Origin of the sequence: Streptosporangium pseudovulgare, from assembly GCF_014648055.1 — a bacterium.
In the GTDB taxonomy this organism is placed as follows: Bacteria; Actinomycetota; Actinomycetes; order Streptosporangiales; family Streptosporangiaceae; genus Streptosporangium; species Streptosporangium pseudovulgare.
Map to the genome: position 1 here is coordinate 156,044 of NZ_BMQJ01000011.1, position 57,671 is coordinate 213,714.

Annotated in this window: 44 protein-coding genes and 1 riboswitch (1 of these 45 cut by a window edge); of the genes, 26 read left to right on the forward strand and 18 right to left on the reverse strand. The window is 72.7% G+C overall.

Going from position 1 to position 57,671, the window contains the following annotated elements; genetic code table 11:
- Positions 1–85: 85 nt before the first annotated feature.
- Complete coding sequence (locus tag IEZ10_RS22075) at positions 86–1,297, reverse strand: DUF6716 putative glycosyltransferase (protein ID WP_229811510.1); 1,212 nt, start codon at positions 1,295–1,297, stop codon at positions 86–88.
- 11 nt (positions 1,298–1,308) lie between these two features.
- A complete protein-coding gene (locus IEZ10_RS22080; protein WP_189248396.1) occupies positions 1,309–2,346 on the reverse strand; it encodes a hypothetical protein in 1,038 nt (345 codons plus the stop codon).
- A 647-nt stretch (positions 2,347–2,993) separates the two neighbouring features.
- A riboswitch (cyclic di-AMP (ydaO/yuaA leader) is annotated at positions 2,994–3,131 on the forward strand.
- 18 nt (positions 3,132–3,149) lie between these two features.
- On the opposite strand from IEZ10_RS22080, the gene IEZ10_RS22085 reads away from it, so the two are divergent.
- From IEZ10_RS22085 to IEZ10_RS22115, 7 genes are all read left to right on the forward strand, one after another.
- Positions 3,150–3,830, forward strand: coding sequence for a CHAP domain-containing protein (locus IEZ10_RS22085; protein ID WP_189248397.1), 681 nt, complete (start codon positions 3,150–3,152; stop codon positions 3,828–3,830).
- Between the two features lie 649 nt (positions 3,831–4,479).
- A complete protein-coding gene (locus IEZ10_RS22090) occupies positions 4,480–5,826 on the forward strand; it encodes an ABC transporter substrate-binding protein (RefSeq protein ID WP_189248398.1) in 1,347 nt (448 codons plus the stop codon).
- Between the two features lie 80 nt (positions 5,827–5,906).
- Positions 5,907–6,884 carry a carbohydrate ABC transporter permease gene (locus IEZ10_RS22095; RefSeq protein ID WP_189248399.1) on the forward strand — a complete coding sequence of 326 codons (978 nt, stop codon included), beginning with the start codon at positions 5,907–5,909 and terminating at the stop codon, positions 6,882–6,884.
- Positions 6,881–7,762 carry a carbohydrate ABC transporter permease gene (locus tag IEZ10_RS22100; protein ID WP_189248400.1) on the forward strand — a complete coding sequence of 294 codons (882 nt, stop codon included), beginning with the start codon at positions 6,881–6,883 and terminating at the stop codon, positions 7,760–7,762. The genes IEZ10_RS22095 and IEZ10_RS22100 overlap by 4 nt, the downstream gene beginning before the upstream one ends.
- Positions 7,759–9,183, forward strand: a complete 1,425-nt coding sequence (locus tag IEZ10_RS22105) for a GH1 family beta-glucosidase (protein WP_189248401.1) — start codon at positions 7,759–7,761, stop codon at positions 9,181–9,183. Before IEZ10_RS22100 ends, IEZ10_RS22105 begins: the two co-directional genes overlap by 4 nt.
- A gap of 32 nt (positions 9,184–9,215) precedes the next feature.
- Complete coding sequence (locus IEZ10_RS22110; RefSeq protein WP_189248402.1) at positions 9,216–10,223, forward strand: LacI family DNA-binding transcriptional regulator; 1,008 nt, start codon at positions 9,216–9,218, stop codon at positions 10,221–10,223.
- A 122-nt stretch (positions 10,224–10,345) separates the two neighbouring features.
- Positions 10,346–12,310, forward strand: coding sequence for an AfsR/SARP family transcriptional regulator (locus IEZ10_RS22115; RefSeq protein WP_189248403.1), 1,965 nt, complete (start codon positions 10,346–10,348; stop codon positions 12,308–12,310).
- A 58-nt stretch (positions 12,311–12,368) separates the two neighbouring features.
- Here the strand turns inward: IEZ10_RS22115 and IEZ10_RS22120 are convergent, their stop codons facing one another.
- The 3 genes from IEZ10_RS22120 to IEZ10_RS22130 all read right to left on the reverse strand — a co-directional run bounded on the left by IEZ10_RS22120 (position 12,369) and on the right by IEZ10_RS22130 (position 15,875).
- A complete protein-coding gene (locus IEZ10_RS22120) occupies positions 12,369–12,929 on the reverse strand; it encodes a TlpA disulfide reductase family protein (protein ID WP_189248404.1) in 561 nt (186 codons plus the stop codon).
- Positions 12,930–13,180: 251 nt separating this feature from the next.
- Positions 13,181–15,106 carry an ABC transporter ATP-binding protein gene (locus IEZ10_RS22125; RefSeq protein WP_189248405.1) on the reverse strand — a complete coding sequence of 642 codons (1,926 nt, stop codon included), beginning with the start codon at positions 15,104–15,106 and terminating at the stop codon, positions 13,181–13,183.
- A gap of 226 nt (positions 15,107–15,332) precedes the next feature.
- Positions 15,333–15,875, reverse strand: coding sequence for a MauE/DoxX family redox-associated membrane protein (locus IEZ10_RS22130; protein WP_189248406.1), 543 nt, complete (start codon positions 15,873–15,875; stop codon positions 15,333–15,335).
- 269 nt (positions 15,876–16,144) lie between these two features.
- On the opposite strand from IEZ10_RS22130, the gene IEZ10_RS22135 reads away from it, so the two are divergent.
- From IEZ10_RS22135 to IEZ10_RS22145, 3 genes are all read left to right on the forward strand, one after another.
- The gene (locus IEZ10_RS22135; protein WP_189248407.1) at positions 16,145–17,041 is read left to right on the forward strand and encodes an aldose 1-epimerase family protein; all 897 of its coding nucleotides are present in this window, start codon (positions 16,145–16,147) and stop codon (positions 17,039–17,041) included.
- Between the two features lie 269 nt (positions 17,042–17,310).
- Complete coding sequence (locus tag IEZ10_RS22140) at positions 17,311–18,984, forward strand: FUSC family protein (protein ID WP_229811511.1); 1,674 nt, start codon at positions 17,311–17,313, stop codon at positions 18,982–18,984.
- 362 nt (positions 18,985–19,346) lie between these two features.
- Positions 19,347–19,874: a MarR family winged helix-turn-helix transcriptional regulator gene (locus tag IEZ10_RS22145; protein ID WP_189248408.1), complete on the forward strand. Its 528-nt coding sequence runs from the start codon at positions 19,347–19,349 to the stop codon at positions 19,872–19,874.
- Positions 19,875–20,013: 139 nt separating this feature from the next.
- On the opposite strand, the gene IEZ10_RS22150 is transcribed toward IEZ10_RS22145, so the two are convergent.
- Complete coding sequence (locus IEZ10_RS22150; RefSeq protein ID WP_179818139.1) at positions 20,014–20,520, reverse strand: GNAT family N-acetyltransferase; 507 nt, start codon at positions 20,518–20,520, stop codon at positions 20,014–20,016.
- Positions 20,521–20,796: 276 nt separating this feature from the next.
- Here IEZ10_RS22150 and IEZ10_RS22155 point away from each other — a divergent pair, with 276 nt between their 5' ends.
- Together IEZ10_RS22155 and IEZ10_RS22160 are read left to right on the forward strand one after the other, a co-directional pair.
- Positions 20,797–22,020 (forward strand): FAD-dependent oxidoreductase, encoded by a 1,224-nt coding sequence (locus IEZ10_RS22155; protein ID WP_189248409.1) that lies wholly within the window; start codon positions 20,797–20,799, stop codon positions 22,018–22,020.
- Positions 22,021–22,145: 125 nt separating this feature from the next.
- A complete protein-coding gene (locus tag IEZ10_RS22160; RefSeq protein WP_189248410.1) occupies positions 22,146–23,477 on the forward strand; it encodes a class II 3-deoxy-7-phosphoheptulonate synthase in 1,332 nt (443 codons plus the stop codon).
- A 74-nt stretch (positions 23,478–23,551) separates the two neighbouring features.
- Here the strand turns inward: IEZ10_RS22160 and trxA are convergent, their stop codons facing one another.
- The 4 genes from trxA to IEZ10_RS22180 form a co-directional block, all read right to left on the reverse strand.
- Positions 23,552–23,923: a thioredoxin gene (gene trxA, locus IEZ10_RS22165; RefSeq protein ID WP_179818142.1), complete on the reverse strand. Its 372-nt coding sequence runs from the start codon at positions 23,921–23,923 to the stop codon at positions 23,552–23,554.
- 356 nt (positions 23,924–24,279) lie between these two features.
- Complete coding sequence (locus IEZ10_RS22170; protein ID WP_229811512.1) at positions 24,280–26,172, reverse strand: PQQ-binding-like beta-propeller repeat protein; 1,893 nt, start codon at positions 26,170–26,172, stop codon at positions 24,280–24,282.
- Between the two features lie 13 nt (positions 26,173–26,185).
- Positions 26,186–27,736 (reverse strand): hypothetical protein, encoded by a 1,551-nt coding sequence (locus IEZ10_RS22175; RefSeq protein WP_189248412.1) that lies wholly within the window; start codon positions 27,734–27,736, stop codon positions 26,186–26,188.
- Between the two features lie 854 nt (positions 27,737–28,590).
- The gene (locus IEZ10_RS22180) at positions 28,591–30,987 is read right to left on the reverse strand and encodes an ExeM/NucH family extracellular endonuclease (RefSeq protein WP_189248413.1); all 2,397 of its coding nucleotides are present in this window, start codon (positions 30,985–30,987) and stop codon (positions 28,591–28,593) included.
- A gap of 162 nt (positions 30,988–31,149) precedes the next feature.
- On the opposite strand from IEZ10_RS22180, the gene IEZ10_RS22185 reads away from it, so the two are divergent.
- The 5 genes from IEZ10_RS22185 to IEZ10_RS22205 all read left to right on the forward strand — a co-directional run bounded on the left by IEZ10_RS22185 (position 31,150) and on the right by IEZ10_RS22205 (position 37,120).
- Positions 31,150–32,649, forward strand: a complete 1,500-nt coding sequence (locus IEZ10_RS22185) for a pentapeptide repeat-containing protein (protein WP_189248414.1) — start codon at positions 31,150–31,152, stop codon at positions 32,647–32,649.
- A gap of 72 nt (positions 32,650–32,721) precedes the next feature.
- On the forward strand, positions 32,722–33,399 hold the full coding sequence (locus IEZ10_RS22190; protein WP_189248415.1) for a permease prefix domain 1-containing protein: 678 nt from the start codon (positions 32,722–32,724) through the stop codon (positions 33,397–33,399).
- A gap of 328 nt (positions 33,400–33,727) precedes the next feature.
- Positions 33,728–34,993, forward strand: a complete 1,266-nt coding sequence (locus tag IEZ10_RS22195) for an extracellular solute-binding protein (RefSeq protein WP_189248416.1) — start codon at positions 33,728–33,730, stop codon at positions 34,991–34,993.
- Positions 34,994–35,260: 267 nt separating this feature from the next.
- Positions 35,261–36,169, forward strand: a complete 909-nt coding sequence (locus IEZ10_RS22200; protein WP_189248417.1) for a carbohydrate ABC transporter permease — start codon at positions 35,261–35,263, stop codon at positions 36,167–36,169.
- Positions 36,170–36,229: 60 nt separating this feature from the next.
- On the forward strand, positions 36,230–37,120 hold the full coding sequence (locus IEZ10_RS22205) for a carbohydrate ABC transporter permease (RefSeq protein ID WP_189248418.1): 891 nt from the start codon (positions 36,230–36,232) through the stop codon (positions 37,118–37,120).
- A 155-nt stretch (positions 37,121–37,275) separates the two neighbouring features.
- Here the strand turns inward: IEZ10_RS22205 and IEZ10_RS22210 are convergent, their stop codons facing one another.
- Positions 37,276–37,605, reverse strand: coding sequence for a PadR family transcriptional regulator (locus IEZ10_RS22210; RefSeq protein WP_189248419.1), 330 nt, complete (start codon positions 37,603–37,605; stop codon positions 37,276–37,278).
- A 215-nt stretch (positions 37,606–37,820) separates the two neighbouring features.
- Here IEZ10_RS22210 and IEZ10_RS22215 point away from each other — a divergent pair, with 215 nt between their 5' ends.
- From IEZ10_RS22215 to IEZ10_RS22250, 8 genes are all read left to right on the forward strand, one after another.
- Entirely contained in the window at positions 37,821–39,005 is a 1,185-nt protein-coding gene (locus IEZ10_RS22215) for a cytochrome ubiquinol oxidase subunit I (RefSeq protein WP_189248420.1), read from the forward strand.
- A gap of 15 nt (positions 39,006–39,020) precedes the next feature.
- Positions 39,021–39,788, forward strand: coding sequence for a cytochrome d ubiquinol oxidase subunit II (locus IEZ10_RS22220; RefSeq protein WP_189248421.1), 768 nt, complete (start codon positions 39,021–39,023; stop codon positions 39,786–39,788).
- 21 nt (positions 39,789–39,809) lie between these two features.
- Positions 39,810–41,657 carry an ABC transporter ATP-binding protein/permease gene (locus tag IEZ10_RS22225; protein ID WP_189248422.1) on the forward strand — a complete coding sequence of 616 codons (1,848 nt, stop codon included), beginning with the start codon at positions 39,810–39,812 and terminating at the stop codon, positions 41,655–41,657.
- Complete coding sequence (gene cydC, locus IEZ10_RS22230; RefSeq protein ID WP_189248423.1) at positions 41,654–43,492, forward strand: thiol reductant ABC exporter subunit CydC; 1,839 nt, start codon at positions 41,654–41,656, stop codon at positions 43,490–43,492. The genes IEZ10_RS22225 and cydC overlap by 4 nt, the downstream gene beginning before the upstream one ends.
- A gap of 121 nt (positions 43,493–43,613) precedes the next feature.
- A complete protein-coding gene (locus IEZ10_RS22235) occupies positions 43,614–44,240 on the forward strand; it encodes a transporter (RefSeq protein ID WP_189248424.1) in 627 nt (208 codons plus the stop codon).
- Positions 44,237–44,551: a winged helix-turn-helix domain-containing protein gene (locus IEZ10_RS22240; RefSeq protein WP_179818157.1), complete on the forward strand. Its 315-nt coding sequence runs from the start codon at positions 44,237–44,239 to the stop codon at positions 44,549–44,551. Before IEZ10_RS22235 ends, IEZ10_RS22240 begins: the two co-directional genes overlap by 4 nt.
- A 38-nt stretch (positions 44,552–44,589) precedes the next feature.
- Positions 44,590–45,474, forward strand: coding sequence for an ABC transporter ATP-binding protein (locus tag IEZ10_RS22245; RefSeq protein WP_229811513.1), 885 nt, complete (start codon positions 44,590–44,592; stop codon positions 45,472–45,474).
- A gap of 151 nt (positions 45,475–45,625) precedes the next feature.
- The gene (locus tag IEZ10_RS22250) at positions 45,626–46,363 is read left to right on the forward strand and encodes an ABC transporter permease (RefSeq protein ID WP_189248425.1); all 738 of its coding nucleotides are present in this window, start codon (positions 45,626–45,628) and stop codon (positions 46,361–46,363) included.
- A gap of 228 nt (positions 46,364–46,591) precedes the next feature.
- Here IEZ10_RS22250 and IEZ10_RS22255 read toward each other — a convergent pair whose 3' ends face one another.
- The 7 genes from IEZ10_RS22255 to lon all read right to left on the reverse strand — a co-directional run bounded on the left by IEZ10_RS22255 (position 46,592) and on the right by lon (position 56,698).
- On the reverse strand, positions 46,592–47,914 hold the full coding sequence (locus IEZ10_RS22255) for a S1C family serine protease (RefSeq protein ID WP_189248426.1): 1,323 nt from the start codon (positions 47,912–47,914) through the stop codon (positions 46,592–46,594).
- Between the two features lie 229 nt (positions 47,915–48,143).
- Positions 48,144–49,688 carry an AMP-binding protein gene (locus IEZ10_RS22260; RefSeq protein ID WP_189248427.1) on the reverse strand — a complete coding sequence of 515 codons (1,545 nt, stop codon included), beginning with the start codon at positions 49,686–49,688 and terminating at the stop codon, positions 48,144–48,146.
- 210 nt (positions 49,689–49,898) lie between these two features.
- Positions 49,899–50,735, reverse strand: coding sequence for a MetQ/NlpA family ABC transporter substrate-binding protein (locus tag IEZ10_RS22265; RefSeq protein ID WP_189248428.1), 837 nt, complete (start codon positions 50,733–50,735; stop codon positions 49,899–49,901).
- A 145-nt stretch (positions 50,736–50,880) separates the two neighbouring features.
- Positions 50,881–51,537 carry a methionine ABC transporter permease gene (locus IEZ10_RS22270; protein ID WP_189248429.1) on the reverse strand — a complete coding sequence of 219 codons (657 nt, stop codon included), beginning with the start codon at positions 51,535–51,537 and terminating at the stop codon, positions 50,881–50,883.
- The gene (locus IEZ10_RS22275) at positions 51,534–52,496 is read right to left on the reverse strand and encodes a methionine ABC transporter ATP-binding protein (RefSeq protein ID WP_189248430.1); all 963 of its coding nucleotides are present in this window, start codon (positions 52,494–52,496) and stop codon (positions 51,534–51,536) included. The genes IEZ10_RS22270 and IEZ10_RS22275 overlap by 4 nt, the downstream gene beginning before the upstream one ends.
- Positions 52,497–52,955: 459 nt before the next feature.
- The gene (locus IEZ10_RS22280) at positions 52,956–54,089 is read right to left on the reverse strand and encodes a Fic family protein (protein ID WP_189248431.1); all 1,134 of its coding nucleotides are present in this window, start codon (positions 54,087–54,089) and stop codon (positions 52,956–52,958) included.
- 239 nt (positions 54,090–54,328) lie between these two features.
- Entirely contained in the window at positions 54,329–56,698 is a 2,370-nt protein-coding gene (gene lon, locus IEZ10_RS22285; RefSeq protein ID WP_189248432.1) for an endopeptidase La, read from the reverse strand.
- Positions 56,699–56,999: 301 nt separating this feature from the next.
- Between lon and IEZ10_RS22290 the strand changes: the two genes are divergently transcribed.
- Positions 57,000–57,671, forward strand: partial view of a sensor histidine kinase gene (locus IEZ10_RS22290; protein WP_189248433.1) — the 5' portion only. 636 nt of this gene lie beyond the right edge of the window; 672 of the gene's 1,308 nt are visible here — the first part of the coding sequence; the start codon lies at positions 57,000–57,002; its stop codon lies beyond the right edge, outside the window.

Sequence of the window (57,671 nt, forward strand, 5' to 3'; positions counted from 1 at the left end):
TGAACGACGAGGGAAGACACCGGGCAAGAGCCCCCGAGCCGCGACACGCAGTGTCGCCATCAACACAGCCCCGAGCCGCGACGCGCTAGCGTCGCCATGAATGCTGCCATGAGTACGAGATCTTGAGGTAGCGGTTCATCCTGCGCCGGGCGCGGCGGCCGGCGCGCAGCACCCTGGGCGGGACCTCCACGCGCAGCCGGGCGCGGCGGCGGGCGGCGGCGTACGCCGGCCCGTCGAGCAGGGAGCGGGCCGGCACCAGGCGTCCCGATCGGGCCCTGCCGACCAGGGTGACCAGGTGGGAGGTCCAGTCGTCCAGGCCGCCCGGGTGGAAGTAGTTGGCTCGGCACCACTCCTCGTCCGGGGTGAGGAAGCGCCCATCGGCCAGGTCGTCGAGGGTGCCGAGCAGCCCGCTCCCCTCGAAGACGAGGTTGATCGTCTCGGCGCCCACCCCGAAGTCCGACAGCACCAGCAGCGGCACGGAGCAGGCGATCGCCTCCAGCGCGGCGGTCGAGCTGACCGTGACGAACCCCGCCGCGCGGGCGAGGTGGTCGCGCATCGGGCCGGCCTCGAACCGCACGGCGCCGGCGGGGACGGTGCCCCGTTCGGCCAGTTCCCGCCACAGCCGCCGGTAGGGGTGCCGCTCGGCGTGGGTCTGGCGCTCGTCGTCCAGGGCGCGGAGCTTGACCACGACGTCCAGGTCCGGCCGCCGCCCGGCCAGCTCGGCCAGGGACAGCAGGATCCGCTCCCGGTCCTCCCTGCGCCTGGGCACCTTGGCTTGGGCGGCGAACACCACGCGGTCGCGCGGCCCGGCGGCGGGCGGTGCCTGGCCCGCGGGCAGGAACGGCAGCCGGGCCAGTCCGGCCGCCCCGCCGCCGCCCAGTCTCCGGCCGAGTTCGGTGAACTCCGCCACCTCCCGCCCGCTGTGCAGGACGAACAGGTCGCAGCCGCTGCGGAACAGCCACGCCTTCTCGGTGGCCGGGACGGAGATGCCCGGCAGGCCCGAGACGAACACCGGTCTCGGTGAGAGGCCGGCGAGCACCTCGGCGACCAGCACGTCCACCACCGGGCCGGTGCAGGCGGCCAGCACCGCGTCGGGCCGCAGCCGTTCGGCCGCCCGGCGCAGTGCCCGTGCCGACAGCACCGGCGGGTCGGCGGCCACGCCGGTGACGGCCGCGCGGATCTGCGCCGGTGAGGGCGCGATGGGGGTACGGATCACCGCCAGCTCCGCCGTACAGCCGCCGGGAAGGTCCGCGAGCAGGTGGGCGGCCCACTTCAGGTAGGAATCCGAGTCGGCCACGGCCAGGACCTTCACCTTGTGACTCCGGTGTCGTGATGGGCGAACATCGACAGGTGCGAGCGGAGGGAGGGCGCCGCCTGAGCGGTCCACCACTCATCGGGGACGTCCACCGCCTCCACGGTGACGCCGCGGGACGCCAGCAGGACCCGCAGCGAGGTGACGGCGGTGGACGGCAGGCTGAGCACCCGCTGTCCCGGGTCCAGTCCCCGCAGAGTCATCTCGGCGGGGATCCCGGCGTCGTAGACGGTGACGCCGGGCTGTGCGCCGACCCGTTCGAGGTCGCCCGGGTCCTCCCGGCGGTGCGGAAAGTAGGCCACGGGACCGGCCGTTCCCACCCCGGCGAGCCAGGCGAGATAGCGGTCGCGGTGGATCAGGCCGTTGCGCACCAGCGAGGTGCCGAGGACGACCGTGGGCTCCTGCGGCCGGGGCCGGCGCGGGGGCTGGGCGCGCAGCCAGGCGAAGTCGTGGACGACCAGCTCGGCCCCTCTACCGCGTACGGCGCGCCCCAGGTCGTCCGGGACGGGCAGCGCGGTGAAGACCGTCAGCCGGCCCGACCGGGCGGCCGCGCGGAGTCGCAGGCCGGCCGCCACGCCGAGGACGGAGCGCAGTGGGCCCGCGGCGGCCCGGGCCCGCAGCAGCGGCCTGCCGGGAGGCCCGGCGAGCAGTTCCAGGAGCCTGATCGTGGCCAGCCCGTCGTCGACGACGACGATCCGGCCGGGGAGGGCGGCGAGCCAGCGGGCCTGGACCCGGCCGGAGAAGGCGTCTCCGATCACCCAGGTCACGCCCCGCCGGGGCTTGGGCGGCCCGGGCGCCGGCCCTGCCTGCTCCAGGCCCGCGGGGAGGGTGAGGCGGGACAGCTCCCGGCGGGTGGCGGCCAGCGGACGCGACCCGGCACGGGACATCACCCGGACGTGGGCGCCGAGCAGCCCGGCGTGGCATGCCTCGACCACGCAGAGCAGTTGCAGGGGGGACTCCGCCCAGGCGACGGCCGAAGGCTGTTCCCGCGCGTGGTCCCGCCCCTCCTCCACGCCGGGCGATGACCCGTTCACGATCGCCTCACCGTAACCGGGGCGCCTTACGCGGCCGGGAACCGCGGGTGAACATCGGAACACGCGCGTCCACGCCCGGACGGCGGAGGGCGGCAGGGATACGCGCAAGGCCCGGCACCGGGACGGGCAAGGCCTCGCGCGGGGGCGCGCAAGCCCGGTGCCGGGCCTTGCGCGGGGGCCCGGCACGGGGTTCGGAGGGCCCGGCGCGGGGGCCGGAACGAGGATCCGGCGCGGGGCCCGGAGGGCCGGGCACGGGGTCCACGCACCGCCCACATGACGCCTCGCGAGGGCGCTGAACAGGTAAAATAAACTCCCGTTAAAAAGATCTACCTTGGGGAAGGTTACAGCCGGGAGAAATCGTCCGGCACGCCCGTGTCTTATCGGCTCCGCAATGCGGAAACCCCTTTGCGGCAAGGGTTTCCGGCTCTTGCGAAAGTCTCGGCCCCGAAGTCCCCGATCTTCGGCCCGGGAAGTCGATGATCACCGAAATTCGGCGTTTCCCCAAGTCAGGGCAATGCAAGAGCTTGCAATCGGCGTGGAGCAGCACGTACGTTCTACTCGTTCGCGGTGAGCACCGAGGTCCACCGACCCGTATCTCACCGGCACATTGCCCGACCGCGCGTCATCGCAACCTATCCGTTGGTCGATGAGCGCGGCCGCCGAATCCGCGGCTCTCGCGGAACCGGGGAACCAATTTCTGGGGTGAATCAGCGCCTTCGCGCGCCGTAGGGCACTTCCCAGCCCGAACCCGTCAGCTAACCCGGTAGGCGGTATGGAAGCGAAGCAAGGAGTCGAACCCCCGCATGGCCAAGAACCGCCTCACCCCCAAGAAGCACAACCTGGCCCGCGTCCTCGTGGGTGCGTCCATCGTCCTCGTCGGCGGCGCCGCCACCACCGTTCCCGCCCTGGCCGACAGCCACGTCTCCGGCCCGCAGGCCGAGTCCGTCACCGAGAAGACCTCGGCCGAGACCCAGGCTCAGAGCCTGCCCAAGGTCAGTGCCGAGCGGGTCCTCGACATCGCCGCCAAGCAGATCGGCATCTCGGAGAACGCCGCCGGCGGCGGCACCAAGTTCCAGGACTGGTACGTCTCCAGCCAGCGCGCCAAGGAGACCGTCGCCCGTGACGGCGGCAGGATCCAGGACTACGCCAACGCTCCCTGGTGCGCGATGTTCGTCTCCTGGGTCGGCGAGCAGGCCGGCGCCCGGCCCACCATGGGCTGGGACGCCTACACCGTCTCCTACGCCAAGTGGTTCGCCGACAACGGGCGCTGGGGCCAGACCCCGAAGCCCGGCGCCGTGGTCTTCTTCGACTGGGGCGGCAGCCACGACATCGACGCCATCGACCACGTCGGCCTCGTCAAGAAGGACAACGGCGACGGCACGATCACCACGATCGAGGGCAACACCGGCAACGGCAAGGTCGAGGAGCGCGTCCGGCCGGTCTCCCAGGTCGACGGCTACGGCTACCCGTCCTACAACGACTGACGGACGCCTCACGGCTTTTCAGCCCTCTCCCCCTCCCCCTCCCCCTTCCCTCATCCCCTCCCCGCCGCCCCACTCCTCCAGGGGCGGCGGGGGCCACCAGACGGCGACCCGGCGCGCGGCCGGGTCGCCGTCTCGGCTTGTCCGGGTCCTTCACCCGGCCGGGGCGCACCCGTGAACGCCCGCCCATGCGCCGCGCGAGCACCCGTCCCCGCGCCGCCGTATGCGCCCGCCCGCGCGTCCGCCGTGGGCGCCCGGTCATGGGCCCGCCGCACGTACCCGTTCGCGTGCCGCCGCAAATCGCTTTCCGCCCAGGTCGCCGCACCGCGGAACCGGGCCGGGCGGTCCCTGACGTGCCGGATGGTCCCGGGTTGGCGGGCGTTCGCCGCGCCGTACCGTGTTGGGGTGGGAGCGCTCCCAAACACCCGATCACGTAGTTTGTCACCTTAATGACCGTTCATCGGCCTGGAAACCCCGCGATGTAACGGTTACGTTTCGGCATATTGACGCGCCGGTTGCCCATCGTCCAGTCTTCGTGGGAGCGCTCCCAAAAGTGGCCTGCGCGCCACCCATCGCCGATCGCGTTCGTCGGGGGCCGGTTCGCGATGTCACCTCCCAATCGATTCGGGCGACCACCTGAGAGGGGTCCGGAATGTTGAACAGCAAGCGGCACGGCACGCTCGCCGCCGTCGTGGTGATGACCGCCGCAGCACTGGCGGTCACGTCCTGCAGTTCGAATGAGCCCGCCAAGAACACGGCCGCCTCGGGCGGCTCGGCCTCCGAGCCGGTGACCATCACCGTGCAGACCTTCGGCGGCGGCGCGAACTTCGGCTACAAGAAGGCCGTCGAGACCTGGAACGCGTCGCACCCGAACATCCAGATCAAGCACGAGAACCCGACCGACCGTTTCGAGGACGTCTTCCTGCCCCAGCTCCTGCAGCGCCTGCAGGCGGGCAGCGGCGCGGCCGACGTCGTCGGCATCGACGAGGGCGCGATGGGCCTGATGAAGGCCCGCCCGCAGTTCTTCGCCGACCTCGCCGAGTACGGCCTGGACAAGCGCAAGAGCGACTTCCCCGCCGCCAAGTGGGAGAACGGCATCAACAAGGACGGCAAGCTCTTCGCCCTCGGCACCGACATCGGCGGCATGGCGATGTGCTACCGCAAGGACCTGTTCGAGAAGGCCGGCCTTCCCGGCGAGCGCGACGAGGTCACCAAGCTCTGGCCGGACTGGACCACCTTCATGGAGGTCGGCAAGAAGTTCCAGGCCGCCAACCCCGGCAAGAGCGACCCAAAGTTCCTCGACGGCCCCAACACCCTGTACAACGTGCTGCTGTCGCAGGAGGCGCCGAAGAACGGCAACGTCAACTACTTCGACAAGAACAACCAGCTCATCCTTGAGAGCAACCCGGCCGTCAAGACCGCGTTCGAGACGGTGAAGACCTTCAGCCAGGCGGGCATGACCGCCAAGCTCGCCTCCTTCACCCCGCCGTGGAACGCCGCGCTGAAGAAGGGCGGCTTCGCCGTCATGGGCTGCCCGGCCTGGATGGTCGGCGTGATCAAGGACAACTCCGGTCCCGGCAACGCGGGCAAGTGGGACGTGGCCGGGGTTCCCGGCGGCGCCGGCAACTGGGGCGGCTCCTACCTGGCGATCACCAAGCAGAGCAAGCACCCCAAGGAGGCCGCGGAGGTCCTGAACTACCTCACCGGCAAGGAGGGCCACGTCATGGCCTTCCAGGAGGCCAACGCCTTCCCCAGCTCCATCCCCGCCCAGGAGGACCCGGCGGTCAAGGACCTGAAGAGCGACTACTTCAACAACGCCCCGACCGGCCAGATCTTCGGCGAGTCGGTCAAGGGCCTGCTGCCGGTCTTCCTGGGTGAGAAGCACGCCCAGGTGAAGACCTCGGTGGAGAAGGTCCTGGAGGGCATGGACCAGGGCTCGATCCCCTACGACCAGGCGTGGCAGAAGTTCGTCGAAGCCGGCGTCAAGGCCGCGGGCTGACCCCCGTCCCGATCGGCACGGCCCGGCGTCGGTGACCCCGCCGCCGGGCCGGTCGCCTGCCCATCGCTGAAAGGCTACCGATGACCCTGCACGTCGACACTCCGGCGCCGGCCCGGCCACGGGCCCCGCGCCGATCCCCCGGACACCGCGGCTCGGGGCGGGGCGGCGGACTCGCCAGGTTCGACCTTCGGGCGACCCCCTACTTCCTCGTCTCCCCCTACTTCCTGCTCTTCGCCGTCTTCGGCGTCTTCCCGCTCGGCTACACCCTCTGGGTCTCCCTCTACGACTGGGAGCTCGCCGGCGACAAGTCGTTCATCGGGTTCGACAACTACATCTCCCTGATCACCGACGCGGCCTTCTGGAACGCGGTGGTCAACACGCTCGCGATGTTCGTCATCTCGACGGTTCCGCAGCTCGTCCTCGCGCTCATCCTCGCCAACGCGCTCAACAAGCGCATCCGGGGCCGGCTCTTCTTCCGCCTCGGCGTGCTGCTGCCGATGATCACCTCCGTCGTCGCCGTCGCCGTCGTGTTCACCCAGCTCTACGGACGCGACTACGGAATGATCAACTGGTTCCTCGGGCTGTTCGGGGTCGACGCGATCAACTGGCAGAACGAGAGCTGGACCGCCTGGATCGCGATCTCCACGATGGTCGACTGGCGCTGGACCGGCTACAACGCGATCATCCTGCTCGCCGCGATGCAGACCATCCCCAAGGACCTCTACGAGGCCGCCGCCCTCGACGGCGCGTCGGCCCAGCGGCAGTTCTGGCAGATCACCATCCCCATGCTGCGCCCGACGATCATCTTCATCGTCTTCATCTCCACCATCGGCGGACTGACGCTGTTCACCGAGCCCGTCCTGTTCGACGGCAACCCCACCATGGCGGGCGGCGCCACCGGCCAGTACCAGACGGTGGCGATGTTCATCGTCAAGGAGGCGTTCCGCGACTTCGACTTCGGCTACGCGGCCGCCGCGGCGTGGCTGCTGTTCGCGCTGATCCTCATCGGCACCCTCATCAACTACTCCTTCACCCGCCGCATCGGGGGTAACAAATGACGGCGATCCACGCCCGGAGCCGCCCGGCGAGGACCGGGTCCGCGCCGAACCGCATCTGGGACGCGACCCCGCTGACGAAGGTCGTCCTGGCCCTCGCGCTCGTGGTGTCGGCCTTCCCGATCTACTACATGTTCATCATGGCGACGCGGACGAACGACGACGCCAGCGAAGTGCCCCCACCGCTGCTGCCCGGCGGCCGGCTCGGCGAGAACATCGAGCGGCTGCTGAACACCGAGGACGCCCACTTCCTCCTCGGCCTGACCAACTCGGCGATCATCTCGATCACCGTGACCGTCTCGGTCGTGCTCATCTCCACCCTGGCCGGCTTCGCCTTCGCCAAGCTCCACTTCAAGGGCGGCAAGATCCTGCTCGGCCTGATCCTGGTGACGATGATGGTGCCGCTCCAGCAGATGGGCGTGGTGCCGCTGTACCAGCTCATGGTCGACCTCGGCTGGACCGGCCAGATCAAGGCGGTGATCCTGCCGTTCCTGGTCAACGGCTTCGGGGTCTTCATGATGACCCAGTACACCCAGCAGGCGGTGCCGGACGAGCTCGTCGAGGCGGCCCGGGTCGACGGGGCCTCCACCATGCGGATCTACGCCAACGTCATCCTGCCCGCGCTGCGGCCCGGCATGGCGGTGCTCGCCCTCCTGGTCTTCATGCAGACCTGGAACGAGTTCATGTGGCCGCTGATCGTGCTGACTCCGGACAACCCGGTGGTGCAGACCTCGATCGCCGCGCTCAACCAGGCCCACGGCACCGACTACGTCATGCTCTTCACCGGCACGGCGGCCTCGGTCCTCCCCCTGTTCATCGTCTTCGTCGCGTTCGGTCGTCAGATCGTCGGCGGCCTCATGGAAGGTGCGGTCAAGGCGTGACCACGCAAGAAACCCGGCTACAGGCCGCGGAACTGCTGTTCCCGGCGGACTTCGTCTGGGGGGCGGCCACCTCCGCCTACCAGATCGAGGGCGCCGTCGAGGAGGACGGGCGCGGGCGGTCCATCTGGGACGACTTCGTCCGCCAGCCCGGCCGGATCGTCAACGGCGAGAACGCCGACGTGGCGATCGACCACTACCACCGCTACCGCGACGACGTGCGGCTGATGGCCGAGCTGGGCCTGGGCGCCTACCGGTTCTCCGTCTCCTGGCCGCGGATCCAGCCCGACGGCTCCGGCCCGGTCAACACCAGGGGCCTCGACTTCTACAGCCGCCTGGTCGACGAGCTGCTGGAGCGGGGCGTGGACCCGTGGGTGACGCTCTACCACTGGGACCTCCCCCAGGCGCTGGAGGACGCGGGCGGCTGGCCGTCGCGGGAGACGTCGAAGCGCTTCGCCGACTACGCGGCGGCCGTGCACGACGCCCTCGGCGACCGGGTGCGCAACTGGAGCACGGTGAACGAGCCGTGGTGCGCGGCCTTCCTGGGCTACGCCTCCGGTGAGCACGCCCCCGGACGGCGCGAGCCGGCCCAGGCGGTACGGGCCGCCCACCACCTGCTGCTCGCGCATGGCCTGGCCACCCAGGCCATGCGGGCCCAGAGGCCCGACAGCAGGATCGGCGGCTGCGTCAACCTCTACGCGATCTCCCCCGAGACCGAGTCTGAGGCCGACCGGGACGCCGCCCGCCGCATCGACGGCCTGCAGAACCGTTTCTTCCTGGACGCGCTGCTCAAGGGCGCCTACCCCGAGGACGTGCTGATCGACCTCGACGGGATGGCGGACTTCACCGAGGACGGGGACATGGAGATCATCTCCACCCCGATCGACATGCTGCTGATCAACTACTACAGCCGCTTCACCGTCTCCGGCATCCCCGGCGGCGCAGCATCGGCGGCGGCGGCGCCGACCGACGCGGGCTCGCCCTGGGTCGGCAGCGAGGCCGTATCGTTCGTCCAGGCCGGCCGGCCGGTCACCGCCATGGGCTGGGAGATCGACGACACCGGCCTGCAGGAGATCCTGCTGCGACTGGCCCGGGAGTACCCGAGCGTGCCGCTGGTCATCTCCGAGAACGGCGCCGCCTTCGAGGACGTCGTGGGCGACGACGGCGTGGTCCACGACCGTGAGAGAGTGGACTACATCGAGGCCCACCTGCGCACCTGCCACGCGGCGATCGAGGCGGGGGTGCCCCTGAGGGGCTACTTCGCCTGGTCCCTGATGGACAACTTCGAATGGGCGTGGGGGTACGACAAGCGCTTCGGCCTGGTCCGCGTCGACTATGCGACCCAGGAGCGTATTCCAAAGGAGAGCGCTCTCTGGTATGCCGGGACCATCAGGCGCGGAGGCCTGAACGGTCCGGCAGAATAAGGGGCCGGCGAATCTTCATGGGGGCAGGCGACATGAACGGCGACCGTCGTCCGACACTTGAGGCGGTCGCGGCACTGGCCGGTGTCGGCCGCGGCACCGTGTCACGGGTCATCAACGGCTCACCCAAGGTGAGCGAAAAGGCCCGTGAGGCGGTGCAGCAGGCCATCGAGGAGCTGGGGTACGTCCCCAATCGGGCGGCCCGCGCACTGGTCACCCGGCGCACCGACACGGTCGCGCTGGTGGTCTCGGAGTCGGAGTTCCGCGTCTTCGACGAACCCTACTTCGCCGGGACCATCCGCGGTATCGGCTCGGCGTTATCCGAGACCGGTCTGCAACTGATCCTCGCGATGGCGCAGTCGAAGCAGGAGCACGAGCGGCTGGAGCACTACCTCACCGGCCAGCACGTCGACGGGGTGCTGCTGATCTCGCTGCACGGCGCCGACCCGCTGCCCGAGCGTCTGGAGGCGATGGGCGTGCCGACCGTCATCGGTGGCCGCCCCGTCGGCCTCACCCCCTACAGCTACGTCGACGTCGACAACCGGGCCGGAGCCCGGCAGGCGGTCAAGTACCTGCTGGGCAAGGGCCGCACCAGGATCGCCACCATCGCCGGTCCGCAGGACATGGGCGTGGGCGTCGACCGGCTCGCCGGTTACCGCGACGCTCTGCTGGCCACCGGTCTGCCGGAGATCGTGGACTACGGTGACTTCAGCGAGGAGAGCGGCATGGAGGCGATGATCCGCCTGCTGGCCGTCCACCCCGACCTGGACGCCGTGTTCACCGCCTCCGACCCGATGGCCCTCGGGGCGATGCGGGTGCTGCGCGAAGAGGGCAGGGCGGTCCCGTCGGACGTGGCGGTGATCGGGTTCGACGACTCCCCCGCCGGCGCCCACTCCTCCCCCACGCTCACCAGCGTCCACCAGCCGACCGAGGCGATGGGCCGGCAGATGGCCCACCTCCTCGTCGCCCGCATCAACGGCGAGCGCCTGGAACAGCCCGTCGTGATACTGGACACCCACCTGGTCGAGCGCGACTCGGCCTGAGCGTCCCGGCGGGTCCTCCCCTTCCGACAGAACGTCATCGTGGGCGGCGTCCCACGCGCAGAAGGTTTTCCACCGGGCACGTCCGCCGGGCCCCGGGCCCGGCGTCAACGCGTGGAGGTCTGATGACTCTGCGGTTCAACCTGCTGGGCCCGCTCCAGATACGCCGCTCCGGCCGCCTCGTCCCGCTCGGCCCGCCGAAACAGCGCGTCGTGCTCGCCGTACTCCTGCTGGAGGCGGGGCGGGTCGTCTCCCTGGACCGCCTGACCGCGGCCGTGTGGGAGGGCGAGCCGCCCCGCTCGGCCGTGGCCAACCTGCGAACCTACGTCAACCGCCTGCGCGACGTCCTGGGCGGACACCACGACCGTCTCGTCGCCCACGCTCCGGGCTACACGCTGGAGGTCCGCGAGGGCGAGTCGGACATCGCGGACTTCACGGAGTACGCCCGGCAGGGCCGCGCCACGCTGGCCGTCGGCGACCCGCGGGCCGCCCTGCGCCACCTGTCGGCGGCCCTGGCGCTGTGGCGCGGCACGGAGGCCGAGGACGTGCCGCGTACCCCCGAGCTCTCGTCGCGGCTGGCGGTCCTGGCCGAGCAGCGCTGCCTCGCCATGGAGGACCTCGCGCAGGCCCGGCTGGCCCTGGGTGAGCACGCCGAGATGCTCCACGAACTCCGCGAGACCGTCGCGGAGCACCCCACCAGGGAACGGCTGTGGGGCCACCTCATGCTCGCGCTGTACCGCACGGGCGACGTCGCGGCGGCGCTGGCCGCCTACGAGAGGGCGCGGACCGTCCTGCGCGAGGACCTCGGCCTGGAGCCGGGCCCGGACCTCGTCGCCCTCCAGCGGCGGATGCTCAACCGCGACCCCGGACTCGTCCCCGCGCCCGCCCGGCGGCCCGGCCCGTCCGGCGCCCGCCGGGTGCTCCCGCGGATGATCCCGTCCCCGGGCGACCTCGTGGGCCGTGACCGGGAGGTGAAGGAGCTGGCGCGCCTGGCCGGGGAGACGCGGCGTCCGGCCAGGATCGTCCTGCACGGTCCGGGCGGCGTCGGCAAGTCGGCGCTCGCCAGGCACGTCCTCCGCCTGCTCTCCGCCGAGCGCCCCGGCGGGCATCTCTACGCCGACCTCCAGGACGTCCGGCCCGGGGTACCGCCCCCGGACCCTTCGCGGGTCATGACCTGTTTCCTGACCGCCCTCGGCGTGCCGGCCGAGCGGATCCCGCGGGACCCGGTCCAGGCGGCCGAGGTGCTCCGGTTGCGCATCGGCGACGACGCCCCGCTGGTCCTGCTGGACAACGCCCTCGACGACGGCCAGGTACGGCCGCTGCTGACGGCCTGCGACGGCTGCCCGGTCGTCGTCACCAGCCGGGCCATGCTGTCCACGCTGGAGGGTACGGAGCACGTCGAGATCCTGCCCCTGCCGGGTGACGCCGCCCGCGATTTGCTGGCCGGGCTGTGCGGCACGGAACGCGCGGACGCCGACCCCGCCGCGGCGAACCGGATCGCCGAGCTCTGCGAGTGCCTGCCGCGTCCGCTGCGGGCGGCCGGCACCCGGCTCGCCGCCCGGCGCGAGTGGTCGCTGGCGGCCTTCGCCGGCCTGCTCGCGGACGAGCGTCACCGGATGGACCTGCTCGGCAACGGCGACCTGCCCATCCGGGAGAGCATCGACGCCGACTACCGGGTGCTGCTGTCCGGCACGGGCCCGGTGGACAGCGCGGCCGTCGAACTCTTCCACCACCTCGGTACGGCGCAGGCCGCCGAACTGACCCCCGCGGACGTGGCGAGGTCCCTCGCGTGCGACACGGTGACCGCGTCCGCCGCCCTGGGCCGTCTCGCCGACCTGCGTCTCATCGAGCCCGTGGAGCAGGCCCGTTACCGGGTGGGCGGCCTGGTGCGGTGCTTCGCCTCGGAGGTCGCCCGGAACGAGCGGGTCCCCGGGCGGCCCGCCGCGCGTCACCCCGCGCCGGGCTTTCCGGGGTGGGCCGTCCTCGAACGGTCCGGCGGGCGGCTCATCGCCCAGGGGCACGCGGGACGGCCCGACCCCGAACGGCCCGGCGCGGCGTCCGGGCCCCGTTCCGGATCGCCGCAGCGGTAGGGCGGGAACGGCTCGGAGGGCCGGTGGGCGCCGGGCGGTGCCGATCCGGCGGCTGCCGTCAGAGGGCCGGTTCGACGTGGGCCATGATCGTCCCCGCCGCGAGGATCCCGCCCCGCTCGTCGAGGACGGCGAGGGCGGGGTAGCCTCGCACCCCCAGCGCCCTGGTCGCGGCCTCGCCCTTCCTCTCGACGATGACGTGCGCCACCGGCTGGAGCGTGTCCCGGTAGTCCGAGACGTCCTCGCCGTCGGTGACCAGCACCGCCAGGACGGCGTCCCGCCCGTGCGGATGGTTCTTCGCCGCCTCCAGGAACTGCGGGACCCGCTCGGCGCACGGCGGGCAGTTCTTGGTGAAGACCCCGACCAGGGTGCGGCCGGGGGTCAGGGTCGGGCCCCGGCGTACCTCGCCGTCGGTCGTCACGGCCTCGAAGGGGCCGACGACCTCGCCGACCGGCAGCATCAGGTCCGGCAGCCTCCCGGGGAGGGCGGAAGGCCCGGAGTGCCCGGACGGTCCCGCCGGTCCGGGCAGGGCCCTCACGAGACGGGTGAGTCTGACGGTGAAGAGGAGATCGAGCGTGCACACGACGCCCACCAGCACCACGAGCGCGGCGATGAAATACATTCCTGGCCCTTTTCCTTTCCGGCGGGAGCGGGAAAGGGGCGCGCCCGGAAAAGGGCGCACCCCCGGATCTCATCTCGGCTCAGCAGCCGTGGTCGTAGCAGGCGTAGTAGGTGGTGGTGGCGCAGCACCAGCGGCCGGAGTTGCAGAAGCAGTACATTCTTCTCTCCCATCGATCGGCGGACATCTCGAAAGGTAGAAGGGCCGCCGATGGGATCCCTACAGCGCCGATACTCGCCGCCGTGTATCCCGCGTCACGCCCCGGGGAGATCGGCTCGCGCGCCGTCTCCCGCGCCCGGGGGGAACGCCGGGGCGAGATCGCCGTCGTCCGGCTCCACGGTCCGGTAGCCCTGGGCCTGCAGCCCGAACAGGTGGGCGTAGAGCCCGCCGCGGGCCAGCAGCTCGGCGTGGGCGCCCTGCTCGGCGACCCGGCCCCCGTCCAGGACGACGAGGAGGCCGGCGTCCCGGAGGGTGCCCAGGCGATGGGAGACGAGCACGCTGGTCCGTCCCCGCCGGTGCTCGCGCAGCCCGGCGTGGATCTCGTGCTCGGCCTCGGCGTCCAGTCCGGAGCCGGGCTCGTCCAGGATCAGCAGGTCGCGGTCCCCCCGGAGATAGGCGCGGGCCAGCGCGAGGCGCTGCCACTGCCCGCCCGACAGGAGGACACCGGTCCCCGGGGCGCCACCCGGCCCGTTCCCGGCGCCACCGTCCGGATCGCCGCCCAGGTCGCCGCCCAGGTCGTCGCCCTGGAAGAAGAGCCGGGACAGGAGGGTGTCGTAGCCGCGGGGCAGCGCGGCGACGAACCCGTGCGCGCCCGCCCCGCGGGCCGCGGCCTCGATCCGCGCCCGGTCCCCGATCCGGCCGACATCACCCAGGCCGATGTTCTCGGCCGCCGTCATGTCGTACTGCATGTAGTCCTGGAACACCGCGCCGATCCGCGCCCTCAGCCCGGCGGGGTCCAGCTCGCGGATGTCCGTCCCGTCCCACAGGATCTCCCCGCGCTCCGGGTCGTACATCCGGCACAGCAGCTTGACCAGCGTGCTCTTGCCTGCTCCGTTCCTGCCGACCAGGCCGACCGCCTCGCCGTACGGGATCGTGAGGTTCAGGCCGCGCAGGGTCCACGGGTGGTCCGGCGAGTAGCGGAACCACACGTCGCGCAGCTCCACGCCGCGGCGCAGCGGCGGTGCCGGCCGGGGCAGGGGCGGTACGGGAAGGTCCGGTTCTCCGCCGAGGACGGCGAGGTAGTGGCCGAACAGGAGCAGCTGCTGATGGGCCGCCGCCACCTCCACGGCCAGCCCGGTGAGAGCGCCCTGCACCCCGGCGACGGCCGCCGCGAAGAGGGACACGTCACCGATGGTGAGACCGCCTCCGGCCGCGGCGTGCAGCGCCCAGACCAGCCCGCCGCCGGCGGCGAGCGCCCCGAACGCGCCGGCCGCGCCCTGGACGCGCAGCTCGCGCCGGTCCGTCCGGCCGCGTTCGGCGTTCGCGGCCCGCCGCCTGCCGTTCATCAGCTCCCGCAGGTGCGCCCCGGTGCCGAACAGGCGCATCTCCTTGGCGGCCTGCACGTTCACCAGCAACTCCCGGAAGAAGAACTCCCTGCGCTCGGCCGGGCCGATCCGCCAGAGCATGGCCGCGCGGCGCCGGGCCAGCCACAGCTCCGCGGCCAGCGAGGGGACGGCCGCGCAGACGACCACCGGCGCCATCCAGGGGCCGACCACCAGCAGGGAGCCGAGGAACCCCGCCCCGGTGACCGTGGTCCTGGCGATGCCGAGGACGGCGGAGACGACCTGGCCCGGCGTGGTGGCGCCGTGCTGCTGGGCCATCCTGAGCCGGTCGAGGAAGACCGGGTCCTCGAACCTCGCCAGCCCCACGAAGCGCTCGGCCGCCTGGAAGAGCCGGTCCTGGGCGGCCAGCCCGACCCGGCGGCCGGTCTCCTCCCTGGCGTACCGCGCCGCCTGGGGGACCACGGCCGCCAGCACGCCGCAGGCCGCCAGCGCCGTGCCCAGGCCGGTGAGGGCCGGGGCGGTGGCCGCGCCCCGGGCGATGAGGTCGATCGCCGACTTGGTCAGCCACGCCGTCACCACCGGCAGCGCCGCCCCGGCCAGGGTGAGCAGGGCGAAGGCGGTGGCGAGCCACGGGCCCGCCCGCCACGCCAGGGCGAGCGCCGCCGCGGCGCCCCGCATGCTCGCCCGCGCCCGGGGCCGGGGGACGGCGTCACCGGTCCCGGCGGACGGCCCGGCGGGCGGGGATCCGGGCGGAAGGCCGGGTGGGAGACCCGACGGAAGGCCGGGCGGAGGGCCGGGCGGAGGGCCGGGCGGAGGGCCGGGCGGAGGGCCGGGCGGTCCGGCCGCCGGAGTGGGCGGCGGACCGGCCGGGGCTGGTTCGGGCATCGGGGGGATCCTCCAGGCTTCACAGGGACCGGAACAGGTCTCCGATGTCCTCGGCGTGGACGACGAGCACGGCGAGGAGGGCACCGGCGAGCACCGCGACGAGGGCTCCTTCGAGGCCGGCCGTGCCGTCCCGCGTCGCGAGGCCGGCGGCGGCGAGGGCCGCGGACCCGAGCACGAGGTTCCTGATCACCTGCCCCCGGCCGACCGGCCGGGCCGACTCACCGAAGCAGTGGCAGGCGCCGCCGTGACCGGCGCGCACGGCACGGGCCAGCACCCCCGCGAACACCAACAGCAGGGCGGCGCCCAGGAGCAGCCCTGCGGGAGCCGCGGCGGGCACCGCGACGAGGACCGGCACGCCCGCCTCGGCGGCCAGGACCAGTGCGGCGACCCGCCGGCTCCCCAGCCTCCGCGCCGGCGGCCAGGACGGCAGCAGGCGCTCCACGGCCTCCTCGAAGCGACGGTAGGCCGCCCCACGGCGCGCCTTGCCGTGGACGGACGCGATGAAGAGCACCGCCAGAAGCGCCCGGCAGGCGAGGACGGCGTGGACGGCGGCGTGCTGCATGTCGGAGCTCCCGGCGGCGTGTCCCCTCGCGGCCGTTCCGCGGGTGCCCGTCACGTTACGGAGGCCCCCGGGGAAGGGAGATACGCACCGGATACATACGGGCGTGTATCTGTTCGTGGATCACCGGCCGTTGACCGCCGATGCGGTGATCCCTAACGTTGGACCGTTATGGGAGCGCTCCCATACACGTTCCGGCAGTCCCGGCGGTGACCGGGCTGCGAAAATGGGGTAGGGCGCCCGCACCGCCCGCCCGACGAAAGGATCTCCCCTTGGCCCGGCAGTTCACCCTCCGCAGCGGCACCATGCACGCCGAGATCACCGAGCGGTCCGCCGCCCTGCGCGTCCTTCGCGACGGCGAGCGCGATCTCGTGACCGCCTGGCCGGAGGACGGGCCGATCCCCTACTACAGCGGCACCCTCCTCGCCCCCTGGCCCAACCGCGTCGGGGGCGCCCGCTACACCTTCGAAGGGCGGGAGCACCGGCTGCCGGTGAACGAGGAGGACCGCGGCAACGCCCTGCACGGGCTGGTCGCCGAGACCGACTGGACGGCGGTGGAGTGGCTGTCGGTGGAGGACGAGCACGGCTTCGTCCGGCTCGCCCACACGATCACCCCCACCCCGGGCTACCCGTTCACCGTCGCCCTGGAGGTGCGCTACTCCCTGACCCCCGGCGGGCTGACCACCACGCTGACCGCCAAGAACACCGGTGACGCCGACGCCCCCTACGGCTGCGGCCCGCACCCGTGGCTGCTGGCGGGCGACGACGTCGAGCGGTACGAGCTGCACGTGCCGGCCGGCAGGGTGCTGCTGGTGGACGATCGGCTGCTGCCGCGCGCGCTGGAGGATGTCTCCGGCACGCCGTACGACTTCACGGCCCCGCGCGTGGTGGGGGACACCGCCGTGGACCACGCCTTCACCGGCCTCGCCGCCGACGCCTCCGGGCAGGCCGCGGTACGGCTGCGCGGCCCCGAGGGCGGGGTCGAGGTGCGCTGGGACGCCTCCGCGCTGCCCTGGGTGCAGGTGTGCACCGGGACCGGCCTCGGCCACCGCGGGCTGGCGGTGGAGCCGATGACCTGCCCGCCCGACGCCTTCAACTCCGGCACCGACCTGATCGTGCTGCGGCCGGGCGAGAAGACCGAGGCGTCCTGGACGATCTCGCCCTGCTGAGCCCGCGCGGGAGGGGGTTGAGCGGGCGGTGGCGGCATGAGCATCGTCGAGGTCCGCCGGGGGCCGCGCGGGAGGGGTGAGCGGGCGGCCCCGGCGGATTCCGGCGGCTCCGGCGCGGGACGCCCGGCCTTCCGCCGGCCACCGCGCCCCCTCCGGCCCGTCGCATCCTCGCCGTCCCGCACCGTTCCGGCGACGTTCCCCAGGTCACGGCCCTCGGGGCATACGATTCGCAGATGTTTTACATATAAAACACCTGGTAAGCTTCGTAGGTGAGCGTGTTCCCCATCGAGAAGCCGATCCTCCACGTCCGCATGCCCGTCCGCGCGTCGCTGCGCCTGGGGCCGCTCGGCGACATCTGGCACAAGCCGGCGTTCAGCGCCGTGGCCTCGGTCGCCGTCCCCCAGTTCGCGCTGCTGCTCGCCGGCCGGTCCGACCTCGCCGCCTACGCCGCCGGCGGCTCGCTGTGCGCCCTGTACGGCCACGGCCTGCCGTACGCCGCACGGGCCAGGACCCTGGCGTGGGTCGTGGCGGGGATGCTGGCGAGCATCGCCGTCGGGCTCGTCACCGCCTCGCTCACCGATTCCACCGTCCTGCGGGTCGCGGTGGCCGCGCTCCTGGCCGGGGCGCACAAGGCCACCTGTGACGCGGCCCGGATCGGCCCGCCCGGGCACGTCATCCTCACCTTCGTCGCGGTGAGCGCCGCCTTCCTGCCGCAGCGCCTGGCCGACGTTCCCGCGCACCTGGCGCTGGCTCTGGCCGCCGGGGTCGTGGCATGGCTGGTCGGGATGGCTCCGGCGCTGGTCAGGCCGGACGGGCCGGAGCGCATCGCGGTCGCCCGCGCCCTGGAGGCCGCCGCCCGCCTGCTGCGGGCCTCGTCCGGCGGCCAGGAGCCGCCGCAGGCCCGGCACGCGGCCGCGGCCGCCGTCAACGCCGCCTGGCAGACACTGCTGCGCGCCGGGACCACCGGAAGCCGGGCGGAGCTGCGGCGGCTCCTGGTGCGCGCCGAGTCGGCGGCGGCGCTGCCGGCGCGGCACACGGCCGAGGCCGACTCACTCACCGCGTGGGCGCGCGATCTGCGCAAGGGCCGCCCGCTGCCGGTCCCCGGGCGGTCCGGGGCGCCCGGGGAGGACGCGGTCGAGGAGGCCGAGCTGTTCGGGGTGGCCGCCGAACGGCCCCGGCGCCACCATCTCCTGCCGGAGGTCGCCGGGAGGTGGCGCGTGGTCATGACGGTGGCGGCGGGCTCCGCGCTGGCCGGCTGGGCGTCGATGGCGCTGGGGGTCGGCCGGCCGTACTGGGCGGTGGTGACCGCGGCGGCGGTGTTCGCCGCCAACACCACGCTCTCGTGGAACCGGGCGCTGCAGCGCGTCGTGGGCAACCTGCTGGGGGTCGCGCTGTTCACGCTGGTGGTGCCGCTGACCCGGCTGGGGCCGCTCGCCCTCGTGGCCACCGTGCTGGTCATGCAGTTCCTCACCGAGGCGACGATCACCCGCAACTACTGGCTGGGCAGCGTGTTCGTCGCGCCCATGTCCATCCTGATGACCCAGTTCGCCGGAGTCCAGCCGGTGGGCGAGCTGGTCGCCGACCGCTGGCTCGACACCTGCGTGGGTGCCGTGGCCGGACTGGCGGCGTGCGTGCTGCTGCCCGACCGGCGGGCGGCCCGGCGGGTCCACGAGGGGCTGGAGCGCCTGGAACGGGCCGTGGCCGAGCCGTCGCCCGCCGGCCCCGGCCCGGCCAGGGCCGCCCGCGACCGCCTCAACGCCTCTCTGGTCGAGCTGCGCGAGGCCGCCGACACCGCGGCGGGCGAATGGTGGAGCACGGCCCTGCCCCAGGAACGGATCACCGCCGCCGAACGCGCCGGCCACCGCAAACTCACCGAACTGACGGGACCCGCGAGGGGCGCCGGTGTCTGGACTGAGGAACGCAGGAGCGAAGCGACGGAGTGACGAGGGAAGACACCGGGCAAGAGCCCCCGAGCCGCGACGCGCCAGCGTCGCCATGAGCCCGCGAGGGGGCGCCGGTGTCTGGACCGAGGAACGCAGGAGCGAAGCGACGGAGTGACGAGGGAAGCCACCGGGCTTGAGCCCCCGAGCCGCGACGCGCCAGCGTCGCCATGAGCCCGCGAGGGGGCGCCGGTGTCTGGACCGAGGAACGCAGGAGCGAAGCGACGGAGTGACGAGGGAAGCCACCGGGCTTGAGCCCCCGAGCCGCGACGCGCCAGCGTCGCAATGAGCAGAGAGCGCAGCGAGTGAACGACGAGGGAAGACACCGGGCTTCAGCCCCCGAGCCGCGACGCGCCAGCGTCGCAATGAACACAGCGCGGCGTCGCAGTGAGCAGGACGCCGTGGCGATCGCGCTGCGCCAGTGGCGGCGCGTCCTGCCCGACGCCGACCTCGACACGATAGCGGTCATCGGCCGGCTCACCCGGTGCACCGCACTCTTGCAGCACGCCGGGGACGCGCCGCTGGGCCGTGCCGGGGTCAGCCGCCCGGAGTTCGACATCCTGTGCGCGCTGCTGCGCGTCGGCGGCGAACTCACCCCCGGCCGGCTGGCCCGGGAGACCTTCGCCTCCGGCGCCGCCGTCACCAAACGGCTCAGGCGGCTGGAGGACGGCGGTCTGGTGGCGCGGCGGGTGGACGAGCGCGACCGCAGGGTGGCGCACCTGTCGCTCACCGACGCCGGCCGGGAGTTCATCATGCGGCTGCTGCCGGAGCAGCTGGAGTACGAGACCGCGCTGCTGGCCGGGCTGCCCGCCGAGCGCGAGCGGGAGCTCGCCGACCTGCTGGGCGAGCTGTTGCTGCTGCTTGAGGGCCGTTTGGGCGGCCTCATCGGCTGACGGGGGCCACCGGACCGGCCGATCGGCGGACCGGGCATCCGGCGGCATGGGCGGGTGAGCGCCTGCGTCGGCCGGACCGATCACGGGTCCCGGGCTCGGGCCGCGCCCTCACCGGTGGCCGGGGCGCCCGGCGCGGCCGTCAGCTCGGGCGCGGGAGGTGGAACATCTCCGACTCCAGGCCGAAGAAGCGCGTGGTACGGCCGCGCGGGGTCATCCCGAGCCGCCGGCAGACGGCCATGGAGGCGTCGTTGCCCGGCTTGACCAGGGCGTACACCTCTTCCAGCCCGGAGGCGAACCCGCGTTCGACCGCGCCCCGGGCCGCCTCGGTGGCGTAGCCGTTGCCCCAGGAGTCGGGGTGGAAGTGCCAGCCGACCTCGACCTCCCCGTCGCCGCCGGGGATCGGCCGGAACAGCACGGTCCCGGCGGGCACCCCGGTGTCGCGGACCTCGACCGCCCAGGAGCCGAACCTGCGGTCGCGCTCGTGGAAGGCGTGCCAGCCGTCCACCGCGGGCGCCGCCTCGAAGTCGAAGGGCGGCAGCCAGCGGAGGACCTCGGGCCGGGTGTAGATGTCGGTCATCCGGTCGAGGTCGGCCGGGTCGTGGGTCCACTCGCGGACGATGAGCCGCTCGGTCTCGTAAACAGTCATTCCGGATTTCTATCGCAGCCGGGGCGCCGGGTACGTCCCCCGTCAGAGTGATCACACGGCCGCACAGGAACCGGACGGACCGCACAGGAACCGGACAGGCCGCACAGGAATCGGGCGGGTCGCACAGGAATCGGGCGGGTCGGCGGTCGGCGGTCGGCGGTCGGCGGTCGGCGGTCGGCGGTCGGCGGTCGGCGGTCGGCGGTCGGCGGTCGGCGGTCGGCGGGAGGAGGTTTACCTTCGGCCTCACCCGTGAAACAATTCAGTGGGTGATGAATTATGACGGAGAACACGTGCGTGATCGCCGGGGCCGGCCCGGCGGGAGCGATGCTCGCGCTGCTGCTGGCCCGCGCGGGCGTCAAGGTCACACTGCTGGAGAAGCACGGTGACTTCCTGCGGGACTTCCGGGGTGACACCATCCACCCCTCCACCCTGCAGATCCTCGACGAGCTGGGGCTCGCCGAGGAGTTCCACCGGCTGCCGCACCGCAAGGAGCACCGGCTGGTCATGATGACCGACGACGGCCTGGCACCCGTCGCCGACCTGACCCGGCTGCCGGGCAGATACCGCTACATCGCCTTCGTCCCGCAGTGGGACTTCCTCAACCTGGTCACCGAGGCCGCCGGGCGGTACCCGTCCTTCCGGCTGGTGATGAACACCGAGGTGACCGGCGTGATCCGCGAGGGCGGCGCGGTGCGCGGGCTCCGCTACCGCGACGCCGAAGGCGAGCACGAGCTGCGCGCGACGCTCACCGTCGCCGCCGACGGCCGCACCTCCGCCGTGCGCCGGGCCGCCGGGCTCGTGCCGAGGGAGTTCGGCGCGCCGATGGACGTGGTGTGGTTCCGGCTGCCGCGCGAGGCGTCCGACCCCGACCAGACCTTCCTGCGGCTGTCCAGCGGCCGCATCATGGTGGCGATCGACCGCGGCTCCTACTGGCAGCTCGCCTACGTGATCCGCAAGGGCGGCTTCGACGCCCTTCGCGCCGAGGGGATCAAGGCGCTGCGCGAGCAGGTCGCCGGCCTGCTGCCGTTCCTCGACGGCCGCGTCGGGCTGCTGGACGGCTTCGACGACGTGAGCATGCTGTCGGTCCGGGTGAACCGGCTGTCGCGCTGGCACCGTCCCGGCCTGCTGGCCATCGGTGACGCCGCGCACGCCATGTCACCGATCTTCGGGGTCGGCATCAACCTGGCCGTGCAGGACGCCGTGGCGGCGGCCAACCTGCTGGCCGGGCCCCTCGCCGCCGGGGCCGGTATCCCCGAGTCGCTGCTCGCCCGCGTCCAGCGGCGCCGCATGCCGCCCACGGCGGTCACCCAGTTCGCCCAGCGGGCGGTGCAGGCCGCCCTGATCAGCCCCACCCTCTCCGGCCGCGTCCGGCCGACGGGGCTGCCGCGTGACGTCTCCCGGCTCCCGGTGGTCGGCGCCCTCGGCCGCCGCTTCATCGGTTTCGGTGTCCTCCCCGAGCACGTGAGGAGCCCGGAGGCGTCTCCTCCCCGGCGGAAGTGAGCTGAGAGCCGGCGGCCCGGCACAGGGATCCCCCACCCGCCGGCGTCTCATTTATGGCGAAAGGTGTCTCACTCCTTGGGCAAGGGGGTCCGGTCGGTGACGCCGTTGCAATAGCCTGGTGTGTCGTGAGCATCAACTTCGATTCCTGGCGGCGGCTGCCCGCGGCGCAGCAGCCCGAGTGGCCCGACCGCGACGAGCTGGAGAAGGTCGTCGCCGAGCTCAAGGGGCTGCCGCCCCTGGTGTTCGCCGGCGAGTGCGACAAGCTCAAGGCCGAGCTGGCGGCGGTGACGCGGGGCGAGGCGTTCGTGCTGCAGGGCGGCGACTGCGCCGAGACCTTCGCCGGCGCGACCGCGAACGACGTGCGCAACAAGCTCAAGACGCTGCTGCAGATGGCGATCGTGCTCACCTACGCGGCCAAGGTGCCCGTCGTGAAGATCGGGCGGATGGCCGGCCAGTTCGCCAAGCCGCGGTCCAAGCCGACCGAGGCCCGTGACGGCATCGAGCTGCCCACCTACCGGGGCGACATGGTCAACGGCTTCGACTTCACCCCCGAGGCCCGCGTCCCCAACCCGTGGCGGCTGCTGCGCGCCTACCACTCCTCGGCCGTGACGCTGAACCTCGCCCGCGCCTTCACCCGCGGCGGCTACGCGGACCTGCGGCAGGTGCACGCCTGGAACCAGGACTTCGTGATCGAGTCGCCCGCCGGGAAGCGCTACGAGCAGCTCGCCCGGGGGATCGACCAGGCCCTGGCGTTCATGCGCGCCTGCGGGGCCGACCCGGACGAGTTCCACACCGTGGAGTTCTACTCCTCGCACGAGGCGCTGATCCTCGACTACGACCACGCCCTCACCCGGATCGACTCCCGGACCGGCCTGCCGTACGACGTGTCGGCGCACATGGTCTGGATCGGCGAGCGCACCCGCCAGCTCGACGGCGCGCACGTGGAGTTCTTCTCCCGGATCCGCAACCCGATCGGCGTGAAGCTCGGCCCGACGACCACCCCCGAGGACGCCCTCGCGCTCGTCGAGCGGCTGAACCCGGACAACGAGCCGGGCCGCCTGACGTTCATCACCCGGATGGGCGCCGGGAAGATCCGCGACCACCTTCCGTCCCTGGTGGAGAAGGTGACGGCGAGCGGCGCCGCGGTGGCGTGGATCTGCGACCCGATGCACGGCAACACCTTCGAGGCGCCCAGCGGCCACAAGACGCGCCGCCTGGACGACGTGCTGAACGAGGTGGCGGGCTTCTTCGAGGTGCACGGCGCGCTCGGCACCCACCCCGGCGGCATCCACATCGAGTTCACCGGCGACGACGTCACCGAGTGCGTGGGCGGCGGCCTGGAGATCGTCGAGGACGACCTGGCGCGGCGTTACGAGACGGCGTGCGACCCGCGCCTCAACCGGAGCCAGTCGCTGGACCTGGCCTTCCGGGTGGCGGAGCTGTACCGCTCGGCCTGAGCTCCGCGACCGGAGGCGGACATGATGAGAGCCCCGCGACCGTTCACGGCGCGGGGTTCTCGTTGTTCGGGGTCTCAGCCCTCCTGGGCGCCCATCTCCTTGGCCAGCTCGGCCCGGATCGCGTCCATGTCGAGGGCGCGGACCTGACCGATCAGGTCTTCGAGGGCCGGCTCCGGCAGCGCCCCGGGCTGGGCGAAGACGACGATGCCGTCGCGGATGGCCATGATCGTCGGGATCGAGGTGATCTCGAAGCCCTGGGCCAGTCCCTGCTGCGCCTCGGTGTCGATCTTGCCGAACTTGATGTCGGTGTGCTTCTCCGACGACTTCTCGAAGATCGGGCCGAACGTGCGGCATGGCCCGCACCAGGCCGCCCAGAAGTCCAGCAGGACGATCCCGTCGTCGGCGATCTCGTTGAAGTTCTGCTCGGTTACCTCGATGGTCGCCACCGGTGGCTCCTCTTGTCGTTCACGTCTGTACGGCTCCCATAACCACCTACCCCCCGCCGGGCATTCCATGGCGGCCGCCGTCGCGCTCCGTCACCGCACCCGGCCAGGAAGTCCGCATGAGCCCGCGAGGGGGCGCCGGTGTCTGGACCGAGGAACGCAGGAGCGAAGCGACGGAGTGACGAGGGAAGACACCGGGCTTCAGCCCCCGAGCCGCGACACGAAGTGTCGCCATCAACACAGCGAGGGGGCACCGGTGTCTGGACTGAGGAACGCAGGAGCGAAGCGACGGAGTGACGAGGGAAGACACCGGGCTTCAGCCCCCGAGCCGCGACACGAAGTGTCGCCATGAGCACGACCTACTCCGCCTCGACGCGCAGCGCGGTGACGGCGAACCGGGTGGCGATCTCCTCGAAAGGCATGATCACCAGCGTGCCGCCGCGGTAGTGGATGTGCGCGTCCTGTGACTCCCCGCCCGCCTTCTGCGGCAGCTCGGCGACCGGCGTCGCCCTGCCGGTGGCCGGGTCGATCCTGGTCAGCCTGGGGGCCGGCTCGTTCCGGCCGCCCTCCTCCATGACCAGCAGCCCCTTGTCCCCGGCGGTCCCGGTGTCGACGAAGGTGAGCATGTTCGCCCTGGTGCCCGAGGACTTCCACAGTCTGCGGCCCGTCTTCAGGTCGAAGGCCACGATGTCGTCGCGGCTGATCCCGCCGCCTTCGGTGTTCACCGGGAAGGTGCTCAGGTAGAGGGTGTCGCCGCGCACCGCCGTACGGAGCTCCCGGTAACCGCCCTCGATGTAGATGGTGCCGTTGAGCGGCAGCAGATCGATCTTCTCGTCGGTCTCGAACTGGCGGAGCTTGCTCCCCTTGCCGTCCAGCACGAGGACGGTCGCGCGGTCGCCTCCGCCCCACACCGCCACCGGCGGGTCCGCCGAGACCAGGGCGTCGGGGACGCCGTAGTCGTCGGCGACCCGGTGCTCCCCCCGGAAGTCGCCGGTCCGCGCGTCGAGCACGACGATGCGAGCACCGCCCTGTGAGCAGCGCAGGGCGACCACCACCTGCCTGGGCGAGGCGGCGGCCTCCTCGGTCGAGCACACCTGCGAGGTCACGGACGTCCACGCCTTCTTCCCGTCCGCGGGATTGTAGGCCGACACCTGCCCGGCGGTCCGCACGATCGCCAGGTCACCGGCCAGCAGGAGACCGGGGATGTCGATGCTCTTGTCGTTCGCCGCCGATGCCTTCGCCGGGACCGTGGTCTTCCACAGCAGCTTGCCTGTCTTGACGTCGAGGCCCGCCAGACGGTCGCAGATCTTCGTGGTGGTGCCGTAGGCCACGACGCCCCGGCCGCCGACGATGCCGGGGGTGGCCCCGCAGAGCTGCGCGCCGGGGGCGGGCGTGCCCCAGGCCCGCTTGCCGGTCTTCAGGTCGTAGGCGAGCACGCCGTCCTTCTGCGCCCGGATGACGGCGGTGTCGCTCATCCAGGCGCCGAAGGCGATCGAGGCGTCGTTGCCGATGACCTCGGTGCCGGCCGTGGTGAAGGGGACCTGCCATTCCCCTTCCCGCAGCTCCTTTCCGGTCCCGAACCCGTCGGAGACGAACCAGGCGGTGCCGGCGCCGATGCCGAGCAGCGCGACGAGGCCGAGCGCCACGAGGAGCACGGTCCTGCCGGTCCTCCGCCCGGCGGGCGGCGGGGCAGGGTGCGCGCCCTGCGGCTGCGGAGCCTGGTACGGCCCGGGGCCCTGCGGCGGGTACGGCTGCGCGCCCTGCTGCGGGTGGGGGACGGGCCCCTGCGGCGGTCCCAGCGGGTACGTCCCGCCGGGCTGCTGGTACGGCTGCGCACCCGGCGGGTTGGGCCCGCCGGGTTGCGGATACGGCCCTCCCTGCGGATACGGCCCTCCCTGCGGATACGGCGCGGGCTGCGGTCCGCCGGGTTGCGGCCCGCCGAGACCCTGCGGGTACGGTCCGCCGGGTTGCGGCCCGCCGGGACCCTGCGGTTGAGGTCCGGGGCCCTGCGGGTACGGCCCGCCCTGCTGCCCTCCCGGCGCCGGATGCGTCTGACCCGGTGGATACGTCTGACCCGGTGGGTACGGCTGCCCGCCGTACCCACCGGTCTGCTGCGGCTGATACGGCGATGCCCCCTGCGGCCAGGGCGCCGGCGTCCCCGGGACGCCCTGCTGCCCGCCGTACCCGCCCGTCTGCGACGGGTGCGGCGGGTGCGGCCACCCCTGCGGCGGGGCGTTGCGGTCGTCGGTCATCTGCTCTCCCCCATCAGCCGAGCTGGCCGCGGACATAGTCGGCCCACTGCCGCTGGAACTGCTCTTCTCCGACTCCCAGGACCTTCCGCAGCGCGTCCTCGGGTTTGCCGTCGCGGTAACAGGCGGTCACGAACTCCACGAGCCTGCGCTCGCCGTACCTCTCCGCGATCAGCCGCGACGCGAGGTGGCCCATCAGGTAGTTGACGCTGGTCATGCCCTTGACGTCCCAGGAGAGGTTGTCCGGGATCCGGCCGGTGAACGGCTGTGGGAGCCGTCCGGCCAGGTAGGCGCGGCCCTCGTTGTAGCGGATGTTGGCGGTGACGGGGCTGCCGCGGTTGGCCGCGTACTCGGCGAACCCCTCGACCACCCAGTTGTCGAGCCCGAGGAAGCCGCCCTTGCCGCCGTCGAGACCGGCCATCGCCGAGTGCGTGAACTCGTGGCGGAAGATCTCCCCGATGCCGTCAGCGGTCCTGAAGAAGGACGAGGCGGTGTCCATCACGACCCGGGTGGCGCCGATCTCCACCCCGTCGCTCCTCTGCCAGGCGGGCATCGGGATGGAGACCCCGGCCTCGTGGGCCTTCTCCTTGCGGAACAGGTTTCCGAGCTGGTCCTGTCCCTTGACCAGCGCCGCCACGAATCTCTTGGGCACCGCCGCGCCCTGCGCCCCGTTCTGCGCCAGCCAGCCGAGGGTGGTCCGCGCGGCCTGTTCGGCGATGGGGGACGCCCGCCTCGCCTGGGCGGCCAACTGCGGCGGGGCCAGGATGATCGTCCGAGGGGTCCTGACGACGGTGACGTCGGGCCAGATGTCCCACGGCCCGGGGTAGTAGACGGTCTTGGAACCCACGCTCACCGGGGCCGGGGCGCCGCCCACCTTGGTGACCAGCAGCGGGGTGCCGGCCTTCTGCTTGGTGACCGTCCAGCGGTACCACTCGGTGACCGTGCGCAGGTCGACCCCGTCGAACCGGTGGATGAAGGCGACGTCGAGGTTGAACGTCACTCCCCGGCCGAAACTGTCCTGGGCGCGCCCCTCCTGCGACAGGGTCTGGTAGGACATCTCGGAGATCGGCAGCTTGCGCAGGTTGTTGAAAAGCCTGGTCTGTTGCTGGACCAGCGCCGTGTTCTTCTGGTCGAAGATCCCGGTGTACGCCTTGAGGTCGCCGTCGTTCAGCGCCGCGGTGTGCCCCTTCAGCAGCGCCTCGATGTCCTGCTTGGTCACCGCCACGGAGCCCGGGTCGGCGGGCGCCGTCTCCTCGGCGAGCGGGTCGGAACCCTTCACCTCGCCCACTACCGCGCCCACCACGATCCCGGCCCCGACCGTCACCAGGACGGCGAGCACGGCGAGCGTGACCCACAGCCATGTTCTGCGGCGGCGCGGCGCCGGGGGCGCCGGCGGATGCCCGCCCGGCTGCGGCGCGGACGGCTGCTGCCCGCCCGGCTGCCACTGCGTGGGCCCCTGCCACTGCGGACCCGCCTGCGGGCCGGACTGCCCGTACGGCGCGGGTTGCCCGTGCGGTGCGGACTGACCGTACGGCGGACCGGGCTGGGCGGGCTGCCCGTACGGCATGGGCGGCTGACCGGACGGGGGCCGGTCGCCCCACCGGGACGGCGCGGGCCCCTGTGGGGCCTGTGGCCACGACGCGGGCTGCGGCGCGGCGGGAGAGGGCTGCGCGGTGGGCGAAGGCTGCTGCGTCACCGGCGGTGCGGGGGGCGCGGGTGGCGCGGGCGGCTGCCCGCCCGGCTGCCACTGTGCGGGCCCCTGCCACTGCGGGTGTGGCGGATACTGCTGGTTGCCCGGCCCCGTAGTCACATTCGCCCCATAGACACCAAGAGTTATAGACCGCCCCAAACCATAGCGCCGATCCCGAACCCCAGAACCGCGACTCCCCCCACCCCGAACCCGCAAGGGGCCACCGGGGTCTGGACCGAGGAGCCCCGCGAGGGCCGCCGGTGCCTAGAACTGAGGAGACCCGCGAGGGGGCGCCGGTGTCTGGACCGAGGAACGCAGGAGCGAAGCGACGCAGTGACGAGGGAAGACACCGGACTCAAGCCCCCGAGCCGCGACACGAAGTGTCGCCATCAACACAGCGAGGGAGCGCCGGTTTCTGGACCGAGGAACGCAGGAGCGAAGCGACGGAGTGACGAGGGAAGACACCGGGTCTGAGCCCCCGAGCCGCGACACGTAGTGTCGCCATCAACACAGCGAGGGGGCGCCGGTGTCTGGACTGAGGAACGCAGGAGCGAAGCGACGGAGTGACGAGGGAAGACACCGGGCTCAAGCCCCCGAGCCGCGACACGAAGTGTCGCCGTCAACACAGCCCCGAGCCGCGACGCGAAGCGTCGCCATGAACACAACACAACGCCGCCTCCCCGAGGGGAGACGGCGCCGTATTTCCGGTTACCGACCGGGCACGCCTCCGGTCAGGGCTTCCCGCCGGGCAGGTCCAGTCCGATGATCACCGGGTCGTGGTCGGAGGAGCGGAACGCGTCCGGCCGGTAGAGGCTGGGCGGGTTGTACTCCGTGTTGTAGTCGAGCATCCGGCTCTCGTCGGAGTTGATGTGCCAGATCGTCGCGCCGGTGACGCGCTTGAGCAGGCTCTTTCCGGCCAGGGCGTGGTCCAGCTCGCCGAGCATGCCGTTGTAGAGGTAGCTGTAGCGGTCGGTCTCGGGGATGAACTTCTTGGTCACGCTGGTCAGCTTGCCGGCCTCCAGCGTGTGGATCGGGTCCTCCTCGCCGTAGGCGTTGAGGTCGCCGAGCACCAGCGGGTTGGGCAGGTCGAGGCTGTCGATCAGGGCCAGCGTCGTCTTCGCCTGGCGGATCCGCTCGCCGTTGTAGCAGCCCTGGCCGTCACCGGTGTCGGCGTCGGGCCCGGTGGCGTCCTCGTCGCAGCCCTTGGACTTGAAGTGGTTGACGATGAGCGTGAACGGCTGGCCGCCCTGGACCCGGCGGAACGTCTGGATCAGCGGGGGCCGCCGGTAGACCGGGTCGGTGGAGGAGAGGGCGGGGCCGACGGGCTTGAGCCTGGCCGGCTTGTAGATCGCCGTCACGTGGATCAGGTCGGTGCCGGGGTTGGGGTGGGTGAGCGCCGCGTAGGTGCCCGCGCCGACTTCGGCGTTGAGCGCGTCGACCAGCGCCTGGACGGCGGTCTGGCCGTTGTTCTGGACCTCCATCAGGCCCACCACGTCGGCGTCCATCCCCTTGAGGGCGGCGACCAGCTTGGCGAGCTGGCGCCGCTGCTCCACGGCGGTGGTGGCGCCGCGCGACTTCAGGGTGGTGAACCAGTTGAGGGTGTTGAAGCTGGCCACCTTGACGTTCCCGCGCACCGGGGACGGCTCGGCCTGGCGCGGGTTGGTCCGGGCGAACTCGATCGGCACGGTCGGCTGGAGGCGGTAGACGCCGAAGCCGTAGCCAAGCACGCCGGTGACGCCGGTGGCGGTGTCACCGAGGCGGACGACCTGCGGGTCGGTGTAGGGGATGACGGCCGGGTTCTCCTTGGTGGAGCCGTCGTCCACGAGCAGGCTGCGGCGGGCGTCCCGGGCGGTGTCCGCACCCGGCCGGTCGGTCGGCTGGAACACCCGGCCCTCGGCGGAGACGGTGACCTCGCCGTAGCGGCCCAGGTTGTAGTGGTCGGTGAGGGTCAGCTTCTCCGGGAAGGTGACGAGCATGCTCTCAAGCGGCTCGAAGGTCTTCCCCTCGGGCAGCGGCAGGTCCTGCGGGGCCGGCTGCACACTGCCGGTGCCGCAGACGTCCACGGCGGTGACCGGCGACAGCTCGGTCCAGCCGTTGTACTCCACGACCTTGCCGGTGACCAGCACCCGGTCGCCGGGCTTGACGTCCTTGAGGGAGTCACGGGCGTAGGCGTAGAGGCCGTCGGAGGTGGCGGGGTCGTCGTCGGGTGTCGGGTCCTGGAGGAAGAACCCGCCGAGCTGGTCGGCTCGCTGGAAGTCGCCGGTCACGACACCCTCGACGCGGACGGTCTTCCCGGCCAGCGGGCTGACGTCGCCGCTGCCCTGCACCTCGGCGATCTGGTGGGTGGCCGGGATGTCACACGGCTCCGCCGTCGGAGTCGCCGTCGGAGTCACGGTCGGGGTCGCCGTGGGGGTCGCCGTGGGGGTCACGGTCGGGGTGGCGGTGGGGGTGGGGCCGGGGTCGCCGCAGGGCGCCGGGGTGGTCGCCCGGTTGCGCGGCGCGGGGGCGCCGGTGGCCACGTCGGCGGCGTTGGCGTCGGTGTCGGCGCAGCCGTGGTCGCCGCGCAGCCCGGCGAGCGTGCCGGAGAGGGCCGGGGCCGGGGCGGCGCCCTCGAAGTAGTTGGCGGTGCCGTAGCCGACGAGGTCGGCGATCAGCGCCGTCTGCTCGGCGGTGCAGGGGACGGAGCCGCCGTTGCAGGCCAGGCCCTCGGCCGAGCGAACCAGGACGACCTTGCCGGAGCTCGCGCTCAGGTTGATCGTGCCGGTGCCGTCGGGGTCGGGCAGCGCGGCGCCGGTGGAGCCGCCGGCGAGCCGGACGAGGTGGTACTGGCCGGGTGCCAGCGTGCCGGTCAGCGGGACGGGCGAGTTGGCGCCGAAGGTGCCGGTTCCGGTGGCGCTGCCGTACTGCACGGACCAGCCGTCCAGCGAGACGGCCGCGGAGCCGCGGTTGAACAGCTCGACGAAGTCGTTGGCGTACGGCGCGCCGCTGCCGCCGCCACCGCCGTAGACCTGGCTGATGACGACGGTGCCCGGCGCGGCCAGGGCCGGGGCGGAGGTCAGGACCGCCAGGCCGGACACGGCGAGGCCGCCGGCCGCGAGGGCGGCGGCCACTTTGGTTGAAGGACGCATGACCGGGAGCGTAAAGCCCTATGTATCGCTCCACACTTACTTATGAGTAGATAGAGGGTGAAATTACATAATCTCGATACTTTGCGGAGATTACCCGGCAGAGATCATGTCGCACTTTGCCGTAGATCTCGCTTTGACCGCTTTCATGGGTATGAGTCGGTCATGAGAAGCCTGGACCTGGGCTGGACCACCTGCGCCGCCCTCCCCGGATGCGCCGGATCGGCGCGGCGACCCTACGGACGCTGCCTGGCCCACCTGGACGACGCCGAGCTGGCCGAGGTCCTCGGCGGCCTCTCCCCCGGCTCCCCCGTCGACCTCCGGGGCACCCGGGTGGAGCCGCACCTGCTGGAGCGGGTCCTGGACGCCACGCGCGGGCGTCCGGGCCGGGCCAGGTTCGACCGGGCGGTCCTCACCGGGGACGCGAGGTTCGGCGGCGTCGTCTTCGGCGGGGACGCCACCTTCGACCACGCGCGCTTCCACTGCCTCGCCTCGTTCGTGGACGCTCGCTTCACCGGGAACGTCTCCTTCCGCGGGGCCGGGTTCGCCAGGGAACTGTCCCTGCACGGCGTCTCCGTCGCCGGGCACGCGGCGTTCGACCGGGTCTCGGCGGGCCGGGACGCGCTGTTCGGCGCCGCCGCGTTCGGCCGCACCGTCTCCTTCGAGGGCGCCGAGCTGCACGGCTTCACCAGCTTCGACGGCGCCCGCTTCGCCGGGGACGCCGTCTTCCGCGGGTGCCGGTTCGGCCGGGCGGTGTCGTTCCGCAGAGCGGAGTTCGGCGGGCTGGCCGGGTTCGAGGGGGCGCGGTTCCGGGAGGGCGGCTCCCTGACCCCCGCCTCGGCGGGCCGCGGCCTGTCCCTCGCCGGGGCGTGGGCGGGTGGCGGCCTGGACGTCGCGGCCGCCGGCTGTCGGGTGGACCTGCGGCGCCTGCGGGCGGCCGGGCGGCTGGCCGTACGGCTCGACGACGCCGAGGCCGACCTCACCGGCGCGACGCTGCTCGGCCCGGCCAGGATCGAGGGGCGCGTCCGGTCCGGCGGCAACCCGGGACGCGACGGGGACGGCGAGCGCGGCACGACCGTACGGCGGACGGTCACGGAGGACGGTGGGCGCGGCACGACCGTACGGCGGACGCTCACGGAGGACGGCGCGGCCCGGGTGACCCCGCCGCGCGGGCCGGACCGGACGAGGCCGCCGCGTACTCCCCCGACCAGCCGGGTGACCTCACTGCGCGGGCTGGACGCCGAGGCGCTGGAGCTGGTCCGGGTGGATCTCGGCGCCGGCGGTCTCACCGGGGTCCGCCGCCCCGAGCGGCTCCGCCTGACCGGCTGCGCCCCCGCCGCCCCGCGCGGCGTGCGCCTCGCGGCGCGCCGGTGGCCGCGCCGCCGCGCCCTGGCCTCCGGTCTCACCCTCGGGGCGCTGGAGATGCGCCGCGTCACCGTCGCGGCGCCCGCCCGCTGGCTGCTCGGGCCGCACTGGGCGCCGGGCGGAAACGGCCCGCGGATGAACCGGATCATGGGATGGCTCGCCCTGGTCACCGCCGTCACGGCCGCGAGCCTGCTGGCGGGCTCGGCGTCGCACGCCGCGCACCGGCCCGCCCCCGCGACGCCCCAGAAGGACCTTCCGGGACATTCCAGGGTCACCCCTGATGCGCATCCCCGGATCTAGGTCCAGGATGGACCATGTACAGCTCTGCCGTTCCCCGGACGGGAACGCACCGAAGACCACGATGGAGCAAGGATGGCGAACGCCGGAGTCATCGACGACTACGTGACCCGGCTCGGCCGCGCCCTCAAGGGCCCGTCCGGTCCCAAACGGGACATGGTCGCCGAGGCGCGTGACAGCCTGATCGACACCGCCGAGGCGCTGGAGGACGGCGGTCTGGACCGGGCCGAGGCCGAGCGGATCGCCGTCGAGGAGTTCGGCGAGATCGGCGAGATCGCCCCGGCCTACCAGGAGCTGCTGGCGGTCTCGGCGGGCCGCAGGCTGGCCGCCCTGCTCTTCGTCAGCGTGCCGCTCACCTGCCTCATGTGGAGCATGATCTGGAAGTTCTTCCCCGGCGACCTGGCCGGCTACGCCTCCAGGCCGGGGTGGTTCGGGCCGGTCGCCCGCGCCGTGGACCTCATCCAGGTGGCCGTCGGCGTGGCCGGCGGGCTCGCGCTGTTCGCGCTCGGCCGGGGGCTGCGCAGGATCCGCCGGCCGCGGCTCGTCGTCCGGTCGCTCGCCACGCTGGTCTGGGTCATGCTGCCGACGATCGGCGTGCTGTCGCTGGCGCTGATGTACGGCTCGTACAACCCGGCCGGCTTCCCCGGCTACGGGACGGCCGCCGCGCTGGTGAGCGACGCGCTGTCGATCGTGCAGCTGTACGGCGCGGTGCGGTGCATGAGCGTCACCCGGCGCGGGCTCGCCGCCGCCTGACCCCGCCCTCCCGGCCCCGCCGCCTGACCCCGCCCTCCCGACCCGGGCCCACGTCCGGCCCGGTTCCGCCCGTCGCCGTCCGGCCCGCCGTCCGGCCCGGCTCCGCTCGGCCCCACCCGGGTCTCCCCGTCCCCGGACCACCGCCCCGGAGCCACCCCCGGTATAGACCAGTCGGCGTGGCCGTACCGTCTCGTTGTGAATTTGATATTTGCTGGTATAGACCGGCCCCCCGGTTCCGGTTTACCTTGGCGGAGCCGTACGCGAGGGGCGCCTGCCCGCTCCTCCCAGCCGGTACGGACCAGCCCCCCATTTCCAAGGTGGTTAAGACATGAACAAGAGGATCATCGGCGTGGCCGGCGCCGGCATGGCGGCCGCGCTGGCCCTGTCCGCCTGCGGTTCGGGCGGTGGCGAGGGCGGCGGCGGCGAGAAGGCGGCCGACGGTTCGGTGACGCTGAAGCTCGTCGCCGCCGACTACGGCGGCGGTCCCAGCTCGCCGGACGGCGGCGACAAGTTCTGGAAGGGCGTCGTCGACGAGTTCCAGGCCGCCAACCCCAAGATCAAGGTCGATGTCCAGGTCATCAACTGGAACGACATCGACAAGCAGGTCGCGACCATGGTGCAGAACGGGCAGGTGCCCGACATCCTGCAGACCGGCGACTACTCCGGCTTCGTCAAGGACGGCCTGCTGTACAAGACCGACGAGGTCCTCTCCCCCCAGACGCAGTCCGACCTGCTGACGAAGTTCGCCGACTACGGCAAGGTGGACGGCACCGCCTACGGCATCCCGTTCGTCTCCTCCGCCCGCGCCCTGTTCTACAACAAGGACCTCTTCGCCAAGGCCGGGATCTCCGATCCGCCCAAGACCTGGGACGAGCTCAAGGCCGACGCCGAGAAGCTGAAGAAGGCCGGGGTGTCCCAGCCGTTCGGCCTGCCGCTCGGTCAGGAGGAGGCGCAGGCCGAGTCGTTCCTGTGGTTCATGGGCAACGGCGGCGGTTACAAGGACGCCTCCGGCAAGTGGACGGTGAACTCCCCGCAGAACGTCGAGGCGTTCACCTTCCTCAAGGGCATGGTCGACGCCGGTCTCACCACGCCCAACCCCGGCACCAAGGACCGCAAGAAGGTCTGGGAGGACTTCGCCGCGGGCAAGGTCGGCATGGTCAACGGCGGCCCCATGTCCATCCCGATCTTCGAGAAGGGCGGCCTGACGAACTTCGGCGTGACCCCGATCGCCGGCAAGACCGGTCCGCTGGACACCACCCTCGGCGTCATGGACTGGATCATGGCCTTCAACAAGAACGGCCACAAGGAGGAGATCAAGAAGTTCTTCGACTTCTTCTACTCCTCCTCGGCCGTGCAGAAGATCAGCGACACCTACAAGCTGCTGCCGGTGACCACGTCGGGCATCGAGAAGCTCTCCTCCGACGAGAAGCTCAAGCCGTTCCTCACCGCGCTGCCCAACGCCACCTTCTACCCGTTCACCGACCCCAAGTGGTCCGAGGTGAACACGCAGATGAAGCAGACGGTCGGCAACGCCGTCACCGGTGACCCCGCCCAGGTGCTCGGCGCGATCCAGAAGGTCGCCGACGCCGGCTAGTTGTGCTGTGCTGTGCTGATGGCGGCGCTGCGCGCCGCGGCTCGGGGCGCCCGGAGCCGGCTCCTTCCCTCCTCGCTCTGGTCGCTGCGCTCCCGGCACTCGTCAGTCCAGTCGCCGACGCGCCCCTCGCGCGGTCGATGGCGGCGCTGCGTTCCCGGCGCTCGTCATAGTCCAGTCGCCGACGCGCCCCTCGCGAGCCCGTCTTTCGCGAGGGGCGTGAGGCTATCGTCACGGCGAGCCCGCACCCCCTGTTAGAAAGCAAAAGGTATGCAGCAGCAGACATCCATCCTGAAACGGGTGATCCGCGCGCTCGGCCCGCTGCCCTGGATCGGCCCGGCGGTGGTGCTGATCGGCGTGGTGGTCGTGTGGCCGGTCGTCACGATGATCCAGTCGTCGTTCATGAAGATCAGCCGGTTCGGCGTGTCCCAGGGCTCCAACGGGCTGGACAACTACACCAAGCTGTTCGACGAACCCGACTTCGGCGGGGTGATGTTCCGGAGCCTGGTGTGGGTGGTGGCGGTGGTCACCCTCACCGTCCTCATCTCGCTCGCCCTGGCCCAGCTGTTCAACCAGCGGTTCCCCGGCCGCCGGATAGCCCGCTGGGCGATGATCGCGCCCTGGGCCGCGTCGGTGCTGATGACCGCGATCATCTTCAAGTGGATGCTCGATCCCGAGGTCGGCCTGATCAACATGATCCTGCACGATCTCGGCCTGCTCGACGCGCTGGGCGGCGCGGACGCCGACCCGCTCGGCCGGGCCTCGACGGCGATGCCGTGGCTGGTGGCCGTGGCGGTGTTCGTGTCGTTGCCGTTCACCACCTACGCGCTCCTGGCCGGGCTGGCCACGATCCCGGCCGACGTCTACGAGGCGGCGCGGATGGACGGCGCGTCGCGGCTGCGGACCTACTGGTCGATCACGCTGCCGCTGCTGCGGCCCGCGCTGACCGTGGCGACGCTCATCAACGTGATGAACGTCTTCAACAGCTTCCCGATCATCTGGGCGATGACCCACGGCCAGCCGGGTTACTCGACGGCCACGTCCACGATCTTCATGTACATCCTCAAGGGGACCGACATCGGCGAGTCGGCCGCCATGTCCGTGGTGAACTTCGGCATGGTGATCGTCCTGGTGGCGATCTTCCTCCGGGTCAGCAAGTGGAAGACCGAGGTGTCCTGACATGTCCGCCATCGAGGCCACGCGTCCGGCGGCGGGGGCTCCGCGTTCCAGGGAGATTCGATGACCACCACCGAAGCCGCGCGCCCGGCGGCGGGCGCGACCGCCGGCCGTACCGCGTCCCCGGCCCCCGCGCGACGGCTCCCGAGGATCAGGACGGTGCTCGTCGCGGCGACGGCGTACCTGATCGCGTTCGTCTTCCTCTTCCCCTACGTGGAGATGGTGCTCACCGCGCTGCGCCCGCAGGAGGAGCTGCTCAAGGCGTCCTACCTGCCGAGCGTCTTCGCCTGGGAGAACTTCACCGCCTTCTGGTCCGGCGGGCTGGCGGGCAACCTGCTGGTCACGCTGCAGGTCGCGGCGGGCTCGACGGTCCTGGTGCTGCTGGTGGCGCTGCCCGCGGCCTACTACACCGCCCGGCACGCCTTCCGGGGCCGCATGGCGTTCCTGGTGCTGGTGCTGATCACCCAGATGTTCCAGCCGACCGCGCTGCTGGTCGGCATCTACCGGGAGTTCTTCCAGTTCGGCATGGTCGACTCGATCTGGTCGCTGATCCTGGTCAACGGGGGCTTCAACCTCGCCTTCGCGGTGTGGATCCTCCACGCCTACTTCTCCTCGATCCCGCGCGAGCTGGAGGAGGCGGCGTTCATCGACGGCAACGGCCGGTTCGGCGCGCTGTTCCGGATCACACTGCCGCTCGCGGCGCCCGGGGTGGTCACCGCGCTGATCTTCACGTTCATCGCCGCGTGGAACGAGTTCGTGGTCGCCCTGACGCTGACCACCACGCCGGAGCGGCAGCCGCTGACCGTGGCGCTCAACTCGTTCATCGGCCAGTACGAGGTGGACTGGCAGAACCTGTTCGCCGGATCGGTGATCGCGACGATCCCGGTCATCATCCTGTTCGTGCTGATCGAGCGGAAGGTGGTGGGCGGCCTCACGGCCGGGTCCATCAAGTGACGCCGCCCTGACGCCGGAACACCGCGCGGCCCGCGTCCCCTCGGAAAAGGGGGGCGCGGGCCGCGTCGCGTTCCGGCCGGCGGCGCCCGCGCGCACCGCGGAACCGTACGGTCCGCCGCTCCGCGGGGCCGTCACACCGTACGGCGGGCCGCGGGTCAGCGGGTGGTGCGGGGCTCGAGGACGCTGCCGATCGCGCCGGTGAACGCGCGCCAGGCGGAGCGCTCCCCGGCCAGGGCGGTGCGGCCGGAGGAGGTCAGCCGGTAGGTGCGCCGTTTGCGCCCGCCCACGACGGCCCATTCGCTGGCGAGGTATCCGGCCTGCTCCAGGCGGCGCAGCGCCGGGTAGACGGTGCCGGTCGGCACGTTCAGCGCGCCTCCGCTGCGCTCCTGGAGCGCCTCGATGATCGCGTAACCGTGCAGGGGCTCGTCCTCCAGCACCGACAGCAGCAGGGCGTCCATGTGTCCGCGGAGGGCGTCGGTGTTCACATCGCCTCCCCGGTCGTCTCCCCGGCGGGACGCGCGGGACAGGCGGAAGGCGTGGGACGCGAGGGAGGCACGGCCCTCGCGCCGTCGCTCTTGTCGGCTCGCTCGCTCACCCTCGTCACCCTACCTCTCGAATAGGCATCCTACATGTAGGCGTGCTACATGTAGAGTGTCTATAGGTAGACAGACACAACAAGAGATGTGACGGAGGTGAGATCGTGGACGTGCTCGACCTGGCCCGGACCCAGTTCGCCGTGACGGGAAGCCTGCACTTCCTGTTCGTCGTGCTGACCCTCGGCCTGGCCCCCCTGGTCGCGATCACGCACACGCGGTACGCGCTGACCGGCAGGCCGCTCCACGAGCGCCGGACCCGGTTCTGGGGCCAGATCTACGTGATCAACTACGCCCTGGGGATCTTCACCGGGCTGGTGATGGAGTTCCAGTTCGGCCTGAGCTGGAGCGGCCTGTCCCACTACGCGGGCGACGTCTTCGGCGCGCCGCTGGCCATCGAGACGCTCGGCGCGTTCTTCCTGGAGTCCACGTTCCTGGGCCTGTGGATCTTCGGCTGGCACCGGCTGCCGAAGTGGCTCCACGTGGCCTGCATCTGGCTGGTGACGCTGACCGCCTACGCCTCCGCGCTGTGGATCATGGCGGCCAACTCGTTCCTGCAGAACCCGGCCGGCGCCGTGGAACGGGGCGGCCGGCTGGTGCTGACCGACTTCGGGGCGCTGCTGACCAACCCGGCGCTGGCCATGTCCCTGCCCCACGTCATCGGCGCGGCCCTGTGGGCCGGCGGTTTCGTGATGATGGGCGCCAGCGCCTACCACCTGTTCCGGCGCACCGCCGACCGGGAGTTCTTCACCGGCTCACTCCGGTTCGGCGTGATCGTCGCGTCCGTCGGCTCGCTCGTCACGGTCGGCTTCGGCTACGCCCAGTTCGGCATGCTCGGCCAGTACCAGCCGGGCAAGTTCAACACCGAGCCGCTGGCCGGGGTCGGGCTCGGCCTGATGATCCTCATCGGCCAGACGCTCCAACTCCTGCTCGCGTTCGTGCTGCTGCCCACCGTGTACTGGCTGCCGCGGTGGCGGTGGGCACAGCCCCTGCTGATGGCGATGACCCCGCTGCCGTTCGTCGCCACGATCTGCGGCTGGCTGGCCCGCGAGGTCGGCCGTCAGCCGTGGCTGATCAACAAGAAACTGACCGTCGCCGACGCCATGTCCCCCGGCCTCACCCCCGGCATGGTCACGGTCTCGCTCATCGGGTTCGCCGGCGTGCTGGGCCTGCTGGCCGTCATCGACTACCTCCTGATCGCCCGCGCCGTACGGCGCGGCCCCTCCTCCGTCGCCCTCGGCGCCCCCGGCCCGGCCGATCCGGCCGAGCGTGCGCCCGCGCTGAGCCTCTGACCCCCGGGAAGGCACATGGACATCCTCTGGCTGGGCGTGCTCGCCCTGCTGCTGATCGGCTACTTCGCCCTGGAAGGCTTCGACATCGGCCTGGGCCTGCTGCTGCCCGTGCTGGGCCGTACCCCCCGGGACCGCGACCGGATCGTCGCCGCCATGGCGCCGTTCGTGCTGGCCAACGAGGTGTGGCTGGTGGCGGTGGCGGGCGTGCTGTTCGGCGCCTTCCCCGCGGCCGAGGGCGAGGCCCTGTTCGGCCTCTACCCGCTGGTGGTCTCCCTGCTCCTGTCGTGGATCGTGCGCGACGCCGGCCTGTGGTTCCGCCGCCGCCTCGACGGTCCCGCCTGGCGGGCGGCCTGGGACTGGGCGATCTTCGCCGGCTCGGCGGGCCTGGCGCTGAGCTGGGGCATGGCGCTGGCGGCGATGGCCGGCGGCCTGTCCGGGCCCGCGGTCGGGCTGCCCGGCCTCGGCGCCGGGCTGCTGATGGCCGCGGCGTTCGCCTTCCATGGCTGGACGTTCGCCTCCTGGCGGCTGCCGGACGGCCCGACCGGAGCGCGCCGTACCGGAGGGGCGCTGCTGGCGTCGGCGTGCGTGGCCGCCGCACCGGCCGCGGCGGTGGCCGCGGCGTCCGCCCCGTGGCTGCTGGAGCGCGCCGCGCCAGCCGGGACGCTGGGTGTGCTCAGTGTCATAATCCTGCCGTTCACACCCCTGATGGTCGGTGCGCAAGTATGGGTGTGGCGCGCCTTCGGTCCCCGGAGCGCCGCCGAACGGATGCCGTCGTTCTTCTAACGTCGCTCTTCTAAGGTTTCCATGCACAAGGATCTCCTACGGCTGGCGCGCGGCGAGCGGGCCGTCCGCGGGCACCTGGCCCTCTGCCTGGCCGCGGCGGTCCTCGCCGGGCTGCTCGTCCTCGTCCAGGCGGAACTGCTCGCCGGGGTGCTGTCCGGGCGGTTCGCCACCTCCGCGCTGGGGTTGCTGGCGCTGGTCGTCGCGGTCCGCGCGGCGCTCGGCCTGCTGCAGGGCGTGGCCGCCGGGCGCACCGTCGCGGGGGTGAAGACCGCACTGCGCCACCGGCTGCTGGGCAGGCTGCGCGACATGGGCCCGGCCCGGCTGGCCGCCCACCGCTCCGGCGAGCTGGTCACGCTCACCGGCCGCGGCCTGGACGCCCTCGACCCCTACCTGTCGGGATACCTCCCCGCGGTCGCGGTGGCCGGCGTGGTGCCGGTCGCCGTACTGGTCCGGCTGTTCGCCGCCGACCTGACCAGCGCGCTGATCGTGCTGGTCACGGTGCCGCTCATCCCGATCTTCGGCGCGCTGGTCGGCATGCACACCAAGGCCGTCACCGAGCGGCAGTGGCGGGCCCTCTCCCGGCTCGGCGGCCACTTCCTGGACGTGGTCCGGGGCCTGCCCACGCTGCGGGCCTTCGGCCGGGCCCGCTACCAGGCCGAGGTGATCGCGAGGGTGGCCGACGCCCACCGCGCCGCGACGATGCGCACCCTGCGGGTGGCGTTCCTGTCGTCGCTGGTGCTGGAGCTGGCGGCGTCGCTGTCGCTGGCGCTGGTCGCCGTGCCGGTGGGCCTGCGGCTGCTGTCGGGGTCGCTGGACCTCTCGGCCGCGCTGCTGGTGCTGCTGCTGGCGCCGGAGGCTTATCTGCCGCTGCGCGTCATGGGCAACAAGTTCCACGCGGCCATGGAGGGGGTCGCCGCGGCCGACGAGGCGTTCGCCGTACTGGACGAGCGGGCCGATCCCCCGGCGGAGGAGCGGGCGGAGCAGGGCCCGGCGGCCGGCGCGGGCTCCGGAAACGGCGTGACCATCGGTACGGTGACCGGCGCGGGCGCGGTGGACCGTCTGAGAGCGGGGAACGGCGCGGACGGCGGTGCGGCGCCGGAGATCCGGCTGGAGAACGTCACCGTGCGCTACCCGGGCCGCGAGGACGCGGCGCTGGAGGACGTCTCGCTGGTGATCGCGCCCGGCGAGCGGGTCGCACTGGTCGGTGAGAGCGGTGCGGGCAAGAGCACGCTGCTTCACCTGCTGCTCGGGTTCGTCGTCCCCGCCTCGGGCCGGGTCCTCGTGGACGGCGTCGAGCTCCGCGAGCTCCGCGAGCTCCGGGCCGGCGAGTTCGCGGAGCTCGCGGAGTTCACGGAAAACGGGAATCGCGCGGGACCGGCGGGGCTCCCACGGCTCATGGGGCTCGATGCCTGGCGGGCCCGGCTGGCGTTCGTGCCGCAGCGGCCGCACCTGTTCGCCGCGTCCGTGGCCGACAACATCCGGCTCGGCGCCCCCGGCGCGACGGACGCCGAGGTCCGGGCCGCGGCCCGCGCCGCGCACGCCGACGAGTTCGTCTCCGCGCTGCCCGAGGGCTACGGCACGGTGCTGGGCGAGCGCGGGGCGAACCTGTCGGCCGGCCAGCGCCAGCGGGTCGCGCTCGCCCGGGCGTTCTGCCGCCCGTCGGCCGGCCTGCTGCTGCTCGACGAGCCGACGGCCCGGCTCGACGGCCGCAGCGAGGCCGCCGTGGTGGCCGCGACCCGGGAGCTGGCCGAGGGCCGCACCGCGGTGATCGTGGCCCACCGGCCCGCGATGATCGACATCGCCGACCGGGTGATCAGGATCGCCGACGGGCGCGTGGTGGCCGCCGCCCCGGCCGGGGAGGCGCGATGAGCCGGCGGGACGACGAACGGGAGGGCACGGCGGTGGACCGGGACGACGCGGGCCGGGGAGGCACGGTCACCACGGCGCGGACCGGAAGGACCGCGCCCGTGGAGGACGCCGCGACGGCACCGGCCGGCGGGGGGACCGCCGTCCGGACGAAGGCGCCGGTACGGCCCGGCAGGCGGCTGGCCCTGGCCGCGGCGGCCGGCGCGGCGGCGGAGCTCGCCGGGCTCGGGCTGATCGGCTCGGCGGCGTGGCTGATCACCCGGGCGGCCGAGCAGCCGCCGCTGGCCGCGCTGAGCGTGGCGATCGTGGGGGTGCGGGCGTTCGCGACCACCCGGGGCGTCCTGCGCTACGGCGAGCGCCTGGCCGGGCACGATGTGGCGCTGCGCGCCCAGGCCACGACCCGGGAGCGGCTGTACGAGGCGCTCATCCCCGCCGGGCTGCCCGGACGGCGCGGCGCCGACCTGCTCAGCCGGATGGTGGACGACACCGACGCCGCCCAGGACCTGCTGGTGCGCGTCCTGCTCCCGGCGGCGGCGGCGCTGGTGACCACGCTCGCCGCCGTGGTGCTCGCCGCTTTCCTGCTCCCGGCGGCGGCCCTGGTGCTGCTGGCCGGGCTGGCGGTGGCCGGGGCGCTGATCCCGGCCGGCACCGCCGCCGCGGCGCGCCGCTGGGCGGCGCGGATCGCCCCGGCCCGCGCCGCCCTGGCCGCCCGGGTCGCCGACCTGGTGCACGGCTCGGCCGACCTCGCGGCCTACGGCGCCGGGGACCGGGCGCTCTCGGCCTGCGCCGAGGCCGACGCCCGCCTTGCCCGGCTGGAGCGCCGCCAGGCGCGGGGGAACGCGCTGGCCACCGGTGCGGGCGTGCTCACCCAGGGCCTCACCGTGCTGGCCGTCGTGCTGGTCGCCCGGGGCTCCGGGACGGGCCCGGTCGCCACGGCGGTGCTCGCGCTGACCGCGCTGGTGGCGTTCGAGCCGGTGCTGCCGATGGCCGCGGCCGGGGAGCGGCTGACCGGTGTGCTGGCCGCCCTGCGCCGCCTGCGGGAGATCCGCGCGACCCCGCCGGCCGTCGCCGAGCCGGCCCGGCCCCGTCCCGTCCCGGCGGGTCCGCCGGCCGTCGAGGTCTCCGGCCTGGTGGTCCGGCACGGCGACGGCCGCGCCCCCGCGCTCGACGGCGTCAGCCTGACCCTCACCCCCGGCAGGCGCGTCGCCCTGGTCGGTCCCAGCGGGGCCGGCAAGAGCACGCTGCTTTCGGTCCTGATGCGCCTGGTGGAGCCGGAGTCCGGCGTGGTCCGGCTGAACGGGACCGACATCCGCGAGCTGGCCTCCGACGACGTCCGCGCGGTGATGACGGGCCTCACCCAGGACCCGTACGTGTTCCGGGCGTCGCTGCGCGACAACCTGCTGCTGGCCGGCCCGGAGGCCGGCCCGGACGAGCTGGCGGAGGCGGTACGGCGGGCCCGCCTGGACCGGTGGGTGGAGCGGACCGGCTGGGACACCGTCCTCGGCGAGGACGCCCGGACGGTGTCCGGCGGGCAGCTCCAGCGGCTGGCGCTGGCGCGGGCCCTGCTGCACGACCCGCCGGTGCTGCTGCTGGACGAGCCCGCCGAGGCGCTGGACACCGAGACGGCCGAGGCGCTCATGGCCGACCTGCTGGACGCCACGCGGGGCCGTACGACGCTGCTGGTCACGCACCGCCTGCACGGGCTGGAGCAGGTCGACGAGATCGTCGTCCTGGAGAACGGCAGGGTGACGCAGCGCGGCACCCACGACGAGCTGGTGGGCGTCCCGGGCTATTACGGCGACCTGTGGCGGTCGGAGGAGATGGTCTCCCGCCGCTGAGGTGCCCGGCCGGATCCTCCCGGCGATCCGGCCGCGGGAGTTGAGTTTGCGACGCAATCCGGTTTACAGTTCAAACCAGAGGGTTTGCGTCACAAACTTGTTTATCCCCCGAAGGAACACCGTGGACGACGACGAGCGGGCACTGAGCCCGCAGGAGATGCTCCGGCTCATCGAGCAGCAGGAGACGGCCGCCGCCGAGCGGTTCGTCCCCGACCCGGTGCCGCACTTCCTGGCCTGGGGGGTGGCCTGGCTGGCCGGGTTCGGCGCGCTGTTCCTGCACTACGGCCTGTCCGGCAGGCCGTACGCGCCGGTGCCGGCCTGGGCGGCCCTCACGGTGCTGTGGGTGCTGATGGCGGCCGCGCTGGTGGTCAGCGCGGCCACCATGTGGCAGCTGCGCAGCCCGGTGCGCGGGCCGTCCCAGGAACGCGGAATGATGTACGGCCTGTCCTGGGCCCTGGGCTTCCTCGGGGTGTGGACGGCGGGCATCCGGTTCGGCCAGCAGCTTCCCGAAGCCGAGACCGGCCTGCTGTGGGCCGGCCTGTCCATGATGACGGTCGCCATGCTCTACGTGGCGGGCGGCGCCGTCTGGCACGAACGGACGATGTTCCTCTTCGGGACCGGCATGGCCGTGCTCAACGCGGCCGGCGTGATGGCCGGCCCCGGCTGGCACGCGCTGCTGATGGCGGCGGGCGGCGGGGGCGGGTCGATCGTGGCCGGCCTGCTGCTGCGCAGGGCGAGGCGCCGGTGACCTCCGGCCTCGACCCGGTGATCCACGCGCCGGCCCGGCTGCGGGTGGTCGCCACGCTCAACGCCCTGCGCGAGGGCGACACCGTCACCTTCCCCGGCCTGCGCGACCTTCTCGGCATGACGGCCGGCAACCTCTCGGTGCACCTCGGCAAGCTGGAGGACGCCGGGTACGTCGAGATCACCAAGACCCACCGGGGCCGCACCCCCGTCACCTACGTCGCCCTCACCCGGCGGGGCCGCCTGGCCTTCGAGGACTACACCGCCGAGATCCGCTCGCTGCTCGACGCCGCGTCGCCCCCCGCCGACGGCTGACGCACCTCCCCGACTCCCCCCACGACATGAAAGGCCCCATGATGGAGACGCTGGCGCGCGCCATCGAGGTCACCCGCCGCTACGGCAGCGTGACGGCCCTGGACGGGGTGTCGCTCGACATCCGCCGGGGCGAGCTGGTCGGACTGCTCGGCCCCAACGGCGCGGGCAAGTCCACCCTGATCAACCTGTTCGCCGGGCTGCGCAGGCCCCATTCGGGCCGGGTCGAGCTGTTCGGCGGCTCCCCCGCCGACCCCGTACGGCGCCGCGACATCGGCGTCACCCCGCAGGAGACCGGGCTGCCCTCGACCCTGCGGGTCCGCGAGGTGGTCGACTTCGTCACCGCCCACTACCCGCGCGGCGCCGCCCGCGGGGAGCTGCTGGAGCGGTTCGGGCTGACCGGGATGGAGCGCCGGCAGATCGGCGGGCTGTCGGGCGGTCAGAAGCGGCGGCTCGCGGTGGCGCTGGCCTTCGCCGGGAACCCGCGGCTGGTCTTCCTCGACGAGCCGACCACCGGCCTGGACGTCGAGGCGCGCCGGACGCTGTGGGACGCCGTCCGGGACTTCCACGCCGGCGGGGGCACCGTGGTGCTCACCAGCCACTACCTGGAGGAGGTCGAGGCGCTGGCCGAGCGGGTCGTGGTGGTCGACCGGGGCAGGGTCCTGGCCGACGACACCGTGGCGGCGGTCCGGGACATCGCCGGGATGCGCCACGTCACGCTGACCGCCGGGGAGCTGCCCGACCTGCCCGGCGTCGTGCGCGCCGAGCGGGACGGCTCCCGCGTCCTGCTGCTCACCGCCGACGCCGACGCGCTGGTCCGGGCACTGGTCCGGGCCGACGTCCCCTTCACCGGGCTGGAGATCCGTCCCACCTCCCTGGAGGAGGCGTTCCTGACCATCACCGCCCGCGAGTCCCAGGCGGCCTGAACCCCGTCCGCGGGCCCGGCCACGGCTCCCTCGCTCCCCCGTCGCGCCGCCCCGCCGCCCCGTTCCAGGCTCCCACGCCCCGTCGCGCCGCCCCGCCGGCCCGTTCCCGGCCCCTCCCCGGCTCCCACGCTCCCGAGAAAGGGACGCCCCCATGTCGCTCCTCCTGACCCACACCAAGTACCGGTTCCTGGAGACCATCCGGGTCCCGATCGCGGTGGTCGGCAACACCTTCTTCCCCTCGGCCTCGATGCTGTTCTTCGTCGTCCCGTTCGCCGGGGACGACCCGCTCGTGGCCACCCTCGCCACCGGGTCGATGATGACCTTCTCGGTGATGTCCACCGCCCTGTTCACGCACGGCCTCGGGGTCGCCGACGACCGCGCCCAGCCGTGGGACCCGTACATGCGCACCCTCCCGGCGGGCCCGTGGCCGAGGTTCGGGTCCAACATCCTCAACGGGCTGATCATGACGCTGCTCGGCATCCTGCCGGTGCTCGTCATCGCCGCCACGCTCACCGAGGCGACCGTCACCCCGGCGCAGCTGCTGCTCGGCCTGGGCGCGCTGCTCGTCGCGTCGATCCCGTTCACCCTGATCGGCCTGTTCGTCGGCTACCTGCTGCCGGCCAAGGCCGCGATCGCGGTCGTCCAGCTCGTGCTGCTGCCGATGGCGGTGGGCGGCGGCCTGCTGATGAGCCCGACGGACCCGCCCGCCTTCATCGCGGCCGTCGCCCCCTTCCTGCCCACCCGGGGCGGGGCCGAGCTGGTCTGGGCGGCGGTCGGCGGGCCCGCGCCCCGGGCGCTTCCCCTGGTCATGCTCGCGGTGTGGACCGTGGTGGCCGGGGCGCTGGCCGTCTGGGCCTACCGCCGCGACGAGGGCCGCCGCTTCTCCTGAGGCGGCCGCGTCGCCCCGGCCCTCCGCAGGGCTCCCGCACCGTGGGAACGAGGACGTGCCGCCGGATCCCCTCCGTCCGGCGGCACGTCCTTCTCCAGGGAGCGAGCAGCATCCATCCCCGGGCTTTCGGCGCGGCCCCGCACGGTCCGGGCCGGGCCGTACGGCGGCGCGTGCCGCCGCACGGTCCGGGCCGGGCCGGGCCGTACGGCGGGCCGGCGCGGCGGGAGGTCAGGAGGTCGTGGTCTTCTCCTCCAGGGTCACCTTGACGTTCTGCTCGCGGCCGTCGCGGAGGTAGGTGATCGACACCTCCTGGCCCGGCTTGAGGCCGCGCACCGCGCCGACCACCGTGTCGGGGGCGTCGACCGCGGTGCCGCCGATCCTGGTGATGACGTCACCCTGCTTGATCCCGGCCTTCTCCGCGGGGCTGTCCGCGGTGACCTGGGCGACGAGGGCGCCGGCCGTGTCGCCGGTGGCCTGGGCGAGGTTCACGCCGAGGAAGGCGTGGGAGACCTTGCCGCTCTTGATGAGCTGGTCGGCCACCTGCTTGGCGGTGTTGATCGGGATGGCGAAGCCGACGCCGATGTTGCCGTCGCCGCCGTTGGTGGCGATGGCCGAGTTGATGCCGACGAGCTGGCCGCGCGTGTCGACCAGCGCGCCGCCGGAGTTGCCGGGGTTGATCGCCGCGTCGGTCTGGATCGCGTGGCCGATCGTGGTGGGCCCGCTCTCGGGCTGCTGCTGCCCGCCGCCCCAGCCGCCGCCCCAGCCGGGCGGGAGCTGTTGCTGCTGCTGCTGACCGCCGACGGTCACCGTACGGTCCAGGGCGCTGACGATGCCCGCGGTGACCGAGCCGGACAGGCCCAGCGGGCTGCCGACGGCGAGCACGGAGTCGCCCACCTTGAGTTTGTCGCTGTCGCCGAGCGACGCGGCGGTGAGGCCGGAGACGTCGTTCGCCTTGATGACCGCCAGGTCGGTGGCCGGGTCGGTGCCGACGATCCGCGCGGTGGCGGTCTTGCCGTCGCTGAACTTGACGGTCACCTCGCCGCCCTGCCCGCCGGCCTCGACCACGTGGTTGTTGGTCAGGATCATGCCGTCCGCCGTCAGCACCACGCCCGACCCCTCGCCGCCCCCGCCGGCGGTCTTGACCTGGATGGACACCACCGACGGCTGGACCGCCGCGGCGACGTCGGCGACCGTGGTCACGTTGCCCGCCGGAGCGGCCAGCGGCGCCGACACCGCGACCGGCGCGGCCGCGGGGCCGTCGCCGAAGGAGGCCGTGGCGACGGAGCCGACCACGCCGCCCCCGACGGCCGCCACGGCCAGCGCCAGTCCCGCGCCGATCTTCTGCGCGGCGGTGAGCCGCGTCCGCTGGGCGGGGACGGCCCCGGGCGCCGGGGCGGTGAGCGCCTCCGGCACCGGGTGGATCAGCGTCGGCTGCGGGTCGGCGGGCCTGGAGGCGGCGAAGCCTCCCGCACGCGGCGGCACCTTGCCGAACTGGCTCCAGCCGGTCACATCGGCCGGGGTGGTGTCCTGCCCATCCTTGTTCGGTTCCATGTCTTGATCCCCCAACTCCTCGCGTCGCCCATGCCGAGCCGGGGCGGCGACCGGTGACTCCAGTGCCTCCAAAGATGCCGGAGAGGGTGTAAGACCAGGTTAAGAGGATGATCGGGAAAGAAGCACTCTTCTCACGCGGCCTTTATGCGCCGTGGTCAGCGGGCCCGGCGCGCCCCGGAGTCCCGTGATGGAAATCACGACGGACCGGTCCGGGCCGCGCCGGCGCGCGTCAGGGCCGGGCGGGCCAGTACTCGTCGCGCAGCAGGCGCTTGTAGAGCTTGCCGGTGGGGTGGCGGGGCAGTTCCTCGCGGAAGTCCACCGACTTCGGGCACTTGTACGACGCGAGCCGCTCCCGGCAGTAGGCGATCAGCTCCGCCTCCAGCGCGGGGCCGGCCAGGTCCATCGAGACCGGCGAGACGACGGCCTTGACCTGCTCGCCCATCTCCTCGTCGGGGACGCCGAAGACCGCGACGTCCGCGACCTTCGGATGGACCGACAGGACGTTCTCCGCCTCCTGCGGGTAGATGTTCACCCCGCCCGAGATGATCATGTAGGAGCGGCGGTCGGTCAGGTAGAGGAAGCCGTCCTCGTCGAGGTGGCCGATGTCGCCGAGGGTGGTCCAGCCCCTGCCCTTGGGGTCGCGCGACGCCTGCGTCTTGGCCTCGTCGCCGTGGTAGACGAACTGCGGCCCGTCGGAGAAGTAGACCGTGCCGTGCTCGCCCGGCGGCAGCTCCTCCCCCTCCTCGTCGAGGATGCGCACGGTGCCGAGCAGGGCGCGGCCGACCGTGCCCGGGTGCTTGAGCCAGTCCTCGGAGCCGACGTGCAGGAAACCGTTGCCCTCGGTGCCCGCGTAGTACTCGTGGATGATCGGCCCCCACCACCCGATCATCTGCTCCTTGACCGGGGTCGGGCAGGGGGCGGCGGCGTGGATGGCGCACCTCATCGACGACAGGTCGTAGCGGGCCCGGGTTCCGGCGGGCAGCTTGAGCATCTTGATGAACATGGTCGGCACCCACTGCGAGTGGGTCACGCCGTACCGCTCGATGAGCGCCAGGGCCCGCTCGGGGTCGAACCTCTCCATGACCACGACCGTCGCGCCGAGTCGCTGGAAGGTCATGCAGTACCGCAGCGGGGCGGCGTGGTACAGCGGGGCCGGGGAGAGGTACACGCTGTCGGCCGACGGCGCGAACAGCAGCCGCACGAGTTGCAGCAGGCCCCCGGGCGTGTCCAGCGGCGCCTTGGACAGGACGGGTTCGACGCCCTTGGGGCGGCCGGTGGTGCCCGAGGAGTAGAGCATGTCCGCGCCCTGGCACTCGTCGGCGACGGGGGTGGGCGGGTGCGCCGCCACCGCCTCCTCGTAGGAGACGAACCCCTCTGCCCCCTCCGGGACGCCGTCGAGCATGAGCCGCAGCTCGACCTTCGGGGTCAGGGCGGTGACGGAGGCGGCCACGTCGGCCAGGGCGGCCGAGGAGACGAAGACCCGCGCCCCGCAGTTGTCGACGATGTAGGCCAGCTCGTCGGTCCGCAGCCGGGGGCTGATCGCCGTGTAGTACAGGCCCGTCCGGTGGGCGGCCCAGGCGATCGTCAGGAACAGCGGGTGGTTCTCCAGCATGAAGGCGATGTGGTCGCCCGGCCGCAGCCCCGCGGCCCGGAGGAGGTGGGCCAGCCGGTTGGACTCCTCGTCCAGCTCACGGTAGGTGACGACCCGCCCCGAGTCGGCCATGATCACGGCGGGTTTGTCCGGTGAGGTGGCGGCGATCGCTCCCGGGTGCATGCAGCCGAACATTACTCTGCCGGTTGCCGGGTGAGAAGAGACGGCCGGGCCGCGGTCCCGGAGATCCGGAACCGCGGCCCGGCCGCGCGGCACGCGGGGCGCGCGGCCGTACGGGGAGCACCCGCGCGCGGGGTGCACAGCCGTACGGGGAGCACCGGCACGCGGGGTGCGGGTCCCGTACGGACCGCACGATCGCGCACGGGCGCGGGGTCAGGAGGCGGGGATGACCGCGCCCTTGTACTGCTGCTCGATGAACTGCTTCACCTCGGGACCGGCGAGCAGCTTGGCGAGCTTGACCACGCGCGGGTCCTTCTCCTTGCCCGCCGCAACGACCAGGCCGTTGGCGTAGGGGTTGCCCTCGGCCTTCTCCAGCACCAGCGCGTTCTCGGCCGGCTTCAGACCGGCCTCCAGGGCGTAGTTGCCGTTGATGACGGCGGCGTCCACGTCGTCCAGCGAGCGGGGCAGCTGCGCGGCCTCCAGCGGCTGGAACTTCAGGTTCTTGGGGTTGCCGGTCACGTCCCGCTCGGTGGCCGCGGTGCCGGCGCCCTCCTTCAGGGTGATCACGCCGTTGTCGGCGAGCAGCTTCAGCGCCCGGCCGAGGTTGGTGGCGTCGTTGGGCACGGCGACGGTCGCGTTCGAGCCCAGCGCGTCCAGGCTGGTGATCTTCTTGGAGTACAGACCCAGGGGCTCCAGGTGGACCGGCTGCAGGAAGGTCAGCTTGGTGCCCTTGGAAGCGTTGAAGTCGTCCATGTAGGGCTTGTGCTGGAAGAAGTTGGCGTCGAGCTGGCCGTCATCGAGCTGGACGTTCGGCTGGACGTAGTCGGTGAACTCGACGATCTGGAGGTCCAGGCCCTCCTTGGCGGCGAGCTTGTCCTTGACGAACTTCAGGATCTCGGCGTGCGGGACCGGGCTGGCGCCGACCTTGAGGACGTCGGAGGCCGAGGACGTGCCCCCGCCGCCGCCGGACTCGGACGAGCCCGAGCCGCAGGCGGCCAGGGCCAGGGTCAGCGCGATGATCGCGGAGACGATGCCGAAGAGCTTGCGCATGGTGTGCTTCCTTGTTGATACGGCGTCCGGCGGCCCGCTCGCGACGGGGCCTCCGGGAGACGGAGAAGGGGGTCCTCCGGGAGCGGCCCCGCCCGCGGCGGGGGCCCCGGGGGGCGGAGAAGGGCGTGGGAGGCGCTGGGACAGGTCAGCGGCGGGCCAGATGGCGGGCGGCGAAGTCGCCCAGCATCTGGCCGAGCTGCACGATGACGATCAGGACGACGACGGTGACGATCATCAGCGGGGTCTCGAAGCGCTGGTAGCCGTAGCGGATGGCCAGGTCGCCCAGCCCTCCGCCGCCGATGGCGCCGGCCATCGCCGAGTAGGAGATCAGCGCGACGACGGTCACCGTGAGACCCGCGACCAGGCCGGGCATCGCCTCCGGCAGCAGGACCTTCCCGACGATCGTCGTACGGCTCGCGCCCATCGCCTGGGCGGCCTGCACCTTGTCGTCGCCGACCTCGCGCAGGGCGGTCTCCACCAGCCGGGCGAAGAACGGCGCGGCGCCGAGGGTCAGCGGGACCACCGAGGCGGTGGTGCCGATGGTGGTGCCGACGATCATCCGGGTCAGCGGGATCACCGCGATCATCAGGATGATGAACGGCAGCGAGCGGCCGATGTTGACCACCAGCCCGAGCACCCGGTTCAGCGGCGTGGAGGGCAGCAGCCCGCCGCGGTCGGTGACGACCAGCGCGACGCCGAGCGGCAGCCCGATCAGCACGGTGAACAGCGTGGACCAGGCGACCATCTCGACGGTCTGCCCGGTCGCCTCCCACAGCAGGGGGGCCATCTCGTCCCAGGTCATCGGGCTTCCTCCACCAGCAGGCCACGCTCGGACAGGTGGGCGAGGGCGGCGTCCCGCCCGCCGCCGGTGAGATGCACGCGCAACCGTCCGGCCGCGACCCCGGCGACCTCCTCCAGCGCCCCGCCGAGGATGTTGACGTCCACGTCGAACTTGCGGACCACCTGCGAGATCACCGGCTCGCCGGCCTGTCCGGCGAAGGTGATCGTGACGGCGCCGGGCTCGGCCGGGGGAAGCGGGAACAGCTCATCGGTCAGCCGGGATCCCGGCCGGGCGAGCAGGTCGGGGATGGCCCCGGACTCCTGGATCCGGCCGTCCTTCATGATGGCGGCCGAGTCGCAGATCGACTTGACGACGTTCATCTCGTGGGTGATCAGCAGGATGGTCAGGCCGAGCTCGCGGTTGAGGCTCTTCAGCAGGGCGAGGATCGACTGGGTGGTGGCCGGGTCGAGAGCCGAGGTGGCCTCGTCCGACAGCAGCACCGCGGGCCTGCCCGCCAGCGCGCGGGCGATGCCGACGCGCTGCTTCTGGCCGCCGGACAGCTGCCCGGGGTGCGCCTTCGCCTTGTCGGCCAGGCCCACCAGCTCCAGCAGCTCGGCGACGCGCCGGGCGCGCTCGGCCCGGCCGACCTTCATGATCTCAAGGGGGAACGCGACGTTCCCGGCGACCGTGCGGGATGACATGAGCGCGAAGTGCTGGTGCACCATCCCGATCCCGCGGCGGGCCAGGCGCAGCTCGCCCTCCCCCAGCGCGGTCAGCTCCCGGCCGGCCACGGTCACCGTGCCCTCGGTGGGCCGTTCCAGCAGGTTCACGCAGCGCAGCAGGGTGCTCTTGCCCGCGCCGCTGCGGCCCAGCACGCCGAAGATCTCACCGTCGCGGACCCGGAGGTCGACGCCGTCGACGGCGACCACCTCGCGTCCACGATCCCGGTAGACCTTGCGCAGGCCTGACACGTCGATCACAGCTGTGAATCCCCCAAACGGATGTCGAAGAAAGGACGTCGAGCGGGGGAAGGGCTAGCGGGTGCCCGGGTGGAAGGGCAGGTGGCTCAGGCGGCGCAGGACGAAACGGTCCGCGGGGCAGGTCATGGTGGGAGCCTTCGTGAAGTCGCGAAGAGGACGGGGCGGGGGCGGGATCAGCGCGCGGAGCGGGTCCGGCGCATCTCACACATGCACATGCCGCGACACGATCCTCGGTTCGTCGAGGTCGGGGCGGCACGGCGGGTCGTCTTCACGTCGGCGTCAACACATGCCCTCGGAACCCTATTCCTGATATTTCATGTGATTCAGGTCACTTTACTAAAATAGGGTTGAACAGGGAGAACAGGCGGGGCGACCCCCGGGGGCCTCCGGGAGGATCGCGCGACGGACCGTCGGCGCGCCACCCGGCGGCCCCCCGGGACCACGCGGCGGCCCGCCGGCTCAGGCGTGGCGGTAGGGGTCGCGCAGCGGGACCGCCCGCGCGGCGAAGGCGTCCTTGATCTCCTGCATCCGCGGGCCGGGCGCGTAGAAGCGCCCCTTGGTCTCGCCGTACGGCCGCAGCCACCCCCCGGCCGCCAGGTCGCGCAGGTCCCTGGCCGCCTGCCCCTGGCTGAGCGCCTCGTCGGCCTGGTATCTGCTGCGGCGCAGCCGCCGGTTGACGAACACCTCGTAGAGCGCGGAGACGGTCCGCGGGTTCAGCCCGTCGGCGTCGACCCGCTCCTCCAGCATCGTCCACACCTCCCCCGCCTCGGCCAGCCGCCGCCCGACCTGCTGGGCCTGGAGGTGGTGGGCCCGCAGGCAGAACCGCACCCAGGGCAGCGTGTCGCCGTGCGGGTTCCACCGGCCGCCCTGCCCTTGGGCCAAGGCGTCGTAGTAGTCGTACGTGGCCCTCCCCTGGCCCAGCCACTCCTCGATGGAGGAGAACTCCGGGGTGGTGATCTGGTCGCGGCCGAGCACCAGCGTCTGCAGCGCCCGGGACATCCGGCCGTTGCCGTCGCGCCAGGGGTGGATGCTCACCAGGTTGAAGTGGGCCATGGCCGCCCGCACGTAGCTCGGCGCGTCGAGGTCGCCCGTGTTGAGCCAGCCGGTCAGCTCCTCCAGCAGCTCCGGCACCTCCTCGGCGTCCGGGCCCTCGTAGACGACCTCGCCGGTGGCCGTGTTGCGGACGTAGATGCCGCCGGGCCGTACGGCGCCCGGGGTCTTGTCCACGTGGTGGCCGATCATCATGAAGTTGAGCGCGTGGAGCAGGCCGGTGTCGAACCGGAACGCCCGGGTGTGGGAGAGGATCCGGATGTAGGTGAGCGCCTGCTGGTAGCCGGCGATCTCCCTGGCCACCGTGGCGGGGGTCTCCAGCGGGTCCTCACCGGCCATGATCGACTCGATGTCCTCGACGCTGGCGCGGTAGCCCTCGATGGAGTTGGACCCCTGGATGGCCAGGGCCTGGAGGTGGCGCCGGAGTCTTCCGTCCCAGCGGTGGGTCTCGGCGAGACGGTATTTCAGGTCGCGCCGCATCTCCTCGATCTCGCCGAGGACCTTGTCGTCGATGGCCTCCAGCTGAGGCGTGCCGTACAGCATGCGTTCATGACAGCATGGACGGATCATCCGTTCAAGCGAATGAATGATTCGTCCATTTATGTCCTTCGGGGAGCCGGTCGGCTTCCCGCCCGGGACGGTGAACGGCCCCCGACCGGTTCCCCGCCCGGAACGGCGAACGGCCCGCCCTGGAGGGCGGGCCGTTCGTCACGGGGACGGCCGGGTCAGGCCGCGCGCGGCCGGTCGGATCACGTGCGACCGGCCGTGCCGCGTGAGCCGGGTCAGGCCGCGGCGCGGTCGGCGACCTTGGCCGGGGTGAGCGCGATCTCCAGGACCTCCCGCACATCGCTGACCGTGTGGATGGTCAGCTCGTCGCGCACCGCCTGCGGGACGTCGTCCAGGTCGGGCTCGTTGCGGGCCGGGATCAGCACGGTGGTGATGCCCGCCCGGTGGGCGGCCAGCAGCTTCTGCTTGACCCCGCCGATCGGCAGCACCCGGCCGGTGAGGGAGACCTCGCCGGTCATCGCCACGTCGCTCCTGACCTGGCGGCCCGACAGCAGCGAGGCCAGGGCCGTGATCAGGGTGACGCCGGCCGACGGACCGTCCTTGGGAACGGCGCCGGCGGGGAAGTGGATGTGCACCGAGCGGTCCTTGAGGGAGGACACCGGCAGCTCCAGCTCCGCGCCGCGCGAGCGCAGATAGGACAGGGCGATCCTGGCCGACTCCTTCATGACGTCGCCGAGCTGGCCGGTCAGGGTCAGGCCGGTGTCGCCGGTCTCCGGGTCGGCCAGCGACGCCTCCACGTACAGGACGTCGCCGCCGGCGCCGGTGACCGCCAGGCCGGTGGCCACGCCGGGCACCGCCGTACGCTGGCGGGACTCCGGGAGCGAGGACTCCGGCACGTGCCGCGGGCGGCCGAGGTAGGGGACGAGGTCCGTGACCGTCACCGGCAGTTCCCCGGCGCCGAGCGCGACGTTGGCGGTCACCTTGCGCAGAACCCGGGCGATCGAGCGCTCCAGGGACCGCACGCCGGCCTCCCGGGTGTACTCGCCGGCCAGCCGGCGCAGCGCGTCCTCGCCGATGACGACGTCCTCGGCGGTCAGGCCGGCCTTGTCGAGCTGGCGGGGCAGCAGGTGGTCCCGGGCGATGGCGACCTTCTCGTCCTCGGTGTAGCCGTCGAGGGTGACGATCTCCATGCGGTCCAGCAGCGGGCCGGGGATGGCCTCCAGCACGTTGGCGGTCGCCAGGAACAGCACGTCGGACAGGTCGAGCTCGACCTCCAGGTAGTGGTCGCGGAAGGTGTGGTTCTGCGCCGGGTCGAGCACCTCCAGCAGCGCCGCGGTGGGGTCGCCGCGGTAGTCGGAGCCGACCTTGTCCACCTCGTCGAGCAGCACGACCGGGTTCATCGAGCCGGCCTCGCGGATCGCGCGGACGATCCGGCCCGACTGGGCGCCGACGTAGGTGCGCCGGTGGCCGCGGATCTCGGCCTCGTCGCGGACGCCGCCGAGGGCCACGCGGACGAACTTGCGGCCCATCGCGCGGGCCACCGACTCGCCGAGGGAGGTCTTGCCCACTCCGGGAGGTCCTGCCAGCGCCAGTACGGCGCCGCTGCGGCGCCCGCCGACGACCCCGAGGCCCTTCTCGGCCCGGCGGCCGCGGACGGCGAGGTACTCGATGATGCGGTCCTTGACGTCGTCGAGGCCGGTGTGGTCGGCGTCGAGGACGGCGCGGGCCGCGGCGATGTCGTACGAGTCCTCGGTCCGGGTGTTCCACGGGATGTCGAGGACGGTGTCGAGCCAGGTGCGGATCCAGCCGGTCTCCGGGGACTGGTCGGAGGTCCGCTCCAGCTTGTCGACCTCCTTCAGCGCGGCCTCGCGCACCTTCTCGGGCAGGTCGGCGGCCTCGACGCGGGCGCGGTAGTCCTCCTCCTCGGTCTCGGGGGAGGAGCCGTTGAGCTCCGACAGCTCCTTGCGGACGGCGGCGAGCTGCTGGCGCAGCAGGAACTCGCGCTGCTGCTTCTCCATGCCCTCCTGGACGTCCTTGCGGATCGTCTCGGCGACGTCGAGCTCGGCGAGGTGCTCGCGCGCCCACTCGACCAGCTTGGCCAGCCGGTCCGCCGGGTCGGCGGTCTCGAGGATCTCGGCCTTGCGCGGGGTGCCCAGCCAGGGGGCGTAGCCGGAACTGTCGGCCAGGACCGACGGGTCGTCCATCTGGTTGACGGCGTCGACGACCTGCCAGGCGCCCCGCTTCTGCAGGATTGTGGTGGTCAGCGCCTTGTACTCCTTGGCCAGCTCGACGGCGCGCTCGCCCGCCGGGACGGCCTTGATGACGGTGGCCTGCACCCACAGCGCGGCGCCGGGGCCGGTCGTGCCCGCGCCGACGCGGACGCGGTCGACGCCGCGCACGACGGCGGCGGGCTCGCCTCCGGGCAGCCTGCCGACCTGCTCGACGACGGCCTTGACGCCGACGGAGCCGTAGCGGCCGTCGATGCGGGGAACGAGCAGGACCTGTCCCTTGTTCTCGGTCAGTGCCTGAGCCGCGTCGATCGCGGCCCGGACCTCGGCCTCGGACAGGTCCAGCGGGACCACCATTCCCGGCAGCACGACCTGGTCGTCGAGCGGGAGAACCGGGAGGATCAAGCTCTCACTCATGCGAACTCCAAGGGTTGAGTTACACCGACTCAATTAATGAGAGCGGCAATATGTTCCCGGGATTGAGCGTGTTCGCCGTGAGCGATCGTAATTCTGTAATCGACGCCCTCGGAGGGGTCTCCGGACGGGCTCTCGAACGGGCTCCCGGACGGGCTCCCGGACGGGCTCCCGGACGGGCTCCCGGACGGGCTCCCGGAGGGATCACTCCCGGGTGGGACGGGGCGCATCACTCCGAGGTGGGACGGAACGCATCACCCCGGGGTGTGACGCCGGCCGCCCGCGATCCCCCTAGGCTGGGCCGATGCCCCCGCGTGACGCCCTCTCCCGGCTTTCCCGGCCGCTGGTCCGCGCCCTGGTGAAGGGGGAGCCCGGCCCGCCGTTCCCCCGGTCGCGGCGCCTCCGGCCCCGGGTGCCGGCCTTCCTCGGGCTGCTGCCGTTCCGGACCCTCGACCTGGTCCTGGTGGCCGACCTGGTGCTCGCCTGGATCCTGTTCGCCTCCGGCTACTCGGTCCTGCTGGGCGTCAACGGCGAGTCGCTCCGGCCGGGCATCCCGCCTCCGGGCATCAACGAGAACGTCCTGCTCCTCTGCGCGGTCGTCTCCTCACTGCCCCTGGCGCTGCGCGACCGGTGGCCGCTGGCGGCCTGGCGGCTGGCCACCGGCGGCATGCTCCTGGCCGCCCACTTCGTGGAGCGGCTGTCCTCGCACTCCTACTCCACCGCGGGCGCCATCACCTACCTGCTGGTCGTCTACTCGGTGGCGGTGCGCTGCGACCGCGAGACCGTCCTCGGGGCGTGGCTCGTCTCGGTCCTCGCCCTGGTCGTGGTCAGCGCCAACGGCGGCGAGATCGTGCTGGGCGCCGGCCTGCTGACGGTGACCGCGCTCCTGGGCTACAACGTGCGGAGCAGGCGCCTGGCCGCCGGCCGGCTGGCGGAGGAGGAACGGCGCAGCGAGCGGGCCCTGGCGGCGCAGGCC

Excerpts from the sequence above, each read along its gene's own strand:
- IEZ10_RS22085 (WP_189248397.1), top strand. The coding sequence starts at position 3,150 with ATGGCCAAGAACCGCCTCACCCCCAAGAAGCACAACCTGGCCCGCGTC.
- IEZ10_RS22090 (WP_189248398.1), top strand. The coding sequence starts at position 4,480 with ATGTTGAACAGCAAGCGGCACGGCACGCTCGCCGCCGTCGTGGTGATG.
- IEZ10_RS22095 (WP_189248399.1), top strand. The coding sequence starts at position 5,907 with ATGACCCTGCACGTCGACACTCCGGCGCCGGCCCGGCCACGGGCCCCG.
- IEZ10_RS22100 (WP_189248400.1), top strand. The coding sequence starts at position 6,881 with ATGACGGCGATCCACGCCCGGAGCCGCCCGGCGAGGACCGGGTCCGCG.
- IEZ10_RS22110 (WP_189248402.1), top strand. The coding sequence starts at position 9,216 with ATGAACGGCGACCGTCGTCCGACACTTGAGGCGGTCGCGGCACTGGCC.
- IEZ10_RS22115 (WP_189248403.1), top strand. The coding sequence starts at position 10,346 with ATGACTCTGCGGTTCAACCTGCTGGGCCCGCTCCAGATACGCCGCTCC.
- IEZ10_RS22120 (WP_189248404.1), bottom strand. The coding sequence starts at position 12,929 with ATGTATTTCATCGCCGCGCTCGTGGTGCTGGTGGGCGTCGTGTGCACG.
- IEZ10_RS22125 (WP_189248405.1), bottom strand. The coding sequence starts at position 15,106 with ATGCGGGGCGCCGCGGCGGCGCTCGCCCTGGCGTGGCGGGCGGGCCCG.
- IEZ10_RS22130 (WP_189248406.1), bottom strand. The coding sequence starts at position 15,875 with ATGCAGCACGCCGCCGTCCACGCCGTCCTCGCCTGCCGGGCGCTTCTG.
- IEZ10_RS22145 (WP_189248408.1), top strand. The coding sequence starts at position 19,347 with ATGAACACAGCGCGGCGTCGCAGTGAGCAGGACGCCGTGGCGATCGCG.
- IEZ10_RS22150 (WP_179818139.1), bottom strand. The coding sequence starts at position 20,520 with ATGACTGTTTACGAGACCGAGCGGCTCATCGTCCGCGAGTGGACCCAC.
- IEZ10_RS22155 (WP_189248409.1), top strand. The coding sequence starts at position 20,797 with ATGACGGAGAACACGTGCGTGATCGCCGGGGCCGGCCCGGCGGGAGCG.
- IEZ10_RS22170 (WP_229811512.1), bottom strand. The coding sequence starts at position 26,172 with ATGACCGACGACCGCAACGCCCCGCCGCAGGGGTGGCCGCACCCGCCG.
- IEZ10_RS22175 (WP_189248412.1), bottom strand. The coding sequence starts at position 27,736 with ATGCCGTACGGGCAGCCCGCCCAGCCCGGTCCGCCGTACGGTCAGTCC.
- IEZ10_RS22180 (WP_189248413.1), bottom strand. The coding sequence starts at position 30,987 with ATGCGTCCTTCAACCAAAGTGGCCGCCGCCCTCGCGGCCGGCGGCCTC.
- IEZ10_RS22185 (WP_189248414.1), top strand. The coding sequence starts at position 31,150 with ATGAGAAGCCTGGACCTGGGCTGGACCACCTGCGCCGCCCTCCCCGGA.
- IEZ10_RS22190 (WP_189248415.1), top strand. The coding sequence starts at position 32,722 with ATGGCGAACGCCGGAGTCATCGACGACTACGTGACCCGGCTCGGCCGC.
- IEZ10_RS22195 (WP_189248416.1), top strand. The coding sequence starts at position 33,728 with ATGAACAAGAGGATCATCGGCGTGGCCGGCGCCGGCATGGCGGCCGCG.
- IEZ10_RS22200 (WP_189248417.1), top strand. The coding sequence starts at position 35,261 with ATGCAGCAGCAGACATCCATCCTGAAACGGGTGATCCGCGCGCTCGGC.
- IEZ10_RS22205 (WP_189248418.1), top strand. The coding sequence starts at position 36,230 with ATGACCACCACCGAAGCCGCGCGCCCGGCGGCGGGCGCGACCGCCGGC.
- IEZ10_RS22220 (WP_189248421.1), top strand. The coding sequence starts at position 39,021 with ATGGACATCCTCTGGCTGGGCGTGCTCGCCCTGCTGCTGATCGGCTAC.
- IEZ10_RS22225 (WP_189248422.1), top strand. The coding sequence starts at position 39,810 with ATGCACAAGGATCTCCTACGGCTGGCGCGCGGCGAGCGGGCCGTCCGC.
- cydC (WP_189248423.1), top strand. The coding sequence starts at position 41,654 with ATGAGCCGGCGGGACGACGAACGGGAGGGCACGGCGGTGGACCGGGAC.
- IEZ10_RS22245 (WP_229811513.1), top strand. The coding sequence starts at position 44,590 with ATGATGGAGACGCTGGCGCGCGCCATCGAGGTCACCCGCCGCTACGGC.
- IEZ10_RS22250 (WP_189248425.1), top strand. The coding sequence starts at position 45,626 with ATGTCGCTCCTCCTGACCCACACCAAGTACCGGTTCCTGGAGACCATC.
- IEZ10_RS22255 (WP_189248426.1), bottom strand. The coding sequence starts at position 47,914 with ATGGAACCGAACAAGGATGGGCAGGACACCACCCCGGCCGATGTGACC.
- IEZ10_RS22260 (WP_189248427.1), bottom strand. The coding sequence starts at position 49,688 with ATGCACCCGGGAGCGATCGCCGCCACCTCACCGGACAAACCCGCCGTG.
- IEZ10_RS22265 (WP_189248428.1), bottom strand. The coding sequence starts at position 50,735 with ATGCGCAAGCTCTTCGGCATCGTCTCCGCGATCATCGCGCTGACCCTG.
- IEZ10_RS22270 (WP_189248429.1), bottom strand. The coding sequence starts at position 51,537 with ATGACCTGGGACGAGATGGCCCCCCTGCTGTGGGAGGCGACCGGGCAG.
- IEZ10_RS22280 (WP_189248431.1), bottom strand. The coding sequence starts at position 54,089 with ATGCTGTACGGCACGCCTCAGCTGGAGGCCATCGACGACAAGGTCCTC.
- lon (WP_189248432.1), bottom strand. The coding sequence starts at position 56,698 with ATGAGTGAGAGCTTGATCCTCCCGGTTCTCCCGCTCGACGACCAGGTC.